Consider the following 56,804-nt stretch of genomic DNA (forward strand, 5'->3'; position numbering starts at 1 on the left):
CTGGTACAGCGGCCCGGTGTCCTGGAGGGTGCTCATCACGGTGAGCAGCGCGTCGAGCCGCGCCTGGGTCTCGGTGGCGCCCGCCGCACGGGTCCGGGACAGGACGTCCAGGGCGCGGCGTACGTGCGGGAAGGCGGCCCGCGCCTCGCCGCGCGCACCCGCCGCTCCGTAGGTGGCGGACACCTGCGAGCCCGCCGAGGCCTTGCGCGGGGCGCCGCGGTCGGTGTAGGTCGCGAGCTGCCGGGCGGTGGCGGTCACTTCGTGGGGTGGGGCGCCGGGTACCAGGGCGGCGGCCGCCACCAGCAGCCCCAGCACCCACAGCGCCCCGTGGTGGAGACGGCCGGTGACCGGGCCGCCACCGGCCGTGCCCCCATCGGCCCGCGCCATGGTCCACTCGGCGCAGCGGCCGATGGCGCCCAGTTCCTCGCGGAGCGCGCGCGTCGGCTCGCCGGGGCGGCGGGCGGCGGCGGCCATGGCGGCGAAGCCGGGCGCCAGCGCCTTGGCCGCCCAGCGCAGCGCGAGCAGATCGGCGCCGGTGGCGCGGGCCTGGAGGTCGCGGGTGTCCGCGAGGCCTGGTTTGGGGGTCAGCTCCGCCTGGGAGATCAGGGCTCGTACGGCGGTCTGCGCCAGTGCGTCGTCCGTGGAGCGCGTCGTGGGCATGCCCGGAGGGTAGTCGGCGAACCTTTCCCGGACCTGGGTCGTTCCTGTGACCCCGCTGTGGGCGTCACGTCAGTGCGATTCGCGGGCGACGAAGGATCCGCGGGAGCCGCTGAGGAAGTCCAGTCCGGCGCCGCGGTCGGCCTGTTCGACGTGGTCGCGGTAGATATGCTCCCATCCGCTGGTGGCGGGTGGCGCGGCGGCGGTGACCGGTTGCCGTGCGGCGAGTTCCTCGTCCGGTACGTCCAGCCGCAGCAGCCGCCGCTCGACGTCCAGTTCGATCCAGTCGCCGGACCGCACCAGACCCAGCGGGCCGCCCGCGGCCGATTCGGGGGCGATGTGCAGGACGACGGTGCCGAAGGCGGTTCCGCTCATGCGGGCGTCGCTGATCCGCACCATGTCCCGCACCCCGGCCCGCAGCAGCGCGGGCGGCAGGGGCATGTTCCCCACCTCGGGCATGCCGGGATAGCCGCGTGGCCCGCAGCCGCGCAGGACCAGCACATCGGACGCGTCGACCTCGAGGTCCGGGTCGTCGATCCGGGTCCGGAAGTCCTCGATCCCGTCGAACACCACGGCGCGGCCCCGGTGGCGCAGCAGCTCCGGTGTCGCGGCGGCGGGCTTGATGACGGCTCCGTCGGGGCAGAGGTTGCCGCGGAGCACGGCGAGCCCGGCGTGGTGGGCGATCGGGTCCGCCGCGGTGCGGATGACGGTGAGATCGGCGCTGGAGTGGCCGGACAGCTGCTCGGTGAGGGGGCGGCCGGAGACGGTGAGCGCCGGTTCCAGGTGGTCCCGTATCTCCCCGAGGACGGCGTCCAGGCCACCGGCGCGGTGGAAGTCCTCCATGAGGTGCGAGCCCGCGGGCTGCACATCGGCGAGCAGGGGGACGCCACGGCCCGCGCGGTCGATGTCATCCAGGGTGAAGTCCGCCCCGACCCGGCGGGCGAGGGCCAGCAGATGGACGACCGCGTTGGTGGAGCCGCCGATGGCGGCCACCGCGCGCACCGCGTTCCGCAGCGCCTCCGCGGTGAGGACCGCGCTGGGCCGCAGATCCTCGCGCACCATGTCGACGACGCGGTTGCCCGCCGCGTGGGACAGCTCCAGCAGACGGCTGTCGGGGGCCGGGAGCCCCGCGTTGCCGGGCAGGGTCATGCCCAGCGCCTCGGCGGCACAGGCCATCGTGGACGCCGTGCCCATGGTGTTGCAGTGTCCCCGGCTGCGGATCATCGCCGACTCGGCCCGGCGCAGCTCCGAGCGCTCCATCCGCCCGGCCCGCACCTCCTCGCTCAGCTCCCACACCCCGGTGCCGCAGCCCAGCGGACGCCCCTGCCACGAGCCGTTCAGCATGGGGCCGCCGGTGACCATCAGGGTGGGCAGGTCGACCGACGCGGCGCCCAGCAGCAGGGACGGCACGGTCTTGTCGCAGCCGCCGAGCAGGATCACTCCGTCGACGGGGTTGGCCCGGATGAGTTCTTCGGTCACCATCGCGGCCAGGTCGCGGAAGAACATCGCGGTCGGGCGCAGCAGGGTCTCCCCCAGCGACGGCACCGGAAGCTCCAGCGGCACCCCGCCGGACTCCCACACACCCCGTTTCACATGGTCGGCGATTTCGCGGAAGTGACTGTTGCAGGGGGTGAGTTCGGACCAGGTGTTGCAGATGACGATCTGCGGGCGTCCGTCGAAGGCGTGGTCGGGGAGGCCGCGCCGCATCCAGGCGCGGTGGATGAACGCGTCGCGGGTCTCACCCTCGTACCACTGCCGTGACCGGTGCGTGTCACTCATACGAACCTTCCGATCTCTTCGACGATCCGTGCGAGGGAACGCTGCCCACAACGCGCGGTCGTCAGACGCGGCGGTGGGCGTCCTCCAGGTAGTGCAGCACGGCGGCCACGCGCCGGTCGGTGCGGTCGGTGGGGGCCAGTCCGAGCTTGGCGAAGATGTTGCGGATGTGCTTGTGGACGGCGCCCTCGGTGACGACGAGCCGCTCGGCGATGGCGGTGTTGCCGAGCCCTTCGGCCATCAGGGCCAGGACGTCGCGTTCGCGCGGGCTGAGCCGCTCCAGCCGGGTGTCGGGCCGGGAGCGGGCGAAGAGCTGCGCGACGACCTCGGGGTCGATGGCGGTGCCGCCGTCCGCCACCCGGTGCAGCGCGGTCAGGAACTCCTCGACCCGGCCGACCCGTTCCTTGAGCAGGTAGCCGAGCCGGGCACTCCCCTCGGCGAGCAGATCGGTGGCGAAGGCCTGCTCGACGTAGGCGGACAGCACGAGCACGGCCAGGTCCGGGCGGCGGCGCCGGGCCTCCACGGCCGCGGCGATCCCTTCATCGGTGTGGGTCGGCGGCATCCGGACGTCCACGATGGCGACATCGGGAGCGTGGGCCTCGACGGCGTCCAGGAAGCCGTCGGGGGTGCCGGTGGCGGCCACGACGTCGAGCGACTCCGCGCGCAGCAGCAGCGCGAGCCCTTCGCGCAGCAGCGGATCGTCCTCGGCGATCACAATCCGCATGGCAGGTCTACCTCCAGGGTCGTGGGCCCACCGGGTGGGCTGGTGAGGACGAGTGTCCCGTCGTGTGCTTCGGCGCGGCGGCGGATGCCGACGAGCCCGGAGCCGCCGTGCTCGTCGGCTCCCCCGCGGCCGTCGTCGGTGACGCGCGGGCGCAGTCGGCCGTCGTGTCGGCGGACGGTGACGGTGGCGTTGTGGGCGTGGCTGTGCCGGGCCACCTCGACCTGGACGTGCGTGACGGGAGTCTCGCGGGGCTCACCGGCGCCACCGTCGCCGTCTCCACCGATGCCGCCGCGTCACGCGACGCCCCGGTGGGCAGCGAGGTGGAGCTGGTGCTCGGCGACGGTGCCCGGGTCACCGCCCGGGTGGTGGCCACGTACGCGCGCGGCCTCGGTTTCGGCCCCGTGGTGCTCTCCAGGGACCTGGCCGTCGGACACACCACGGCGGGGCTCGACCAGAGCGTTCTGATCCGTACCGACGGCGGCGAGGAGGCCCGCCGCCAGGTGGCCGCGCTGGCCGCGTCGCGGCCGGGCCTGGCACTGGACGACGACCGTTCCGGGCCGCGGCTTCGAGGTGTGGGTGGAACCGCGCCCGAGCTGTGGATCAATGTCGCGGTGCTCGCCGTGCTGCTCGGCTACCTTCTGCTCGGGATCGCCAACAAGCTGATCGCCACCACGACCCAGCGGCGCGGCGAACTCGCCACGCTCCGGCTGATCGGTGCCACGCCACGGCAGATCCAGGCGATGATGCGGCGCGAGGCGGGGCTGATGGCCGCCCTGGCGCTCGTCACCGGGCTGGTGCTGTCCGTCGTTCCCCTGGCGCTGCTGTCGGCCGGTTTTCTGCACCGCCCGTGGCCCGCCGGTCCGCCGTGGCTGGCGCCGGCCGTCGCGGTGGTGGTGGCGGGCACCGCCTTCCTCAGTGTCGAGTTGCCGACCCGTCAGGCGCTGCGCACGCCGCCCGCGCACGCGCTCGCCCGCGCCTGACGATCCCATCGGGCCGCGCTTCCCGGCGTGTCAGTCCGCGTCGCCCTGGCAGATCCCGTTCTCCCAGGCCCAGGCGGCGATTTCGACCCGGTTGCGGGCGGCGAGCTTGCGCTGCACGTTGCCGAGGTGGGTCTTGACCGTGGACAGGGTGACGTAGAGGTCGGCGGCCACTTCCTCGTTGGTGCGGCCGCGGGCCACCCGGCGTACGACGTCCAGTTCGCGCTGGGTCAGCGGCTCGGTCAGCGCCCGCGGCCCGCGCCCGCCCCCCGCGGTACGGTCCGGCCGGGCCTCGGAGGGGGCGGGTTCGCGGCGGTGCGGGGCCATCTGCGCGAGGAGGCGGACGGTCACCGAGGGGGAGATCAGCGAGTTGCCCGCCGCCGCGGCCCGCACCGCCTCGGTGAGCAGCCCGGGGGCGCCGTCCTTGAGGAGAAAGCCGCACGCGCCGTTGCGCAGCGCGCGGTAGACGTATTCGTCGAGGTCGAAGGTGGTGGCGATGAGGACGTTCAGCGGGTCGGGAGCGTCGGGCCCGGCGAGCAGCCGGGTGGCTTCCAGCCCGTCCAGCCGGGGCATGCGGATGTCCAGGAGGCAGACGTCGGGGCGCAGGGCCCTGGCCTGATCGACCGCCTCGGCGCCGTCCACCGCCTGGGCGACCACCCGCATGTCCGGCTGGGAGTCGATGATCATGCGGAACGCGGCACGGATCATCTCCTGGTCGTCGGCGAGGAGCACCCGGATCGTCATACCCGACATGATCGCAGGTGCCCGGCCCGCCATGGGGAGAACCCTAGGCAGGGTCCAGCGGCAGCAGGGCCAGGACGTGCCAGCCGCCGCCGTCGCCCGGTCCGGCGGTGAGTCGGCCACCGGCCCGTTCGACCCGCTCGGTCAGGCCGACCAGGCCGTAGCCGCCCCCGTTCCACGCGCCGCCGCCCACCTCGGCGCCGCCGCGGCCGTCGTCGGCCACCGACACCTCCAACTCCTCCGGGGCGCCGGGGCGCAGCGCGACCCGCACCTCGACGCGGCCCGCCCCGGCGGCGTGTTTGCGGATGTTGGTCAGGGACTCCTGCACCACACGGTGGACCGCGGTGGTGATCTCGGGCGGCAGCGGGCGGTCGGTGAGCCGCGGGTCGAGGGTCAGTTCGGCGGAGGGCCCGGCCGTGGAGAACTCCCGGGTGAGGTCCCGCAGTCCGGCCAGGCCACCGGTGGGGCTGGTGGCCGCGGGTGCGCCGGTGTCCCGCAGGCTGGAGACCATGGCGCGCATCGACCCGAGCGCCTGCGAACCGGCCCGCGCGATGTGGGCGAGCATCTGGTCCAGGTCCTCCGGGGACTGGGAGTGACCGGCGGCCGCGGTGAAGCGCGCGGCCTTGGTCTGGGCGACGATGGCGGTGACGTGGTGCGCCACGAAGTCATGCAACTCCCGTGCGTGTTCCAGGCGTTGGGCCTGCAGGATGGCCTCGCGCTCCCGGGCCCGCAGCGCGTCGTACAGGCGCAGGCACAGCCCCAGCACCACCATGAACGGCACGCAGGCCACGACGATGCCGATCACGCTGTTGAGGTTGTCGCTCCGTTCGGCGATCCGCAGCGGAAGGACGACGGCGGCGAAGGCCGGTGCCGCGGGGAGCACGGTGGCCATCAGCGGGGAACAGCTCCGCACTGCGCGGGTGATGAGCCACAGCAGAACGCCCAGCTCCACCAGCCCCGGGGTGTTCTCGGGCCGCCGGGACAGCCCCGTCTCCGCCAGGGTCAGCGCGCAGGAGACGGCCGTGGCGAGGAGGGTGTACCGGACGAAGTGGCGCCCCGGCACGACCAGGCAGAGCAGACACAGCGTCCCGGACACCACCGTCGCCAGAACCACCGGCGGATAGGGGGCGTTCAGCGCCTCCAGAACCACGAGGGCGACCGAGACGGCGCCGCCCAGACAGAGCCGGATGTGCCATGAGCGGGAGCGGGCCCGGAACTCGGTGATCATGGCAGTTCACGGTACGGCCGTGCCGCCCGCGTCACATCAGCCATTCGGCCGAGGGCAGGCGGGAGGGGCACCGGCCGTTTCGGTCATCCAGTGGATCCGCCGCCCCGTGCCGCGCCGGAAGGATCGAGACCGCCCACCCCACTCGACCCTTCCGAAGGCCGCCGATGCTCCGCACCGCTCTGCGCACCCTCCGCTCCCACCGGCTCCGATTCGCGATGCCCGCCCTCGCCGTCCTGCTCGGTGTGGCGTTCGTGACCGGTTCGCTGCTCTACGGCGATGCGGCGAAGGCGGCCGTGGCCCGGGCGCAGACCAACTCCCAGCCCGATGTGTCGGTGAAGATCGAACCGGTGTCCCCCGACGAAGCCTCCCGGGTCGACGGCGCGCTGCTGGAGCGGCTGCGGAAACTGCCCTCGGCGACCGCGGCCCGCGGCATGGTGGAGGGCCCCGCCTTCGTCGCGGGCTCCGACGGCACCCTGGTGGGTGACGTGTCGCAGGCCGCGGGCGTCAACTACGTCCCCGGCGAGCGTGGCGAGGACGTCCGCTACCCCTTCGTCTCGGGCCATGGCCCCCATACGTCCGGGGAGGTCGCCGTGGACCGGCGGACCGCCGAGCGGGCCGGGTACCGGGTGGGTGGCCGGGCGAACATCGTGGTGGGCGGTACGGCCCGAAGTGTCCGGCTGGTCGGGGTCTTCACCGCCCATGACAGCCGGCTGGAGGCCGGCGGCACGCTCACCGCCTTCGACTCCGCCACCGCGCGGCGGTACTTCGCGCCCGCCCCGGGCGGCTATTCGGCGATCACCCTGACGGCGGCCGACGGCGCGTCGGACACGCGACTCGCGCGGGAGGCGGAGAAGGTACTGCCGTCCGGTGTCATGGCGTCCACCCGGGCGGAGCTGGAGTCCGCGGCCACCGCCACCGGGGACGAGGACAAGCTCACACAGCTGCTGCTGACCTTCGCCGGGGTCGCCCTGTTCGTCTCCACCTTCCTGGTCGCCAACACCTTCACCATGCTCAGTGCCGCCCGCGCCCGGGAACACGCGCTGCTGCGAGCGGTCGGCGCCACCCGGAGCCATGTGACGCGCGGGGTGCTGACGGAAGCCGCCCTGGTCGGAACGGTGGCCTCGATCGCCGGATTCGCGCTGGGAACGGGCGTCGCGACACTGTTGGGCGATCTGTTCGGCGCCACCGGAGCACCGGCCGGGCCCGTGCGGCTGCTGTCCGCCACTCCCCTCGTCGCGGCGTTCGCGGTCGGCATCGGCGTCACCGTCCTGTCGGCGTACGTCCCGGCCCGCCGCGCGGCGGGCGTACCGCCGGTGGCGGCGCTGCGTACGGTCGAGCCCTCGACGGCCGCCTCGCTGCGCCGCCGCGGCATCATCGGCGTGGCCGTCACGGTGTTCGGCGCGCTGCTGCTCGGTGCCGCCCTCGGCGATCCGAACGTCCTCTACGGCGCCGCGCCCGTCTTCCTCATCGGCCTGATCGTCCTCACTCCGCTGCTCGCCCTGGGCGTCACCGTGCTGCTGCGTTCGCCGATGACCCGGCTGGCGGGCATCCGCGGCAAGCTGGCGGTGGAGAACGCCCGCCGCAACCCGCGGCGCACGGCGGCCACCGCGACCACCCTCATGGTGGGTCTCGCGATGGTCACCGCGGTCACGGTGGCCGTCGCCTCGGTGAACCGCATGGACGAACAGGAGGTCGACGCCTCCATGACCTCGGACCTGCGCATCACGGCCGTCCCCTTCGCGGAGGTCGGCGACGACACCGCCGCGCGGGTGGCACGGCTCGCCGGTGCGGAGGCCGTCACCCCGCTCGTCGACACCTACTTCGGCCTGTCCCGCGACGACTCCTTCGCGGTCACCGGCGTCAATCCGGCCACGGTGGAACGGCTGACGCCGATCACCGTTCGTCAGGGCTCGCTGGACCGCCTCGGCCATGGCATCGCCGTCACCGAGGAGCTGGCCGCCGAGCGCGGCTGGCGGCTCGGTTCCCGCGTCACCGGCGCCTTCACCGGCTCGGGCGAGCGGACCAGCCTGCCCGTCGTCGCGCTCTACGACGGTCCGGAGGGTCTGGGCCCCGCCCTCGTCGCCGACCGGGCCGTGCCGCCCGCGGCCGGTGGGGCGCTTCTGCCCTCGGTCGGATCGGTGCTGGTCAAGGCCGCCGATGGCCGTACGGACGCGCTCAAGCGGGAAGTCCGGCGGGCCCTGGACAACCCCGCGCTGCTGGTCCAGGACCGCGCCGACGCACGGGCGGCGGCCACCGCGGACACGGCTCCGTTCCTGAACATCATGTACGCCATGCTCAGCGTCACCGTGCTGATCGGCGCCCTCGGAGTGGTGAACACCATGGGCATGGCCGTCTTCGAGCGGGTCCGGGAGATCGGCATGCTCCGCGCCATCGGCCTGGACCGCCGGGGCGTCGCCGCCGTCCTGCGCATCGAGTCGGTGACCATCTCCCTCTTCGGCTCCGCGCTCGGCGTCGCCGTCGGCAGTGTCATCGGCGCGGCCGCCGTCCTCGGTGAGGAGGGCGTCCCCCTGGTCATCCCGTGGGACCGGGTGGCCCTGTTCTTCGTCGCGGCCGCCGTGATCGGTGTGCTCGCCTCCCTGTGGCCGGGGCGCCAGGCGGCGCGGGTTCCGATGCTGACGGCCATCGGCGCGGACGGCCAGTGACGGTGACGGCCCCGCGAGGCGGTGCCGGACGCTCGTAGCCGGTCGGACGTATCCTGAAATCCGAGGTACCGCGACCGGCGAGCGCGGGAGGTTTTGATGACCGTCGCCGAGAGCCTTCGCCCCTGCAAGGCGGACATGCCCCGGTATCTGCCCATCGCGGAGCACGGCTTGATCGGCGATCTGCGGACCGCCGCGCTGGTCGGCACCAACGGCACGATCGACTGGTACTGCCCCACCCGTTTCGACGCCCCCAGTGTCTTCGCGTCGATCCTGGACGCCGACCGCGGCGGCGCGTTCGCCCTGGCCCCGGACGCGCCCGCCCGGACGAAGCAGTTCTACTTCCCCGACACCAACATCCTCATCACCCGGTTCTTCGCGGACGACGGTGTCGCCGAGGTGCAGGACTTCATGCCGGTCGAGGACGACTCCCGCGAGGCAGACCGCCACCGGCTGATCCGCCGGGTGCTGTGCGTGCGCGGATCACTGCCCTTCACCGCGCGGCTGGCGCCCCGCTTCGACTACGGGCGGCAGGCGCATACGGTGAGCGTCCGGGACGGCGGGCTCACCGTGTTCGACTCCCCGGATCTGTCCCTCGCGCTGACGTCCAGCGTCACGGTGGAGACCGACGGCCTCGACGTGGTGTCCTCGTTCAAGCTGACCGAGGGCGAGGCCGCGGTGTTCGCGCTCGACCGGATCGGCGGGACGGTGCGGCCGCGGCCCTGTCCGCTGGCCGAGGCGGAGGAGCTGTTCAACACCACGGTGCGGTACTGGCGCCGCTGGCTCTCGCAGTCCCGCTACCGGGGCCGCTGGCGCGAGATGGTGCACCGCTCGGCGCTCACCCTCAAGCTCCTCACCTACGCGCCGACCGGCGCCATCGTGGCGGCTCCGACGGCCAGCCTGCCCGAGCAGATCGGCGGCGAACGCAACTGGGACTACCGCTACGTCTGGATCCGCGACGCCGCGTTCTGCATCTACGCGCTCCTGCGGCTCGGTTTCACCGACGAGGCCGAGGCGTTCGTGCGGTTCCTGTCCGAGGACATCCGGCTGCGGGACGGCCCCGGCGGGCCACTGCAGATCATGTACGGCATCGACGGCCGCAGCGAACTCACCGAGCAGGAACTCTCCCATCTGGAGGGCCATCTGGGCTCGGCGCCGGTCCGCTCCGGCAACGGTGCCGTCGACCAGCTCCAGCTGGACATCTACGGTGCGCTGGTGGACTCCCTCTATCTCTACGACAAATGGGGAAAGCCGCTGGCGGGAGACCAATGGGACACCCTCTGCGAACTGGTCGACTGGGTCTGCGAGCACTGGGACCAGCCGGACATGAGCGTCTGGGAGACCCGCGCCGGACCCCAGTGTTTCCTGTACTCCCGGCTGATGTGCTGGGTCGCGATCGAGCGGGCCATGCGCATCGCCACCCACCGCGGCCTGCCCGCGGACATCTCCCGCTGGTCGGGGGTGCGCGACCAGATCTACCGCCGGATCATGCGGAACGGATGGTCCCCGCGGCGGAACGCGTTCGTGCAGCACGAGGGCGACGACGTGCTCGACGCCGCCGTGCTGATGATGCCGCTGGCCAAGTTCATCTCCCCCGCCGATCCCAAGTGGCTGTCCACGCTGGACGCGCTGGGCGAGGAGCTGGTGTCCGACTCGCTGGTCTACCGCTATGACCCCCAGGCCAGCCCGGACGGGCTGCGCGGCGAAGAGGGCACCTTCTCGATCTGTACGTTCTGGTACGTCGAGGCGCTGTCCCGGGCCGGACGGCTGGACGAGGCGCGGCTCGCGTTCGAGAAGATGCTCACGTACGCCAACCACTGCGGGCTGTACGCCGAGGAGATCGGCCGCACCGGTGAGCAGATCGGCAACTTCCCGCAGGCGTTCACCCATCTCGCGCTCATCAGCGCCGCGTTCAACCTCGACCGTGCCCTGGGCTGACCTGGGGTGGTCACGTAGTCACTCAGCCGGTTGCTCAGGCGTTGGGGTCGAAGGGGATGCCGGACGGTTTGGCCTTCTGGAGGTGGTCGGCGAAACTGCCGTCCTTGAGGCCGAAGGTGGCGCTGCCGAAGTTGGCCTGGCTCAGCTTGTCCCGCAGGCCCGCGGGGTAGCCGTTCCAGCCGACCAGGGTGGGGAACTGCCAGGTGCCGTGGTGGTTCTCCGGCGGTTCGTCATTGGTGTTGGCGGGGCGAAAGGCGTGGGTGCTCAGTCCGTCCTTGTGGTAGACGACCTTCGGGTGGTTGCCGTCCCACCGGATCTTGTCGCGGCCGTAGGTGGAGAATCCGCCGTGGGCGGAGGTGGAGACGTACTGGGCCTGGTTGTTCTGCGTCCACACCACGACGTGTTCCCAGTCGTGGCGGTGTCCGCCGACCGACGCCTGGTCCTTCTCGAAGTAGAGACCGTACATGACGGCGCACCAGCCGTTGTTGCACTTGGAGCGCGCGTATCCGTTGGTGTTGTCGAGGTCCGGGGCGTCGCGGCACTGCCCGTTGGGGGCACCGGACGGGTTGAGGCCGCCGTTCAGCGTGCCGTCGGGGCCGATGGCGGGAGTGGGGTAGCAGCCGTCGGTGTCGTAGTCGTAGGCGGGCTGGAACGTCTGCTCCAGCGCCTCCGCGTTGCCGGGCAGGGCCTTCGGCGGGTCGGCGAGAGCGGTTCCGGGTAATGCGACGACCAAGGCGATGGCGCTGCCGAGGACGAACGAGCCCTTGCGGATACGCGAACTTCTGTGCACTGCGTCCTCCTGGTTGACCCGGTGCGAGCAGGCGGAAAATGCCAACCAGGAGAGTACGTCAACTGTCCATGAAATAAAGGCCGTTCAGGAGCGCCGGGGCGGGATGGGCTGTTCCGTCCAGATGCACTTGCCGTCGGCGGTGTACCGCGTCCCCCAGCGCTGGGAGAGCGTGGCGACCAGGCGCAGCCCGCGTCCTCCCTCGTCCATGGCGGCGGCCCGGCGGATCCGGGGTGTCGTGGCGCTGCCGTCCGACACCTCGCAGACGAGTGACCGGCCGCGGATCAGCCGCAGCTGGACGGGACCCCGCGCATGCCGGACGACGTTGCCGACCAGCTCGCTGGCGAGCAGTTCGGTGGTCATGATCAGTTCGTCGAGATGCCACGCTTCGAGCTGGCTACGGACGTGGTCGCGCGCCAGGGAGGCGGCCACCGGCTCATCGGGGAGCCGCCAGACGGCGATGTCCTCGGGGGCGGTGCGGTGCAGCCGGGCGACGAGCACGGCGGTGTCGTCAGTGGTCAGCTGCTGGGCGGGCAGCATGGCGTCGATGAGCGTGTCGCAGAGGCGGTCGAGGCGTCCGCGGTCCTCGCGGTGGTCCTCGCCCGGGCCGCAGGCCGGGGGCGGGCCGCCGGGCCCCGCGAGGCGCCGTCCGAGGTCGGTGGTGAAGACTTTGCGGCACTCGGCGATGCCCACGTCGATGTCGCGGGTGGCCGACTCGACCAGACCGTCGGTGTACAGCACCAGCAGACCGTGAGCGGGGAGGCGCAGTTCGGCCGTGCTGAACGGGGGTTCGGCGGCGCCCAGGGGCGGGTCGGGCTCGATGTCCAGGCACTCCGCGGTTCCGCCGGGGCGCACCAGGAGTGGCGGAGGGTGGCCGGCGCGGGCCATGGAGCAGACCCCGGAGACCGGGTCGTAGACGGCGTACAGGCAGGTGGCGAAGGAGTCGTCGCCGAGGTCGCTGACGATGTCGTTGAGGTGGGCGAGGACCTCCTCGGGCGGCAGCTCCAGGTTGGCCAGCGTATGCACGGCGGTGCGCAGCCGTCCCATGGTGGCGGCCTCGGCCAGCCCGTGGCCCATCACATCGCCGATGACGAGCGCCACCCGCTCCGCGGACAGCGGGATGATGTCGTACCAGTCACCGCCGACCTCCGTGCCGCTGCTCGCGGGCAGATACCGTACGGCCGCGGTGACGGCGGACGGCGTGGGCAGCTCCTGCGGCAGCAGGCCGCGCTGCAGCGCCTGGGCGCGGGCGTGTTCGGCGTCGTAGAGGCGGGCCCGGGACAGGGCGTGGGCGACAATGCCGCTGAGGGCGCTCAGCAGCGTGCGGTCGTCGGCGGAGAAGGAGCGGGGCTCGGCGAAGGAGACGACGCATACGCCGTTGGGCTCGCCGGAGGCGATCAGGGGCAGGATGCCCCAGGCGTTCTTCTCCGCGAGGGCCGGATAACCGGCGAGGCCGGGGGCCAGCTCGATGTACTCCGTGGCCGAGGCGATGAAGCGGGGGTGGCGGGAGGCGATCACCTAGTGGAGGAGCGGATGGCCGTCGGCCGCCGGGATCCCGTCGACCTCGCGGAGGAACGCCCGCGGATATCCGACGGCCCCGACCACGCGCAGCCGCTCGCCTTCCAGTACCTGGATCAGCAGGCCCGAGGCGCCGAACGGGGCCAGCATGTGGGCGGCGGCCACGTCGACCACGTCGCGGGTGGTCACCGCCTCGGCGAGCGCGCTCGTCAGCCCGCGGATCCTCGCCGCCTGCTCGGAGGCGGACCGTTCGGCCGCCTCACGCCGCGCCGCCCGGCTGCGGGTGTCGGTGACATCGGTGAGGTAGGCGGTCAGCCCGTCGGGCACCGGGACCAGCCGTATGTGGTACCAGCGGGAGTCGGTGGGCCACTGGATGTCGAACCCCGCCGGTGTGCCGTCGAGTGCGGCGTGGCGGCAGCGCGCCTCGAGCTCGGGGACCAGACCCGCGGGGCCGTCCCACAGCGGCCCGCCCAGCACGTCCACGGACGGTCCGACGAGGCGCTCGGCCTCGACGTTGAGGAAGGTGATCCGCCACTCACGGTCCACCGCCAGGAACGCGTCGCTCATGAAGCGCAGCGCCTGCCCCACGGACTCGCGCGCGATGCGGCTCTCGGTGGTGTCCCACACCCGGCCGATCATGCGGACGGGCTCGCCGTGCCCGTCGACCGCCAGATGGGCACGGCTCTGCACCCAGCCGGTGGTGCCGTCCGGGCGGCACACCCGGTACTCGGCCTCGTACACTCCGTGCCCGTGCAGCGCCTCCCGCGTGGCGGCCATGACCCGCGGCACGTCCTCGGGGTGGATCAGGCCGACCCAGCTTTCGATGCGGCGCTCGTAGTCCTCCGGTATGCCCAGGAGTCCGAGCCCTGCCGCGTCCCAGACCATCTCGCCGGTACGGATGTCCCACTCCCAGGAACCGACCCTGGCCACCACCAGGGACTGACGGAGCCCGGCACCGGCGGGCTGTTCCTGCCACCACGGATGGGCCCCGCCCGCCGCGGGCGGGGGACGCGAGAGCCGACCGGAGGCCCAGTGGGCCATCTCCAGCAGGAAGCCGCGCTGCTCCTCGGTGGGCGCGCCGGGCCCGGTGAACACGGACAGCGCGCCCACGGGGGCGTCTTCGCCGAACAGCGGGATGGCCGCCACCATGGTCGCCGCGGGCAGCCTGCCGTGAGCGCGCGCATGGACACACTCGGTGTCCGGACGGTGCCCATCGGTGGCGGGCATCCACACGAACGCGCCGTCCTGGACCGCCCGGGCGGGGGCGAGCGCCCGGTCGCCCTCCCGGATCTCCTCCCACTCCGGGAGGGCGGAGCGGGGCAGCCCGCCCGCGAGCACCAGCCGCAGCTCGTGGCTGCCCGCGGGCCCGCACGACCAGTGCACCGCTCCGGCGATACCGCCCAGCTCGGACACCGCCTGTGTCAGCGCGTACTCCATCACCTCACGGTCCGTGAGCTGGACACCGACCGCCGAGAGCAGGGGAAGCCGCTCATCGCACCATGTGCGTACGCGACCCGCCGGATCCATCGACATATCAGGACTTACCCTAAGGCGCGCTCGCGGCGGGATCGAGGGTCATGAAGCGAACTATCGAATTCTTAGCGCCTGCCGCAACGTCCTGACCGGCGGTTCACAGAGCGGACCGACTGCCTGGTGCCACGCGTGGACGGCAGCCACAGTGTTCATCACCGGCGCGCCTCCCGCTCCCTCCCGTCCGATGGAACAGGCAGGTCACACATGACGGACTCCTTGCTGCGCGGCTATGTGCCCAGCCCCTTCGGGCAGCTGCACTACGTCGAATCGGGCACGGGCGAACCGGTGCTGATGCTCCACCAGACGCCGCGTTCGTGGACCGAGTATCTGGACGTGCTGCCGCTGGTCGGGGCCGTGCACCGGGGCATTGCCATGGACACGCTGGGCTTCGGCGCCTCCGCGAAGCCCGAGGAGCCCCATACGATCGAGCGCTACGCCGACGCCGCCGGGGCCCTCATCGAGGCGCTGGGCCTGGACCGCTTCCACCTGGTGGGACACCACACGGGCGGGGTCATCGCGGTGGAGCTGGCCGCCCGTTACCAGGCCCGCGTCTCCAGCCTGCTGCTCTCCGCCACGCCCTTCGTCGACGACGAGAAGCGGCGCACCGCCGACCGGCGCAAGCCGGTCGACCATGTCGACCCCCGGCCCGACGGTTCCCATCTGCTGGAGCTGTGGAACCGGCGGCGCGGCTTCTACCAGGACGGGGAGGAGGCCGCGCTGCACCGTTATGTGGCCGACGCGGTGACCGTGCTGGACCGGGTGGAGGAAGGCCATGTGGCGGTCCGGCGCTATCCGATGGAGCCGCGTCTGCCGCACATCACCGCGCGCACGCTCGCGGTGTGCGCCGATGGGGACCACTACTCGCTGCCCGCCCTGGAGAAGTTCGCGGCGGCGCTCGGATGTGATACGCGGGTCATTCCCGGCGCCCATGTGCCCGCCCTGGAGCAGCTGCCCGAGGAGTACGCCAAGGTCATCACGGAGTGGGTGACGGGCTGACCCGGGGCGCCGCCTCACCCTGACCGTCGCGGTCCCAGGTGCGCGTGGTGACCCCGCGCTCGCGCAGCACGGCCTTGCGGATCTTGCCGGTCGCGGTGAGCGGCAGTTCGGGCACGATGTCGACGTACCGGGGCACGGCGAACGGCGGAAGCGCGTCCTCGCAGTGGCGTACCAGGTCCAGCGGGTCCAGCGCCCGGCCGGGCCGGGCGGTCACCGCCACCATGACCTCGTCCTCGGCCAGCTCGGATGCCACCGGGAAGGCCGCGGCCCCGGCCACCGAGGGATGGGAGCGGACCGCCGACTCCACCTCCGCCGACGAGATGTTCTCGCCGCGCCGCCGGATGACGTCCTTGATCCGGTCGACGAAGCGGAACCATCCGTCGGGTTCGCGGATCACCCGGTCGCCGGTGCGGCGCCAGGAATCGGGCGGCGGGGTCTCCTCCCCCAGGTAGCCGGTGCTGAAGGCGAACGGCTGGTGGCTGCGGACGACCAGTTCACCCGGTATGCCGTCCGCTACGGGGACGAGGCGTTCGTCGACCACGCGCGCGGAGAAGCCCTCGCGGACGGTGCCGATGTAGCCGGGCCGCTGGCGGGCGGGGGCCGAGCCGATGACGAGATTGGTCTCCGTGGAGCCGAATCCGTCCACCAGCGTGACACCGAAACGCGTACGGAACGGCTGGTACGCCGGGCCCGGGGTGGCCGGGGACAGCCCGCGCCAGGCCCGGTGCGCCCGGTCGTGGGGGCCGGGCGGCCGCGCCAGCAGCATGGGCACCATCGCGCCGAGCAGATACACGGCGGTGGCATCGGCCTCGGCCACCTCCGCCCAGTACGCCCCCGCGGAGAACCGCCGCCCGAGCACGCACGCGGCTCCCACGGTCATGGCGTGGGCCAGGGTGTTGAGGGCGTTGGTGTGGAACAGCGGAAGACAGGTGTGGAGCACATCGTCCGAGGTGAGGCGCAGGGAGTCCGCGACGTTACGGCCCCACCACACGGACTGGGCGTGGGGGCAGCGCACTCCGCGCGCGGCCCCCGTGGTGCCCGAGGTGAACAGGATGGCGGCGGTGTCCGCAGGTCCCACCGGTGCGGGCGGGAGCGCTTCCGCCCCGCCCGGAGCCGGAAGGCCGTCGCCGCCGATGGTCCACAGCGGGCCGCGGAAACCGGCCGCCCTGATACGTCCCGTGTAGTCCTCCTCGGCGCACAGGACGGACGGCTCGGCCTGGCACAGGACGTGCCGCAGCCCCTCGCCGCGCAGCCCGGTGTTCAGCGGCACCAGCACCGCGCCGAGCCAGGCACAGCCGAGGATCAGATCGGTGAACTCGACGCGGTTGCCGGACATGACCGCGATCCGGTCGCCGGGACGGCAGCCGCGCGCGGCGAGCGCCCCCGCCATGGTGGCCGCCACCTCGCGGGACTGCCGGTAGGTGCGGGTCACCCCGCCGGCCCGCAGGAACAGCCGGTCGCCGAATCGCGTCGCGGCGGTGTCGAGGAGAGCCGGAAGTGTCATCGCCGCGCCCGGTGTGCCCGGCGTACCTGATGCGCCCGGTGTGCCTGATGTGCCCGGTGTGCTCACCGCAGCACCCCCGCGTCGCGGAGGTGCTGGATGCGTTCGGCCGTCAGTCCGGCCACCTCGCGCAGCACCGCGTCGGTGTCGGCGCCGAGGACGGGCGCGGGGGCGCGGAGGGAGCCGGGGGTGCGGGTGAGGTGGATCGGCAGGCCCTCGTGGAGGAAGCCGCCCGCGGCCGGGTGTTCGGCGCGTACGTAGAAGCCGCGCGCCCGCAACTGCGGGTCGTGCTCGACGAGTTCGCGGCCGTCCTGCACCGCTCCGGCCGGTACGCCCCGCTCCTGGAGGAGTTCGGCCGCGGCGTCGGCGGGCATGCCGCGCGCCCATCCGCCGAGCGCGCCGTCCACGAGGTCGGCGGCCCGGCGGCGGCCCTCGGCCGTGCGGGTCCGCTCGTCTGTGGCCAGCTCCGGGCGCCCGATCACCTGGCACACGGCCGCCCACTCCGCGTCGGTGCGGACGCTGATGGCCAGCCACCGGTCGGCACCGAGACACCGGTAGACGCCCTGCGGGCTCCACCGCGGGTGGGCGTTGCCCATCGGCCTCGCCACGTCCGCGCCCGGGCGCGACGCGGCGAGGAGGCTGGTCCCCATGTGGGCGGCGATCGCCTCCAGCTGGGACAGGTCGATGTGCTGTCCGCGCCCGGTCTCGTCGCGGTGTTCCAGCGCGGCCACGGTGGCGAGCGCGGCCTGGAGGCCCGCGACGATGTCACCGTGGCCGTAGATCACCCCGACCACGTCGTCCGGTCCCCAGCCGGTGAGGCCGGTCAGTCCGCTGCTCGCGGACACGGTGTCCGCGTACGACACCCAGCCGTTGCGCGGCCCGGTGTGGCCCATCCCGGACATGCTCACGTACACGATGCCCGGGTTGATCTCGCGGAGCGCGTCGTAGCCGAGGCCGAGTTTGGTCATGACCGTGGAGCTGAAGTTCTCGACCAACACGTCGCAGGACGCGATGAGTTCGCGGAGCACCGCGATGCCGTCCTCGGTGCGGGTGTCGAGGGCGATGCTCCGCTTGTTGCGGTTGACCTCGTTGAAGTAGCCGTTGGTGTCCGGATCGGTGTGGTCTCCCCGGGAGAGGTGCATGAAGGGGGCGAACCGGGTGGGATCGGGGCGGCCCGCGGACTCGACCTTGATGACCTCGGCACCGTGGTCGGCCAGCACCTTCGTGCAGTACGGACCGGCCAGCACCCAGGTCAGGTCCAGGACCCGGACACCGTCCAGCGCGGGGCGCGCCACCGGCTCGTCGGTGGCGGTGGCCGGGCGGGCCGGGCGGCGCTCGTCGAGCAGGCCCTGATCGGCGCCGCATCCGGGGACATCGAGTTTCCCGGGCCGGTGGCCTTCGGGGAACGCGAACGGGAAGCCGAGGTCGGTCCGCTCCCCCCGCGGGGTCCGCAGCCGGGTGAAGAAGCCGCGCGCGGCGAGCTGCGGGTTGTCCGGCAGCTCATGGGGCAGGTCGACGGCCGCCCAGGGCAGCTTCCTGGCCTGGGCCCGCTCCGCGAACTCGGCCTTGGGCCAGCGGCTCAGGAAGTCCTGGACCACCGCGAACACGTGCTCCTGGCCCTTCTTGCGCTCGACGGGGTCCTGCCACCGGGGTTCGGCGAGATCGGCCTCGGCGCCCTCCTCGCGCAGCCACTCCAGCAGCGCGTCCCACATCCGCGGACTGCCCCCGAGCCCGCCGCCCAGAGAGCCGTCGGCGGCCCGGAACAGCCCGTGCGGCACCAGCGGATGCACCCGTCCCGGGCGGCCCGGGATCCGGTCCTCGTGCAGATAGGCGAGGGTGCCCGCCTCCAGGGCGGCCGCCACGCACTCCTGCGCGGAGACGTCGATGAGCTGGCCCGGGCCGCGCCGCCGGGCCCGCAGCCCGAGCAGGGCGGCGATGGCCGCGCCCACGCCCGCGAGGTGTTCCGCCTGGCCCTCGGGCATCCGCAGGGGCGGGCCGTCCGGGTCGCCCACCTGCGCGAGCATCCCGCCCAGCGCCGCCACCACGAAGTCGCTGCCCTGCCAGCCGCTGCGCGGCCCGGTCAGGCCGAAGGGAGTGACACGTACGTGCACCAAGTGGCCGAGGCCTTCGGCGCTCGCCTCCGCACCGCCGGGGGTTCCGTCGAGCAGGATGTCGGCGCCCTCCAGCAGCCCGCGCAGCCCGGCCGCGCCATCGGGAGCGGCGACATCGAGGGTCACCGACCGCTTCCCGGCGTGCCAGTGGGCGAACGCGTCACCGTCGTCCTCACGCCGGGTGGCGTCGCCTTCGGGCGGCTCGACCAGCACCACCTCGTACCCCAGTCCGACCAGCAACCGGCCCGCGAACCGGGCGAACGGGCTGGACAGTTCGAAGACTCGCAGGGCGGGCTCGCTCACGTTTCCTCCGCGCTGTATCAGCTCTGTCAGGTGTGCCGCTGTGTCGGGTGTGCCGCAGGTTCAGGTGTGCCGCAGGTTCAGGTGTGCCGCTGTGTCGGGTGTGCCGCTGTGTCAGGCGTGCCGCTGGTTCAGGAAGCCGGAGACGACGGTGTAGTAGTCGTGGGGGCGTTCTTCCTGGAGGTGGTGCGAGACGTCGTTCATCACGTGCAGATTGCCCCGGGGGATCATGCGGGCCAGCATCAGCGGATAGTCCGGGGTGAGGAACGCGTCGTACATGCCCCACATGAAGAGCGTGGGCGCCTGGATGCGGCCGAGCGCGCCGGTGAGGTCCTGCCAGTCGCCGCGAGGGTTGTCGGAGGCCCCGGCGAGCGCCCTCTCCTCCGGGTCCAGGCTCTGTTCGTAGCGCATCGTCACCGTGGCGTCGGGGATGGCGTCCGGGTCGTACCACTCCAGGCGTGCCATCAGCTCGCGCATCTTCTGCCACGACGGGCCGGTCCCCCCGTAGTACACGTCCCGGGCGTTGCGTCCGCGGCGGCCGCCCTCCGGCAGCGGGGCCAGCGGCCCGTGGAAGACGGGCATGCTGCCGGTGATGACGAGGGACCGGACCCGCTCCGGGTACAGGGCGGCCAGGTTGAGCGCGATGGTGCCGCCCCAGGAGTTGCACACGAAGTCGGCGCGCTCCAGGCCGAGGGTGTCCATCAGCGCCACGGTCTTGGCGGCGTGGTAGTCCCACATCGGGCCCTTGATGACCGGCTTCGCGGACGTGCCGTACTGCAGGATGTCCACCAGGAAGCACCGGCGGTCCGCGGAGAAGAGCCGCGACACCTGGCCGAAGTCCGACCAGCCGGTGCACCCGGGGCCGCCTCCGTGGAGGAAGACGGTGGGGCTGCCCTGCCCGGTCTCGATGTAGTGGTACGTGACGCCGTCCGCCTCCGCGGAGGCCCCGGCCGGGGGTGCCTGGATGTCCATGAGGTCCATGCACCGATGGTGTGGTGGCCGAGCGTTTCGCCCAAGCGATCCGGTCCGCTGAGCGGGCCGCCGGGGCAGCCCGCTCAGGTGCGTCAGACGGCTCAGGACAGGTCGAGCGCCACCTTGCCCACCGCGGCCCCGGTGCGCAGCCGCTCCACCGCCTCGGCCAGCCGGTCGGGGGTGTAGCGCTCGATGGGCAGGGTCAGCTCGCCGGACATCAGATCGCCGAGCATCGCGTCGGCGTCGGCGGCGACCTCCTTGCCCCGCGACATCAGGTTGACGGGCAGCAGCGCCACGTCGGCCAGGAGCCAGTCCGCGAGGTCGATGGCGAACTCCCGCCCGGCGGTGTAGCCGACCAGCGCGGCCCGGCCGCCCGGACGGACCAGCCCCAGCGCGTCGCGCAGCACCGGGCCACCGACGGTGTCGATGAGCGCGTCCACCGGCCCGCCCACGGCCTCCGGCGACAGCTCCGTGGCCAGCACCGCCTTGCCGGGGGCGGGAACGTGGGCGAGCTTGGCCGGACGGCCGACCACGCCGATGACCTCCGCCCCGGCGCGCGCCGCCACCTGCACCGTCAGGGCGCCGACCGCGCCCGCCGCGCCGGTCACCAGCACCCGCTCCCCCGGCTGGATCGCCGCGACCGAGTGCACCGCGGCCCAGGCCGAGCCCGCCGGGGAGAAGTAGCTGCACGCCAGGGCGGGGTCGGTGCCCTCGGGTACCGGGGAGACGGCCGCGTCGGGCGCCACGGCGTGGTCGGCCCAGCTGCCGTCCCGGCGCATCCCGAGCCCCTTGCCGTTGATCTTGACCAGGGAACCCTCGGGGTGGGTGTCGGAGGCCACGACGACACCGCATCCGGTGGTGCCGGGCACGGAGGGCAGCTCGGGCAGGATGCCGAACGCGCCGTCCACGATGTTCAGGTCGAGGTGGCCCACTTGCGCGGCACGCACCCGTATGAGCGTCTGGCCCGGCTGCCGCTCCGGCACCGGGCGCTCCGACAGCAGGGGCAGGGTGCCGAAGCGCTCCAGGACGAGGGCGCGTGACGTCTGGCTGCTCACAGTTTCACTCCATAACGACTCAGGGCACGGGAGGCGGCGACGCGGAGCACGCGGTCGTAGACGAACCCGAGGATGCCCAGGGTGATGATCCCGACGAATACCCAGTCGATGCGACCGTAGTTGCGGGAGGTCCAGATCAGCGATCCGAGGCCCACCTGCGAGGCGACGATCTCCGCGGACACGATGGTCAGAAAGCTGTTGCCCATCGCCAGCCGCGCCCCGGTGACGATGTGGGGCACGGTCGACGGAAGCACGACGCAGCGCAGGATCTGGCGACGGCTCGCGCCCAGGCTGGCGGCGGCGCGCAGTTTCGACTCGTTCACGGCCATGACACCGGCGCTGGTGTTCAGGGTGACGATGAAGACCGACGTGTAGAAGATGAGGACGACCTTCGACGACTCGCCGATGCCCAGCCACACCACCGCCAGGGTCACGAACGCGACCGGGGGGATGAACCGGAAGAACTCGATGTAGGGGTCGAGCAGATGCCGCACGAGCGGGATCTGTCCGATCAGCAGGCCGACCGGTACGCCCACGGCGAGACCGAGCCCCCAGCCGATCAGGATGCGGCGGCCGGAGGCGACGACCGAGTTGAACAGGGTGCCGTCGGCGGCCAGTTCCCGGGCCGCCGACAGGGTCTGGCTCGGGGAGGCGACCAGGGCGGAGCCGTACGTCACCGCCAGCAGCTGCCACACGGCGACCCCGGCGAGGACGGACACCGCGTACAGCCCGGCGGTGCGCAGTCTCCCGGCGGCCGCGCGGCCGGGGCGCCGCCCCGGGCGCGGGGTGGCGGAGGTGCCCGCCGTCACGGTGGTCATCCTGTCGCCTCGATGTCACGTCCGAGGTCGAGTCCCTGGCCACGCAGGGCCTTGCGCACTTCTTCGCCGATGTCCTCCCGCAGGGCGCGGCGGAGTTCGGTGGCGGCCGGATCGGTCTCGTCGCGGGGCCTGGGCAGGTCCACCGGGTAGACGGCCTTGACCGAGGCCGCCGGGCCCGCGGTCATCACGGCGATCCGGTCGGCCAGCAGGATCGCCTCGTCGATGTCGTGGGTGACGAAGACGACCGTGCAGCCCGACGCCTTCCAGATGCGGCCCATCTCGTCCTGCATCACCTGGCGGGTCTGGGCGTCGAGCGCGCCGAACGGCTCGTCCATCAGCACCACCCGCGGCTCGTTCGCCAGCACGCGGGCGATCTGCACCCGCTGGCGCATGCCGCCGGAGAGCTGGCCGGGAAACCGGTCGGCGCAGTGGCGCAGCCCCACCAGACCGAGGTAGGTGTCCGCCAGTTCGGCCCGCGCCGCCCGGGACTGTCCGCGCATCCGCGGGCCGAAGGCCACGTTCTGCCGTACGGTCATCCAGTCGAACAGGGCCTCGCTGCTCTGGAAGACCATGCCGAGGTCGGGATCGGGGCCGCTGACCGCGGTGCCGTCGACGGTCAGGCCGCCATCGGACACCGGGACGAATCCGGCCACGGCGGACAGCAGGGTGGACTTTCCGCAGCCGCTCGGCCCCAGCAGGCAGAGGAACTCACCCGCGGCGATGTCGAGCGAGATGTCCCGTACGGCCTCGAAGGAGCCGAACCGGATGCCGACCCCGGTGGCGGACAGGGCCGCGCCGCGGGTGTCGCCGCTCCCGGGCGCCGGGCCGTCCGGGGGCCGGGGGGTGGCGATGGTCTTCGTCATCGTGCTCCCTTCACCGAATTGGCGCACGGTAGACCGCGGTGGCGCGCCCGCGCATGGCGGGGGTTCCGCTCAGCGGGACATCGCCGTTCCGGGCGGTGTGGCGCCCCGTGGACACCACCCCCGCGCCCCTCCACGACACCGGGCGTTCTGCTGAGCGGGACGAGTCCGTAGGCGAACGCGCCGGGTCCGCGCATGCTCGGTGCCACGTTTCCACGGCAGCGGGAGGACAGGCACGATGACGGTCGAGGGCTCGCCCGATACCAAGCACACCGGCCGGGGCCGCGGCAGACCAGCGGGGGAACCCGGCCGCCAGGACTGGAGCTCATGGCCCCACTACGACGCGGCGGGCGCGGGCTTCCGCGGGTACTGGTACCCGGTCACCTGGTCCAGCCACATCACCGGCAAGCCACTGCCGTTCACCCTCTGCGGCGAGAAGATCACCTTGATCCGGGACGGCGGCACCGCGTACGCGCTGCACAACCGCTGTCCGCACCGTGGGGTGCCGCTGTCGGAGGGGGACCAGCAGTTTCCGGGCACCGTGAGCTGCCCGTACCACGGCTGGACGTTCGATCTGTCCACGGGCAAGCTGGCCGCGGTCATCACCGACGGGCCCGGCTGCCGGCTGACCGGCAAGGTCGGGGTGCGGACGTACCCGGTGGAAGAGCGCCTCGGCATGGTGTGGGTATACATCCCGCTCGCCGACGAGGAGCCGCACTCCATCGACTCGCAGCTTCCCGAGGAGCTGGTCGGCAACGGGTTCGTCATGGGTGGCCGGATCGAGCCGCGCGGTGGCAACTGGCGCTTCGCCTGCGAGAACGGCTTCGACGAGGGCCATGCGAAGTACCTCCACCGGACCGCGCTGTGGCGGCTGTTCAAGCCCATGCCCACCTGGAACATCACCCGGATCGTGCCCAAGGGGCGCTGGATCTTCCGGGTGCAGGACGAGGTCCACTGGGAGGCCGACTACCCCGGCGTCGGCCGCTGGTCCAACAAGCGCTGGTGGAAGATGCAGCCGCCCAAGGAGACCTTCAACATCGGCAACACCGGCAAGGCCGACAAGATCAACCCGACGATCGAGGCGCAGGAGTTCCCCGGCTTCGCGTCCCTGTCGATGCCGGGTGTGCTGCGCATCGCGTACCCCAAGTTCATCCACTACGAGTTCTACGTGCCGGTGGACGAGGGCAACCACCGCTACGTCGGGGTGATGGTCAACTTCACCGAGGGCTGGAAGACACTCGGCTTCTACGCCAAGTACCTGGGCGCCGTCCGCTGGCTGTTCCACGGGCAGTTCTCCGGCCAGGACGCCTGGATGGTCGACGTCACGGACGCGCCGCCGGAGAAGCTCTACCGCCCCGACGTCTCGCTGACCTCCTGGCGGAACCTCAGCGAGGAGGAGTACGGCAAGAAGCTGGCCGCGATCGGCGCCGACCCCGCCGAAGCCGACTCCCCCGCACCCACGAAACCCACCCGCGAGAAGAAGGCATGATCATGGGCCGCACCCTGCTCACCCTGCTGGCCGGAGCCGCGATCGCCGTGAGCCTCCCCCTGGCCAGGAAGCGCATCGCGCGCACCACCATGACCCAGGTCCACAGGGTCAACCAGTGACCGGCGGCGGACCGGACGGCCTGACAGCACCGGAGGGCCTGGCCGGACCGGAGGGCCTGGCCGGGCTGGATGAGCGACGCGGCGCCTGGGTCGCCGAGGCCTGGCGCCACATCACCCCCGACCGGCTGCGCCAGCTGATCATCGGGCTGGTCGACGTCCCGAGTCCGACGGGCGACGAGGGACCGCTCGCCGCGCACATCGCCGCCACCCTCAGCCACGCCGGATGCCACGCCCAGGTGCAGCCGGTCGACGACCGGCAGGCCAACGCCTGGGCGCGGCTGACCGGCGACGGCACCGGCCCCGACCTCATGCTCTACGCGCCGATCGACACCCTCACGGTGGGCGAGGAGAGCGAAGACCTCCCGTGGATCGGCCCGGAGCTGCGGGACGACATGCGTCCGCGCGCCACCGTCCACGGCGATCTGGTGACCGGGCTCGGGGCGTCCAACCCGAAGGGCCACGCCGCGTGCGTGATGATGGCCGCCGAGGCCATCCGCCGGGCCGGAATCCCGCTCACCGGCGATCTCGTCGCGGCGTTCGGCGCGGGTGGCATGCCCACCAACGCCCGGCCCGGCGGTGTCCGGTACAACACGGGCCAGGGCGTGGGGTGTTCGTTCCTCCTGGAGCAGGGGGTGTGGACCGACTACGCGCTGATCGCCAAGCCCGGCTGGACGGTGTCCTGGGACGAAGTCGGGCTCGTGTGGTTCGAGGTCACCGTGCGCGGCCTGCACACCTATGTGGGGTCGCGCCACCGTCTGCCGTACGACAACGCCATCGCGAACGCGGGCACGGTCGCGCTGCGGCTGGAGGAGTGGTTCGCCACGTACGCGCTCCACCACACCGGTGGCACCGTCGCCCCCCAGGGCGTGGTGGCGTCGGTGCGTGGCGGATGGCCGCGCATGGCGGCCACCACCCCGGCGGCCTGCACGCTCCGGGTGGATCTGCGGATCGGCCCGGACACGACGCCGATGCGGGCCAAGCGGGAATTCCTGGCCGCGCTCGCCACCATCCGCGAGGACACCGGGATCGATGTCACCGCCGAGATGATCCTCGCCATCCCCGGCACCCGGACCGATCCGGACAGCTGGGTGTGCCGCAGCGCGATCGCGGGCTGGGAGGCGCTGGAGGGCCGTCCGCATGAGGTGATCCGTGGCAACAGCGGCGCCACCGACGCCAACATCCTGCGCGGCCGGGGCGTGCCCACGGTGCGCGTCGGCATGCCGAAGGTCACCGAGGCGCCCTTCGAGATCGACTTCGCACGGGGGATGAACACCGTCGACGTCCGGGCCATGGAGCGGCTGACCCGCCATCTGATCCGCACGGCCGTCGACACCGTCACCCGCACCCGCGACGAGGTGGAAGGAGAGCCGGAATGACCGAGATCGTCCTGGGTGTGGGCGCGTCGCACAGCACGCTCATGAACACCCACTGGGAGGAGACCTTCCACAAGGACCGCGCCGAGCGGTTCCGCGACGCGCTGCGGCAGGCGCGCGACGAGATCGCCGCCGCCCGGCCCGACACCGTGATCCTGGTGGGCTCCAACCACTTCCGCGGCTTCTGGCTGGACCTCATCCCCAGCTTCACCCTCGGCGTGGGCGAGTGCGTGGCCAGCGGCGAGTCCGGCACCCCGGAGGGCCCGCAGCCGGTGGACGTCCCCCTCGCCCGGCACATCGCGAACACCCTGGTGGAGGGCGGCCGTTTCGACCCGGCGTACTCGGCCAGGCTGCAGATCGACCACGGCCAGTCGCACGCCATCCAGTATCTGCTGGACGGGCTGGACGTGGAGATCGTGCCACTGGTGATCAACGTCTTCGCGCATCCGCTGCCCACGCTGGAGCGCTGCGAGCAGCTGGGCCGGGCCATCCGGGACGCGGTGCTGGCGTATCCCCAGGACCGCCGGGTGGCGGTGATCGGCTCCGGCGGGCTCTCGCACCGGCTGCCGTGGCCGGACTGGCGCGATCCGCGGGGCGACGACGAGGAGTTCATGGTGGGCGCGTGGCTGAACGGCCGCGACCACTGGAAGGGCTACGACGTCAGGCGCCGCGAGATCATCCGGGCCGCCGAGGCCGCCATCAACGAGGACTTCGACGACGAGTTCCTGCGCCTGGTGACCAGCGGCCGGACCCACGAGGTGACCCGGTACACCACCGAGGAGCTGGAGAAGGTGGCGGGCAACGGCGCCCAGGAGGTGCGCACCTGGCTGCTCATGGCGGCCGTGCTCGGCCACGCCCCCGGGCGGCGGCTGGCGTACGAGTCCCTGCCCGAATGGCTCACCGGCATGGGCGTCGCCGTCCTCGATCCCGCACACAGCCCCCCGCGAAACCCCGCAGAGAACACCGCAAGCGAAAGGCAGCCATGAGCATCTGGACGGAACTGTCGGGCATCGACTACCGGCACGCCTACGTGGAAACCGGCGACATCACCACCCGGGCCCTGCAGGCCGGTCCGGAGGACGGCGAGCACGTGGTGTTCCTGCACGGCACCACCGGCCACCTGGAGGCGTTCGTACGGAACATCCCGGCGTACGTCGAGCGGGGCTACCGCTGCCACGCCATCGACATGCTCGGCCACGGCTACACGGGCAAGCCGGACCACCCCGCGGAGATCCCCGCCTACGTCGATCACCTGATCGCCTACCTCGACGCGGTGGGGGCCCAGCGCGCGCACCTGGTCGGCGAGTCCCTGGGCGGCTGGGTGGGGTCCTGGCTGGCGAGCGAGTACCCGGACCGGGTGGCCTCCCTCCAGCTGCTCTGCATGGGCGGCACCAAGGTCAACCCGGAGGTGATGGAGCGGCTGAAGACCTCGACCCGCGCCGCCGTCCTCACCGACGACGTCTCCGCCACCCGCAAGCGGCTGGAGCTGCTGTGGGCGAACTGGGACGAGGAGCTGGGCGAGGAGCTGACCCAGGTCCGCTACGAGATCTACCACCACCCCGACTTCCAGGTCAACGTGGACAACCTGCTGGCGCTCCAGGAGGTCGAACGGCGGACACGCAATCTGCTGCGGCCGGACCGGATGGCGAGGATCAAGGCGCCGACCCTGGTGGTGTGGGGCAACAAGAACCCGTTCGGGGCCGTGCCGGAGGCCGAGGCCATCACCGCCGCCATCCCCGGGGCCCGGCTGGAAATCTTCAACGAGTGCGGGCACTGGCCGCAGCACGAGAAGGCCGAGGTCTACAACCCGCTCAGCCTGGCGTTCCTCGACGAGGCGACGCGATGAGGAGGTACGTGGCATGACCGTCGTCCCGCTCGACCCCGCCGCACCACCCTGTCCGGGCTCGATGAACTCCGTCCTGGGCAAGGTGCGCCCGATCCTGGAGGCGTTCACCGCCGACGACGACACCCTCTCCCTCGCCGACCTGGTGCGCCGTACGGGCGTGGCGAAGGCGACCGTGCACCGGCTCGCCCAGGAGCTGGTCGTCTGGGGGCTGCTGGAGCGGGCGGGCTGCGACTACCGGCTGGGGCTGCGCCTGTTCGAGATCGGCCAGCGGGTGCACCGGCAGCGGATCCTGCGCGAGGTGGCGCAGCCGTACATGGAGGATCTGCTGCTGGCCACCCGCGAGACCATCCACTTCGCGATCCACGACGGCCTCGACGTGGTCTACCTGGAGAAGATCCTGCCGCATCGCGGGCTGAGCGAGGAGTCCCGGGTGGCGGGGCGGCTTCCGCTGTACTGCACCGCCACGGGCAAGGCGATCCTGGCCTTCTCGCCGAAGTCGCTGGCCGGTGAGGTGATCGGCAACGGGATGAAGCCCTTCACCCGGTACACGATCACCTCGCCCGCGCGGCTGCTGTGCCAGCTGGAGCGCGTCCGGGAGCAGGGCATCGCGACCGAGGCGGAGGAGATCCGGCTGGGCTATCTGAGCATGGCCGTGCCGGTCTTCGCCCGTGGCGGTTCGCTGGCGGGCGCGCTGTCCATCACCGCGCCCACCTACCGTTTCGACGCGGGCGCCCACACGGGCGCGCTGCGCACCGCGGGTCTTGGGATCAGCCGGGCGCTGCGGGCCGCCCTGTGACGGCGCTGGAGGAGGTGGTGGCGCGGGCCCGGGCGCTGATCGGCCGGTGGGAGACCGAGGACTGCGGGATGCTGACGGTCAAGGAGTTCTGCCGGTACGCCGCCGCGGTGGGCGATGGCGGGTACGTGGCGCGGGCCCGTGCCCGGGAGGCGGCCGGGGAGCCCGTCGAGGCTCCCCCGCTGTTCCTCGCGGCAATGATGAGCTGGGAGGACGGTCCGGACGAGGCGGCGCTGCGTCCGGACGGTCTGGCCGCCCGGGAGTCGCCGTGTACGCGGGGGTTGCCGGTGCGCCAGGTGCACGGCGGCCAGTCGGTGCGGCTCGCCGATGTCCCGGTGGCGGGCGTCCGGATCACCGCGTCCCGGGCGGTGACCTCGGCGGACCGTAAAGGGGGCCGCTCGGGGGAGTTCGTCCTGCTGGGTGTCACGACCCGGTTCACCTCGGGAGGCGGGAAGGAGCTGATGGCCGTGGACGAGACGATCGTCGTGCTGGACGGTGGCATCGCCCCGAACGGGGAGAAGGGGGCCGCCGCGTGAGCGCCCCCGCCGCCGGGCAGGTCTGCCCGCCACGCCGCTACGCCCACAGCAGGGTGCAGCTGTTCCGTTTCAGCGCCGTGTCCTGGAACGCCCATCGCATCCACTACGACGGGGAGTTCGCCGCCTCGGAGGGCTTCCCCGACGCGGTCGTGCAGTCCACCCTGCACGGCGAGATGCTCGTCCGATACGCCCTGGAGTGGTCCGGGCCGGGCGCGCGGCTGGAGGGGGTGAGCTGGCGCAACCGGGCGACCGCCGTGGCCGGTGAACCGCTCGTGTGGACCGCGACGGTCACCGCGGTCGAGCCCGCCGCCCAGGGGCAGCGCGTCTCGCTCGACGTGTCCGTCCTCAAGGACGACGGCACCGCGTGTGTCACCGGGACGGTCGAGCTGACCCGTCCCGCCTGACCGCCCGGGGTGTTGTCGTACCTGTGTGCTGTCCTTCTCCTGTCGCAGTGGTCTCAAGGCGAAGGAGCACACCGGTGAACCGTGAGCAGTGGCGTCCGTTCCTCCATCAGTGGAGCGAGGAGTGGATCCGCGGCCATGATCCTGAGAAGGACGGCACGCTGGACGAGGCGGTGGCGCGTGACCGCTGGCTCGGCTTCGCCCCGGCGAGCGAGGAGGAGATCGCGGCGGCCGAGGCCCGCCTGGGCCGCACCCTGCCACCGTCGCTGCGCGCATTCCTGGCGGTCACCAACGGGTGGCGGAACGCGGGCTGTTTCATCTACCGGCTGGCCGGAGCGGCCGAGCTGAAGTGGCTGGCCGATTCCGACCGGTCGTACCTGATCGATGTCTATGACGAACTCGCGGAGGAGGACCCGGAGAGCGAGGAGGAGGAAGTGGACGCTGATGTGCTCAACGAAGCGAAGGCGCTGAGGCGTTCTCTGCTTGTCTCTCTCGACGGCGACGCCGCGGTGATCCTCCTTGACCCCGGGGAGGTGAACGCACACGGGGAGTGGACCGCTTACTGGCACGCTTCGTGGTCGGGGCGCGGGCTGGAGCCCTTCGACTCCTTCTACGACGTGCTCTACGGCCAGTACACGTCGTTCCACGCCTTGCGGAAGCCGGAGACGGGGCCGCGTGCGGTCCGTTAACCGGCGTACCGCTCGTACCAGCCCTTCAGCAGGGCGCGGTCCAGCTCGGGCGACTTCTTGATGAGTTTCTGCCCGGTGAGGAAGTCGGTGATCCTGGCGGACTGTTTGATGTCGGCGCCGGTCAGTCCGCGGACGTGGAAGGTGATCTCCGGGAGCACCTTCCGCGTCTGCGCCTCTGGCAGCTTCACCTGCCGGTTCGTGGCCTCCGCGGCGGCGGCGGGGGCGCGGGTCACCAGCCGGTCGGCCTCGGCGAGGACCTTGAACACCTTGGCCGCGACGGGCCGGTTGCTCTTCAGCCAGCGCTCTTCCGCCAGCAGCCACTGCACATAGGTGACCCCGAAGTCGCCGCTGTGGCCCGCGATGTGGCCGCCCGACTCGGCGCCCTTGGCCGCCCACGGCTCGTAGAGGACGTAGGCGTCGATGGTGCCGCGCTGGAGCAGCCCGGGCATCTCGGGCGGGGAACTCTGATGGATCTTCACGGACGCGGGGTCGATGCCGTGGCGGCGCAGATACGTGTGGGTCGCGTACAGGCCGAGGCCCTGGATGGACGCCATCGTCCTGATCTGGCGCGGGGACGTGATGCCCTCGCGCGTCACGACCTTGAGATAGCGGTCGGAGGACTGGAAGACACCCAGCGCCCGCAGCCCCGGATCGCCCGCCATCAGCGGCAGCGCGGTGGAGTCGGCGTTGGCCGCCAGCTGCGCGGTACCGGCCATCACCGCCTGGCCCGCGGTCGGGCCGCCCTCGGTGCGCATCAGCTCGACGTTCACGCCCGCCTTGGCGAACATCCCGCGCTCCTTCGCCAGGTAGAAGGGCGCGTACGAGGCGTCGACGCCGAGGGCGACGCGCACCGTGGGCCCGTCCTTCACCTCCCCCGCGTCGGAGTCCACCGTCCCCGCCATGCAGGCGGGGACGAGGAGGAGCGCCGTACAGGCGACGAGCAGCCGCCCCGCTCTGCTGTTGTCCGGGTTCATGCGTCATGACCTCCGAGCGCGGAATCCCTGTGGTCGCGCCACGTTCCCAGGGGCGGGTGCCTTTGCCGAAGCGCGGTGTCCCGCCAGATGGAACGGTTTCATTGGGCCCGGCCCCGGCGGTGCCTACGCTCCCGGGCCATGAGCGTTCTTACCGATGTTCCGGCCACCGCGTCCGCCCCGGACGTGCTGGACACCGACATCCTCATCATCGGCGCCGGTCCGTCGGGACTCTACGGCGCGTACTACGCGGGGTTCCGCGGGCTGCGCGTGGCGGTCATGGACGTCCTTCCGCACGTCGGCGGCCAGATCAGCGCGATGTACCCGGAAAAGCCCATCTTCGACATCGCCGGTTTCCCCTCGGTGCGGGGCCGCGACCTGGTGGACAGCCTGGTGGCCCAGGCGGAGCCGTACGGACCCGTGTATCTCCTCGATCAGCGGGCGGTCGAGCTGTCCCACGGCGAGGACGGACGGCCCGTGGTGCGCGGCGACGGCGGGACCACGGTCCGGGCCGGAGCCGTCGTCATCACCGGCGGGGTGGGGACGTTCACGCCCCGGCCGCTCCCGGCGGGCGAGGACTATCTCGGCCGCGGGCAGGTGTACTTCGTACCGGACCCGGCCGGCCACACCGGTCATGACGTCGTGATCGTCGGCGGTGGTGACAGCGCCTTCGACTGGGCGGCGACCCTCGCTCCCCTGGCCCGGTCCGTCACCCTGGTCCACCGCCGGGACCGGTTCCGGGCCCATGGCGCGACCGTGGAGAAGGTGCGTTCCCTGGGCATCGAGATCATCACCGACACCGAGGTGACCGGGCTGCACGGCTCGGACCAGCTCGAAGAGGTGACGATCCGCCACCGCCTCACCAAGGAAACCCGTACTCTCCCGGCGCAGACCGTCGTCGCCGCCCTCGGCTTCACCGCCGACCTCGGCCCGCTGCAGAACTGGGGCCTTGAGCTGCGGGCGCGGCGGATCGCCGTGGACACCCGGATGGCCACCGGCCTGCCGCGGGTGTTCGCCGCCGGGGACATCACCGACTACCCGGGCAAGGTGCGTCTGATCGCCGTGGGCTTCGGCGAGGTCGCCACCGCGGTGAACAACGCGGCCACCGTCATCGATCCGGAGGCGATGTTGTTCCCCGGGCATTCCACAGAGAAGGAGAACTGACATGGCCTACGTCATCGGCCCGGCCTGCGTCGACATCATGGACCGCTCGTGCATGGAGGAATGCCCGGTCGACTGCATCTACGAGGGGACGCGCAAGCTCTACATCAACCCGGTGGAGTGCATCGACTGCGGCGCCTGCGAAACCGCCTGCCCCGAGCAGGCCATCGCGGTGGACCGGCTGGCCAGGCCCGAGCACCGCGAGGACAACCGCCGCTTCTTCACCGAGCCGCTGCCCGGCCGTACGGAGCCGCTGGGCACCCCGGGCGGCGCCACCGGGCTCGGTCCCGTCGGCGTCGACACCCCGCTGGTCGCCGGGGCCGCCTCATGACCGGCCAGGGACTCCCCCCGGAGGTGACCAAGGCGGCCGACACGCTGCTGGAGGCCACGCGCACCGGTGTGGTGTGCCCGCCGGTGCGCACGTTCCTCGCCGAGGGGGACATCGGGGCCGCGTACGCGGTGCAGCGGGTGAACGTCGGGCGCGGCGTGGCCGCTGGGCGGCGGATCGCGGGCCGTAAGATCGGCCTGACCTCGCCTGCCGTACAGGCTCAACTGGGCGTGGATCAGCCGGACTTCGGGACCCTGTTCGCCGATATGGCGGTCCCCGAGGGCGGTGTGGTGGCGGCCGGGCGGCTGCTGCAGCCCAAGGTGGAGGCGGAGGTGGCTCTCGTCCTGGGCGCCGATCTGCCGCACCGCGACTGCACGGTGGCCGATGTGCTGCGCGCGACCGACTTCGCGCTGCCCGCGCTGGAGATCGTGGACAGCCGTATCGCCGGGTGGGACATCGGCATCGTGGACACCGTCGCCGACAACGCCTCCTGCGGGCTGTACGTGCTCGGCGGTACGCCCGTGCCGCTGACCGGGCTGGATGTGCGCGGGGCGCGGATGTCCCTGACCCGCGGCGGCCGGACGGTCTCGGAGGGCACCGGCGCCGACTGCCTCGGCAGCCCGCTGAACGCCGCGGCCTGGCTCGCCTCGGCCGTCGCCGCCCAGGGCGATCCCCTGCGCGCCGGGGAGATCCTGCTGACCGGGGCGCTGGGCCCGATGGTGCCCGCGGCGCCGGGCGACCGGTTCGAGGCCCACATCAGTCAACTGGGGCGGGTCACGGTCGAGTTCGCGACGGAGGGAGAGTAGGCCATGAGCACCCGTACCAAGGTCGCCGTCATCGGCTCCGGCAACATCGGCACCGATCTCATGATCAAGGTGCTGCGGCTGTCCGACACCCTGGAGGTGGCGGCGGTCGCGGGCATCGACCCGGACTCCGACGGCCTCGCCCGGGCCCGCCGCCTGAAGGTGGCCACGACACACGAGGGCGTGGACGGGCTGGTCGCGCTGGACGAGTTCGCCGATGTGCGGATCGTCTTCGACGCCACCTCGGCCGGTGCCCACGGCCGCCACGACGAGGTGCTGCGCGCCCTCGGACGTACGGTGGTCGACCTCACCCCGGCCGCCGTCGGCCCGTATGTGGTGCCGCCGGTGAACCTCGACGCCCATCTGGAGCGCTCCAACGTCAACATGGTGACCTGCGGCGGACAGGCCACGATTCCCATCGTCGCCGCCGTCTCGGCCGTCACCCCCGTGCACTACGGGGAGATCGTCGCCTCCATCGCCTCCCGCTCGGCCGGTCCGGGCACCCGGGCCAACATCGACGAGTTCACCGAGACCACCGCCTCCGCCATCGAGCGGGTCGGCGGGGCGGGCCGGGGCAAGGCCATCATCGTGCTCAACCCGGCCGAACCGCCGCTGATCATGCGGGACACCGTGCACTGTCTGGTGTCGGAGTGCGACGACGCGGCGGTCACCGCCTCGATCGAGGCCATGGTGGGCCGCGTCCAGGCGTATGTCCCCGGCTACCGTCTCAAGCAGAAGGTGCAGTTCGACCGGATCGCCGACGACGACCCGCTGCGCACCCTCGTACCCGCCGGAGCGGGCCGTGACGCGGTGAAGGTGTCGGTGTTCCTGGAGGTCGAGGGCGCCGCCCACTACCTCCCGGCCTACGCGGGCAACCTCGACATCATGACCTCGGCAGCGCTGCGCACCGCGGAGCGGCTGGCCGCACACCGGACCACGGAGGCAGCCAAGTGACCACGCCAGAGGCCTCGCTGTACATCCAGGACGTCACCCTGCGGGACGGCATGCACGCCCTCCGCCACCGCTACACCACAGACCAGGCCCGCACCATCGCCGCCGCGCTCGACGCCGCCCGCGTCGGCGCCGTCGAGATCGCCCACGGCGACGGGCTGTCCGGGTCCAGCGTCAACTACGGCGTCGGCGCACACACCGACTGGGAGTGGATCGAGGCGGTCACCGACGCCGTCCGGCACGCCGTGCCCACCACCCTGCTGCTGCCGGGCATCGGCACCCTGCGCGACCTGAAGCAGGCCCACGCGCTGGGCATCCGCTCGGTGCGCGTCGCGACCCACTGCACCGAGGCGGACATCTCCGCCCAGCACATCTCCGCCGCCCGCGAGCTGGGCATGGACGTCGCGGGCTTCCTGATGATGTCGCACATGGCGCCCCCGGCCGAACTAGCCCGGCAGGCCGCGCTCATGGAGTCCTACGGCGCCCACTGCGTGTACGTCACCGACTCCGGCGGGCGGCTGACCATGGACGGGGTCCGCGACCGCTTCCGTGCCTACCGCGATGCCCTCTCCCCCGACACCGAGCTGGGCATCCACGCCCACCACAATCTGGGGCTCGGCGTGGCCAACAGCGTGGTCGCCGTGGAGAACGGTGTCACCCGCGTGGACGCCTCGCTGGCCGGGCAGGGCGCGGGCGCCGGAAACTGCCCGCTGGAGGCCTTCATCGCGGTGGCCGATCTGCAGGGGTGGTCGCACGGCTGCGACCTGTTCCCGCTGATGGACGCCGCCGATGACCTGGTCCGGCCGCTCCAGGACCGGCCGGTGCGGGTGGACCGGGAAACCCTGAGCCTCGGCTACGCGGGCGTGTACTCCAGCTTCCTGCGCCACGCCGAGACAGCGGCGGCCCGCTACGGCCTGGACACCCGCAGCATCCTGGTGGAGGTCGGGCGGCGCGGCATGGTCGGCGGCCAGGAAGACATGATCACGGACGTGGCGCTGGACCTGGCGGAGGGGCGGGCATGAGCGCCGGCGCGACGCGGCCGCGGATCGGGATCCGGGTGCCGCCCTGCGACCGGGCGGACCGGGTGGCCCGGACCGTGCGACGGGCCGAGGAGCTGGGCTTCGACGAGGTGTGGTTTCCCGACTCCCAGCTGCTGTGGCGGGACGTGTTCACCACCTTGACCGCCGCCGCGCTGGCCACCGAGCGCATCGGCCTGGGCACCGCGGTCACCAATGTGGCGACCCGCCATCCGGCCGTCGTGGCGTCGGCCGCCCGCAGCGTGGCCGAGCTGGCGCCCGACCGGTTCACGCTCGGCCTCGGCGTGGGCAACAGCTCGGTCGGCCCGATCGGCATGCGGCAGACCACCTCGGCGGCGATGCGTGACGGCGTGGCCATGCTGCGGACGCTGCTGGACGGGCGCGAATGGGACTTCGGCGGCGGTGTCCGCTCCCGGCTGCGCGATCCGGGGCCACGTGTTCCGGTGCACCTCGCGGCGAGCGGACCGAAGAACCTGCGGCTCGCGGGGGAGATCGCCGACGGTGCCATCCTGCTCAGCGGCGTGTCCCCGAAGCCCTTGGCCGGGGCCGCCGCGCGGGTGCGCGAGGGCGCCGAGGCCGCGGGCCGGGCGGCCTCGGAGGTACCGCTGACGGTGTCCGCGTTCTGCGCGGTCACCGACGACATCGAGGCCGAGGCTCGGCTGATCAAACCGATCTGCGCGTCGATCGCGCAGAACGGCGGGGCGCCCTTCCTCGCCCTCGCGGGGATAGAGGTGGACGCCCCGGCCACGGTGGAGGGCGTCTACCCGGATCTGGTGCACGCCGAGGACTGGGACGCGGCCGTCAAGCTGTGTTCGGCATGGATCAGCGACGGCGCGGCCGTGCGGTTCGCCCGGGAATTCTGTCTGTTCGGCACCGCCGCGCAGATCGCCGAGCGGCTCACGGCCCTGCACGGCGCCGGAGTGTCCGGGATCTTCCTCCAGCACGTGGGCTCCTACGACCCGCCGGCCGAACTGATCGAGGCGGTCGGCTCCGCGGTGCTGCCCGCCCTCGGCGGCCTTTCCGGGGATTAACGCGGGTATTGACACGGGCATTGACCCAGGTATTGACACAATGGCCGCCGATGGGCATGCGTCGCGCTCCCTTCCGGCCTCCCCGAAAAGCGCCTATCGTTCGTTTCCTCGGCTCTGGTGGCGCACTGGTACCGGTGCGCCACGCAGATGAGGAGGTCGAAGGCAGTGGCTGGGTACGTGTATGCCGAAAAGGACGAAAAGCCGCGGCAGATCCGCGAGACTCCCAAGTCGGTTCTCGGTAAGGTCGGCCTTATTCTGTCCGCTTTCCGGGACAACGATTTCGCCCTCAGTCTCGCGGAGTTGACGGCCCGTACCGGGGTCGCCAAGGCCACCGTCCACCGGCTGTGCCAGGAACTCGTCGCCGGAGACCTGCTGGAGCGGGAGGGCGCCAAGTACCGGCTCGGGCTGCAGCTCTACGAGATCGGCCTGCGCGCGCCCCGCCAGCGCACCCTGCGCGAGGCCGCCCGGCCCGTCATCGAGAACCTCGCGCAGACGCTCGACAACGCCGTGAACCTGGCCGTGCCGAGCGGCCAGGAACTGCTGGTGATCGAGAACGCCGGACGCCACCGCAACCGGGCCCGCTCCACCGCGGGCGGCCGCCGCCTGCGGCTGCACTGCAGCGCGGCCGGGAAGCTCACCCTCGCGATGCTGCCCGAGCAGTACCCGCTGACCACGGTCATCCCGCTGATGGACCGCCGTACGCCGCACACCCTCACCCCCGCCCGGCTCCCCGCCGAGCTGGCCCGGATCAGGGAGCAGGACTACGCCGTGGAGGTCGAGGAGGCCCGTCGCGGCTATCTCGCCGTCGCGGTGCCGGTGCGCGGTCTCGACCACGCGTATCTGGCCGCCCTCGCGGTCATCGCCCCCACGGCAGGCAGCAGCATCCCCCGGCTGCACACCGCGCTGACCGAGGCGTCCCGCGACATCACCGCGCGCCTCGCCGTCTTCGAGGCGCACCGCGCCCCGCGCTGACCCCGCCTCAGCGGTCGGCCACCGGCGCTCCCTCAGCGTCCTCGACCAGCATCCGGGTGATGCCCTCGGCGCTGAAGACGTCCCGGGAGGCGAGGGCGACGCCGCCGTGGATCCCGGAGTCGCTGCCGAGCTGGGCCGTGGCGGCGGGGACCGGCTATGACGCGGTGAGCCTGCTCGGTCCGGCACCCGGCGAGAGGCTGCTGGTCCTGGGCATCGGGGGCGGTGTCGGGGTCGCGGCGGCACAGATCGTGCGCGAGGCCGGGGTGGTGGTCGTCGGCACCGCGGCCGCGGTCAAGCGGGAGTTCGTCACCTCGCTGGGCGCCACCGCGGTCGCTTACGACAGCGGCCACTTCGCCGAGGAACTGAAGGCGGCCCTGCCCGAGGGCCCCGACACGATCCTGGACCTGGTGGGCGGCGCGGCGCTGGAGGGTGTCGCGGCGCTGATCCAGCCGCGCTGCCGGGTACTGACGGTGGCCGACGCGCGTACGGCGGCCCGGTTCGGCGCCCGGACGCTGATCCGTAACAGCTCGCCACAGACACTCACCGAGCTGGCGCGCCGCGTGGCGGCGGGACGACTGGACCCGCGGGTGACCAGGGTCTTCCCCTTCGAGGAGGCCGAAGCGGCCCTGCGCGAAGTCGAGTCCGGACACCCGTGGGGCAAGGTGGTGCTGGAGATGCGCCACGCCTGACGCGCCCTCAGGCATCGGCCCGGACGAGGCCGCACAGAACCATCAGGACGGTGGCGAACAGCGCGGTGACGGCGAACACGGTGAAGCCCCAGCCCTCCGCGTTGCCGTCGGCGAGACGGCCGCCGAGCCAGGGGCCGAAGACGGCGCCGAAGCGGCCCATCCCGGACGTCCAGCCGATGGCGGTGGCCCGGTTCTCGGTGGTGGAGCGCCCGGCCACCGTCGCGTACACCATGGTCTGGGCGCTGAAGAGCCACAGACCGGTCAGGAAGACGACGGCGTAGGTCAGCGCCAGTGGCATGTGAACGCCCAGCAGATAGATGCCGAGGGCGGTGCACCCGAACCAGATGGCCGCGACGCGGGCGGCACCGAAGCGGTCGGCGGTGCGCCCGGCCAGCAGCATGCCCACGATGCCACCGAGGTTGATGACGACGAGGAAGGACAGCGCGGAGCCGAGTTCATAGCCCTGGCCGCGCATCATCGTGGGCAGCCAGGTGCTGACGCCGTAGACCAGGAGGAGCCCGCCGAAGGAAGCACACCAGAAGAGCAGGGTCTGCGGCCAGCGGTCGTCGCGGAAGAGCGCGGTCAGCGCGCCCCAGCGGCCGGGCGCGGCTGTGGGGGCGTGGGTGGTGGCGGGCAGCTCGACCTCGTAGTGGCGGGCGAGCCGCCGCGCCTCGTCGGTGCGGCCGCGGACGATGAGGAAACCGGGGGATTCGGGCAGGAACTTCGCCACCAGTGGCACGGCGACGACGAGCGGCGCCACCCCGATCCAGAAGGCGGAGCGCCAGCCGAACGGCTCCACCACCCACAGACCCAGGCAGGCGGCGAGGATGCCGCCTGCCTGGTGGGCGGTCATGAGCAGGCCGATCATGAGGTTGGAGCGGCCGCGCGGGGCGTACTCGGCGACGAGCGTGATGGTGGTGGGCAACAGCCCGCCGAGGCCGAGTCCGGCGATGAACCGGGCCAGCCCGAACACGTCCAGGGTGGGGGCCGCCGCGCACAGGGCCGAGGCGAGCGAGAACACCACGGTGCACCCGATGATCACCTTTTTACGCCCGGCCCGGTCGGTGAGCGTGCCCGCGGACAGCGCGCCAAGCAGCATGCCGAACGTGGCGTAACTGCCGAGGTCACCGGCCCGGCCCCGGTCCCGTGGCGGGCGGACTCCCCGGACTCCCCGCATTTCTCACACTTCTCGTGCTTCTCGTACTTCTCGTACTCCGCGTAAGCCTGGTAGCGGACTCCCAGGCGTACGAGGGTTTCGCGCAACCCGTAGCGGTCCAGGCCGAGCCCGCCCTCGGCGAACGCGGCCCGGGCCGCCGCCTCCTTCGCGGTGCGCGCCTCGGCCGCCCGGACGGCCTCGCCGGTCCGCTCGCGGGGAACGCACAGCACTCCGTCGTCGTCGGCGAGGATGACATCGCCGGGGCGTACGCACTGTCCGCCCAGGACGACCGGCACATTGACGGACCCGGCCGTGGCCTTGACGGTGCCCTGCGCGCACACGGCCGCCGACCACACGGGGAACCCCATGGCGCGCAGTTCGGCGGTGTCGCGCACCCCGGCGTCGATGACCAGACCGCGCGCGCCCCGGTAGCGCAGGGCGGTGGCGAACAGTTCGCCGAACATGCCGTCCGTGGACGGTGAGGTGGTGGTGACGACGAGGATGTCGCCCTCGGCGCACTGCTCGACCGCCGCATGGATCATGAGGTTGTCGCCGGGCCAGCACAGTACGGTCACCGCCGTGCCCGCGATGCGCGTGTCCTGCTGGATCGGCCGCAGTCCGGGGCCGAGGCTTCCGGTGCGGCCCATCGCCTCGTGCACCGTGGCCACTCCGTAGCCGTGCAGCGCCCTGACGTCCTCGGCGCGGGCGCGCGGCGGGTTGGTGACGATGACGCCGCTCATGCCAGCTCCCCCGTGACCTGCGGGTAGGGGCGCATATAGGCCTCGGCGTACACCGTCCGCGGCAGGCCGAGGTTGGGACCGGCGTTGCGCGCCAGCTGGACCCCGCGCCGCCCCGCGAGGCCGGTGTAGTAGCCCCACAGGTGTGCTTGCGCCGGAAGGCACTCCATCGCCTTGCGCTTGGTGGCGAACACCTCGGTGATGTCCAGCAGGACCTGCGGGGTGAAGTCGCACATCTCGGGCTGGTGCGGTTCGAAGAAGAACACCGGCGGCGCGCCCAGTACGTCACCGGGGGCGGGGTAGCCGATCGCCTGGGCCAGCACTCTCGCGTCCAGCGCCATGCGGGCCGCCGCCGGATGGTCTCCGTTGTACGGGTCCGCCAGGGGGTGGGTGAGCACCACATCGGGCCGGGTGTCGCGGTAGTGGTGGACCAGCTGGTCCGTCAGCTCCGGGGTGGCGAGCAGGGGGTAGTCGCCCGCGTCCAGGAAACGGATGTCGGCGCCCAGGGCCGCGGCCGCCTGCTCGGCCTCGCCGCGCCGTATCCGTTTGATCTCCTCCAGCGACTTGCCCTCCCGCCACGCCGTGGCGGATTCGCCGCGCTCCCCGTAGGACAGGCACACGATGGTGACCTTCTCGCCCCGGGAGGCCGCCAGAGCGATGGCACCGCCCGCCCGCCACACGAAGTCACCGGCGTGCGCGCTGATCACCAGCGTGGAGCGGGGGGCGGTGGGCGCCTTGCCGTGCGTCATAGCCGAACTCTCCTTGATGGACGGGTCGTTGACCCACCACCCCTGCCGCGCCATGCGCGACGCGTCATTCGCGCAATGCGTCGATCACACCCGCGAGGTGGGTGCGGACGGCCGCTTCGGCCGCCTGCGGGTCCCGGCCCCTGATCGCTTCGATCATGGCCAGATGCTCACTCAGGGACTGCTGGGGACGCCCCGGCCGCAGGGCGAGCTGGAAGCGGTGGCGCACCAGCTGTGCGTTGAGCCGCTCCAGCAGCTCCACGGCCACCTGCTGTCCGGAGATCTCCCTGACGCGGGCGTGCAGCTCGTGGTTGAGCCGGGAGTACGTCATGGGTTCGCCGTCGGCGACCGCCTTGGACATCGCCGTGCCCAGGTCGGCCAGCTCGGTGAGCTGCTCCTCGTCGGCCCGGACAGCCGCCTTGGCCGCGCACAGTCCTTCGAGGACCATGCGGCACTCGGTGATGGCCACCGCCTCCTCGACGGTCACCACCCGCACCCGCGATCCGCGGTTGCGGATCCGTTCCACCAGCCCTTCGGACGCCAGGTCGATCAGGGCCGCGCGGATGCTGGCCCGGGTCACCCCGAACTGCTCGGCGAGTTCGTTCTCCACCAGCCGCTGGGCGGGCGCCATGTCGCCGCGCAGGATCGCCTCCCTCAGCTGCGTCAGCGCGTGCTGCTTGGCCTGTTCTCCGGTGCCTGGACGGGCTTCCTTCGGCATCGTGCTCTCCCTGAGTGAGTGCGTGTCGAAGGTAAATCTAGGCCAACAAGATTGTCAACGATTTTGTTGGCTACATTGCCGACAGGGAGCTCGAACTGTGCTGATCATGCGTCGACAGCATGAGAGAGCAGGCCACTTCGGTGGCGGGGTGAGGCGTGGCCCCTCAGACCTGATGGATGGCGAGCTTGAACTCGGCGAGCACCAGCCTCGCCGGAGAGCCGCTGTTGTGAGAGACCATCAGCGCCAGTGGCGTCCCCGGATGCACGAAGATCTCGTGGTGTTTGGTGAAGCACTGCATGCCGCGGCTCGGGGGCCGGTGGTCGGTGGCGGTCGAGTCCGCGCCCGTCGACAGTCCGAGCGGATCCCGTACGAACCGGTCCCGTAATTCGCTGTACCCCCCGGCCTCCCACTGGACCATCGCCGTCAGCGAGCCCCACCCATCGGCCGAGGGCCAGATCAGCCCCGCGCGGTCATCGGTACGCCAGTTGCGGATCGTGTACCCGTCGGGCTGGGCCACTTGATGCATGCCCAGCGCGTCGTAGGACTCGGCGGTGCCGAAGGGGAACCGCACCACGTGGTATCCGCCGGGCTGGATCACCTGCGGTTCGGCGACGATCAACGAACAGATCTGCACGGCCACGATGTCTCCAGCGGGTCGGCCGGGGCGAACCCCGGGGAGGGCGCGGGGCGGCTCCTGGCGCCTCGTACGGGGTGGCTCCTGGAGTCTGGGGCCAGTCTGCGACGGCGCGTGCCGACTGTCCATGAACCTCACCAGACACGGAAACCCGCGCTGCACCAGCTCTTTACAACGATGTAAGCGGGTGATGGCATACCCCTGCCCGCCGAACCGCACTTCCGCGCCCCGGAGTTGACCATGCCCAGCGCCGACACGCCTCCGCCCGATATCCCGAACGATGTTCCACGACCCGAATACCCGCGTCCCGGTTTCGTCCGCCAGGACTGGCGGAACCTCAACGGCACCTGGCAGTTCGCGTTCGATCCCGGCGACAGCGGTCTGGAACGCGGCCTTGCGCACGCGGAGTTGAGCGGACGGATCCTCGTCCCGTTCTGCCCGGAGTCCGAGCTGTCGGGGATCGGGGACACCGACTTCCACCCCGCCGTCTGGTACCGGCGCACCGTCCGGATCCCGGGATCCTGGGCCGGGCGGCGGGTGCTGCTGCACTTCGGGGCGGTCGACCACGACGCGACGGTGTGGGCCGACGGGCGCGAAGTGGCCCGGCACAGCGGCGGGTTCACCTCCTTCACCGCCGACCTCGGCGATGTGGCGGGCGCGGCCGGGGGCGGCGAGGCCGAGGTGGCGATCGTCGTACGGGCGCGGGACGCCCGGCACGGGCCGCAGGCGCGCGGCAAGCAGGCCACCGACTACGCCAACAGCGACTGCCACTACACCCGCACCACCGGCATCTGGCAGACGGTGTGGATGGAGCCGGTGCCCGAGGTCCATCTGCGCAGGCCCCGGATCACCCCCGACCTCGGCTCCGGCGCGTTCCACCTCGAACTGCCGCTCAGCGCCAACCGCCCCGGCCACCGGATCACGGCCCGGGTGAGCGACGCGGACGGCGCCACGGTGGCCGAGGCGACGGTACGCGCCGACCTGGACCTGGCGCCACGGCTGGTGCTCGCGCTGCCCGAGGACGGCGTCAGGCCGTGGTCTCCGGAGGTCCCGCACCTGTACCGGGTACGGATCGAGCTGCGGGACGCCGACGGCCGGGCCGTCGACCGCGCGGAGTGCACCGCCGGACTGCGGTCGGTGGCCATCGACGGCAAGCGGCTGCTGATCAACGGCCGTCCGGTCTTCCAGCGGCTCGTCCTCGACCAGGGCTGGTACCCGGACGGGCTGATGACCGCGCCGGACGACGCCGCCCTGGTCCGCGACATCGAGCTGGCGCTCGCCGCGGGGTTCAACGGCGCCCGGCTGCACCAGAAGGTGTTCGAGGAGCGGTTCCTGTACCACGCGGACCGGCTGGGCTATCTGGTGTGGGGCGAGTTCGGCGACTGGGGGGCGAGTCAGGGGCGTACCACCGGGGACAACCAGCGGCCGACCGCCGGTTTCGTCGCCCAGTGGCTGGAGGCCGTGGAGCGGGACTACTCCCATCCGTCGATCGTCGGCTGGTGTCCGCTCAACGAGACGCACCAGGAGCTTCACGACCGGCAGACCGTCCTGGACGATGTCACCCGGGCCATGTTCCTGGCCACCAAGGCCGCCGACACCTCCCGCCCGGTGCTCGACGCCTCCGGCTACTCCCACCGCGTGACCGAGACCGATGTCTACGACTCGCACAGCTACGAGCAGGACCCGGAGGCGTTCCGCCACCAGATGGCGGGGCTGGACAAGGACGATCCATACACCAACCCCGACCGCGCGGGCAATCCCGGGAAGCGGGACACCGACGCGGTGTGGTCGCTGCCCTACCGCGGCCAGCCGTACTTCTGCAGCGAGTTCGGCGGCATCTGGTGGAATCCGGAGGAGGCCGCGGCCGCTGGGGACGACCGGGACGTGTCCTGGGGCTACGGGCGGCGGCCGAGGAGTGAGGAGGAGTTCCACGAGCGCTTCGCCGGGCTGACGGCGGCGCTGCTGGACGACCCCCAGATGTTCGGCTACTGCTACACCCAGCTCACCGATGTGTTCCAGGAACAGAACGGCGTCTACCGCTTCGACCGCGGTCCCAAGCTGGACGTGGCGCGGGTGCACGCGGCCCAAGTGCGCCCCGCCGCCTTCGAAGCCCCCGCCGCGTTCGAGGCGTCCGCAGCTTTCGGGACGCCCGCCGCCTTCGAGAGCCCGTCCGGCGAGGAGGGACAGTGACCGGCCCCTCACGACGCGGTCTGCTGCGCGGGGCGCTGTACGGCGCGGGCGCCGCCGCCACCGCGTCCGCGCTCAGTGGCTGCGGTTCGATCGCCGGGAGCGTGGCGAGCGCGGACGAGATCGATTACTGGAACCTGTTCACCGGCCCGGACGGCGCGCTGATGAAACAGCTGACGCGCGACGTCGAGAAGCGCGTAGCGGGTCTCAAGGTCAGGACGACGGTGCTGGAGTGGGGCCCGCCGTATTACACCAAGCTCGCGATGGCCTCGGCCGGTGGCCGCTCACCGGATGTGGCCATCATGCACCTCACCCGGCTGGCGGGCTACGCCCCCGGCGGTCTGCTCGACCCGTGGGACATGGACCTGCTGGCCGAGTTCGGCCTGAAGCGGGACGAGCTCAACCAGACGCTCGTCAAGCGGAGCCTGTACGAAGGGACTCCGCACGCCATCCCGCTGGACACCCACCCCTTCGTGGTCTTCTTCGACCGGGATGTCCTGGACAAGGCGGGCCTGCTGACCGGAGAAGGGCGGCTCGTGCCCTTCGAGTCGCCACGCCATGCCCTGGAGCTGATGGACAAGCTCCGCAGGGACGGTGGCAAGCTCGGGCCCGTCTTCGGCCACACAGGCGATCCGGCGATGAGCTGGCGGATGTTCTGGACGCTGTTCAGCCAGACCGGCGCCACCTTCGACCTCAGCGGCGAACGGGCCGAGGTCGACGAGGACACCGCCGTCGAAGTGGTGCGCTTCATGGCCGAGCTGGCACGCGACAGCCGCACCATGGACGTGCAGACGGCCATCGCCGCCTTCGCGAACGGCCGGTCACCGATGATCTTCTCGGGCGAGTGGGACATGGCCACCTACCAGTCGACCCTGAAGGACAGGCTGGGCGGCGCCCCCATCCCCACCTTCTACGACCGCCCGGCGGGCGCCGCCGACAGCCACGCGCTGGTGCTGCCGCACCAGGACAACCCCGATCCGGAGCGGCGTCGGCGCACCCACCAGTTCGTCGCCGGACTGGTCAAGTCCGGGCTGCGCTGGGCGGCGGCCGGTCATATCCCGGCGTACACACCGGCGGTCTCGTCCGCCGCGTACGCCAAGCTGCGTCCGCAGTCCGAGTACGCGGCCGCCGCGCAGCAGCTCGCGCTCGACCCTCCGGTGTGGTTCGCGGGCTCCGGCTCGGACTTCCAGACGCGGATGTCCCAGGCGCTCGACCCCGCGATCGGCGGCTCGTCCCCGGCGAAGGCGGTCCGCACGATGGTCTCCCAGATCAACACCCTGCTGGCCCAGCCGAATCCGGCCTGATGGCGAGGGAAACGCAACGGAAAGGAGCATCGTCATGACGCCACGCCCTCAGGGCGCCACCGGCTGGCTCTTCGCCACCCCCTTCCTGGTGTTCTTCGGGCTCTTCCTCGCCGTGCCGCTCGGCATCGGCCTGTGGATGAGCTTCACCGACGCGAGCCTCACCGGGGCCGGTGGCAGCAGCTTCACCGGCCTGGACAACTACACCGAGGCGCTCGGCGACAGCCAGGTGTGGCAGACCCTCGGCAACACGGTCTGGTTCACGGTCCTGTCCACCGTCCCGCTCGTGCTCGTCGCCCTCGTGATGGCCCTGCTGGTGTACACGGGGATGCCGGGGCAGTGGCTGTGGCGGCTGTCCTTCTTCGCCTCGCATCTGCTGCCGGTGGCGGTGGTCTACCAGATCTGGAACATGTTGTTCCAGCCGGACCGGGGGATGCTCAATGGCCTGCTGGACCTGGTCGGCATCGAGGGGATCGGCTGGCTGACGGACGAGACGTACGCGATGTGGTCCCTCGCACTGGTCACCCTGTGGTGGACGGTGGGCTTCAACTTCCTGCTCTACCTGGCCGCGCTGCAGGCCATCCCCGACCACCTCTACGAGGCGGCCGCGCTCGACGGCGCCGGGGCGTGGCGCCGGCTGTGGTCGGTCACCCTGCCGCAGCTGCGCCGGATCACCGTGATGATCGCGGTGTTGCAGGTGATGGCGTCGCTGAAGGTGTTCGACCAGATCTACCTGCTGACCAAGGGCGGTCCCGACGGGGCCACCCGGCCGATCCTGGAGTACATCTACGACACCGGCTTCACCAACTACCGGCTGGGCTACGCCTCGGCGATCTCGTACGTGTTCTTCGCAGTCATCATCATCCTCTCGCTCGCCCAGATGAAGATCTTCTCGCGCAGGGAGGACTGATCACGCCATGGCCCCCGAGACACTCTCACCCCGTACGCCGGGCAAACCGCGCTCGACCATGCCCCGGGAGGTGGCCCGGCGGCGCCGCCACGGCGGCGGCCAGGCCTGGCACCCCACGCTCGGGACCGGACCCCTCCCCCGCGTCCTGACGCTGCTGGCGCTGGCGCTGATGGCGGTGGTCTGGCTGGTGCCGTTCGGCTGGGGCGTGAACACGTCGTTCAAGTCGGAGGTCGACGCGAGCGCGTCCGGCGTCGACTGGCTCCCCGACGCGGGCTTCACCCTCGACGCCTACCGGACCATCTTCGGGCAGGGCAACCTCCCGGTGTGGGCGGTGAACAGCGTCGTGGTCGCCGTGTGCGTCACGGCGCTCACCGTGGCGGTGTCGGCGATGGCGGCGTACGCCTTCTCGCGCACCCTCTTCCGCGGCCGCCGGGTGCTGTTCGCCGTCATCGTCGCCTCGATCATGGTGCCACCACAGATCCTGATCGTGCCGCTGTTCCGGCAGATGCTCGCGATGAACCTCGTCGACACCTACGCGGCGGTGATCCTGCCGCAGGTGGTGGCGCCCGCGATGGTGTTCATCCTGAAGAAGTTCTTCGACGGCATTCCGCGTGAGCTGGAGGAGGCCGCCCGGATCGACGGGGCCGGCAGCTTCCGGGTGTTCTGGAACGTGGTGCTGCCGCTGTCCCGGCCGATCCTGGCGGCGGTGGCCATCTTCGTCTTCATCAACACCTGGAACAACTTCCTCTGGCCGTTCATCAGCACCAGCGATCCGCAGCTGATGACGCTGCCGGTGGGGCTGTCGACCGTAAAGGACTCCACCGGGCTCCGGAACGCGCAGGAGTCGGCCGCCTCGGTCCTCGGCTCCCTCCCGCTGCTGATCGTCTTCATGCTCTTCCAGCGCCGCATCGTGAAGTCGGTGGCCACCACCGGTCTGGGAGGTCAGTGACCGTAGTCGTACCTCGCGCCGCCCTCGGTGGACTCCCGGGCACACAGCGTGTGTCCGACGACCACCTCCTGGGGCGGCCTGCCCGGCGCGTCGATCCGCTCCAGCAGCAGGCTGACGGCGTGCCGGGCGATGGCGCCCTTGTCCGGGGCGACGGTGCTCAGGCTGGGCGTGCTGTAGCGGGTGGCCTCGATGTCGTCGAACCCCATCACGGCCACGTCCTGCGGCACCCGCAGCCCCCGCTCGTACAGGGTGCGCAGCGCGCCGAGGGCCAGCGCGTCGTTGAAGCAGAACACGGCGTCCGGTGGTTCGGCCTCGGCCAGCAGCGCGTCCATCGCCCGCGCGCCCTCCCGCAGGTGGTAGCGGGGGGTTTCGTGCTCCAGCCGGGGGTCCAGCGGCAGCCCGGCCGCCTCCAGCGCCTGGCGGTAGCCGGTCCTGCGCAGCAGCGGCGTGCCGACGTACGGCTCGGGCTGCGGGCCGACGGCGGCGATCCGGCGGCGGCCGCCACGGATCAGATGGGTCACCGCCTCCCGGGCGGCGGCCACGTTGTCGATCACCACATGGTCGGTGAGCCCGCCGCTGGGCCGCTCCCCGATGAGCACGAGCGGCACGGCGCCGAGGTGGCCCGCGAGCGCGCTGCCGTGCAGGGCGAGCGGGCTGACCACCAGACCGTCCACGACGCGCTCGCCCAGACCGTGGATGACGGACGCCTCGCGGTCGCGGTCGCCGAGGGTCTGCTCGATGAGCAGGGTGCGGCCGTGCGCCTCGGCCGTGGTGAGGAAGTGGCGTCCCAGTTCGGCGAAGTACGGGACGTCCAGCTCGGGCAGGACCAGCGCGATCATGCCGGTGCTGCCACGGCGCAGATTGCGGGCGGCCCGGTTGGGCCGGTATCCGAGCTGCCGGATGGCCCGCTGGACCCGCTCCCGGGTCGCGGGCGACACATGCACGAAGCCGTTGATGACGTTCGACACGGTCTTCGGGGAGACCCCGGCGAGCGCCGCCACATCCTTGACGGTGGCACTCCGGACCGCGCCCGCACGTCCCTCGCCCGGCGACGCCTCACACTTCCCGGTCTGCTGGTTCGCGGCGGTCACCGGGCGATCCTAGGCGTTGCAGGTGGCGGACGGTACCGACGGCCCCGGTGGGCGGACACCTCAGCCGGGGCGCCGGGGTCACTTGAGGGCCCCCAGGGTGACGCCGGTCCGCCAGTAGCGGCGCATCGCGGTCATCATGACGGCCAGCGGCACGATCGACAGCAGCGCGCCGGTCAGGACGAGACTGGTCAGATCGATGCCCGACTCCAGCCGTTTGCCGCTCCAGTTGTACAGGCCCAGGTTGAGGGTCCAGTTCTCCTCGCCGCGCAGCACGGTCAGCGGCAGGAAGAAGGCGTTCCAGGTGTTGACGAAGGCGAGCAGGAACACGGTGGCGCCGCCGGTGGTCATCATCCGCAGCACGATGCTGAAGAAGATCCGCAGTTCCCCGGCGCCGTCCAGGCGGGCCGCCTCCAGGAGTTCGAAGGGGACCGTGGACTCGGTGTAGACCTTGGCCAGGTAGACGCTGAACGGGTTGATCAGACACGGGATGAGCATGGCCCAGGGGGTGTCGACCAGCCCGATGGTCGAGAACAGCAGGTACAGCGGGAGGGTGAGCAAGGCGATCGGGATCAGGAAGGAGCCCACGACGCACGCGAACACCACACCGCGCCCGGGGAAGTCGAAGCGGGCGAGGCCGTATCCGGTGGCGAGGGCGATCAGGGTGCCGCCCAGCGATCCCACTCCGGCGTACAGGAACGAATTGGCGGTCCAGCGCAGGAAGATGCCGTCGTCGTAGGTGACCAGCTGACGCAGGTTGTCCCACAGGTGCAGGCCCGAGAACCACAGACCGCTGGTCTGGTACAGCCCGGTCCGGTCCTTGGTCGCGGCGACGATCAGCCACCACACCGGGAAGAGGCTGTACGCACCGGCCAGGATCAGGCCGAGCAGCAGGAAGCGCTGGCCGCCCCGCCCGCGCGCGGCACGGTCGGGGCGGGCGAGGCGGCGTACGGTACGCGCCCGGGGCCGCTCGGTGGCGGATTCCGTCATCAGCATCAGTCGGTCTCCTTCGAGGTCAGCCGGTAGAAGAGGAAGGAGGCCACACCGAGGACGAGGGCGAGCAGCACCGACAGCGCCGCGGCGTAGTGATAGTCGCCCGCGTTGAACGCCTGGTTGTAGACGATCATGATCGGGGTGAAGCTGTCGCTGACCGTCTGCGGCGTGACGTTCCGGAACAGCGCGGGCTCGTTGAAGATCTGCAGCATCTGGATGATGGAGAGCATGCCGGTCAGCACCAGCGCTCCGCGCACATGCGGGACCTTGACGCTCAGCGCGACGCGCGTCTCGGAGGCACCGTCCAGCCGCGCCGCCTCGAACAGCTCGCGTGGCACCGCCTGGAGCGCCGCGTAGATGATCACCATGTTGTAGCCGGTGCCGTGCCAGGTCAGCAGGTTTCCGATGGACGGCCAGACCATCGAGGGCGCGAAGAAGTTCCAGGAGAGCCCGAAGAACCTGCCGAGTGAGGTCAGCGGGCCGACATCGGGGCTGTAGAGGTTGATCCATACGAGGGCGGCCACCACCCCGGGGATCATGTACGGGACCAGCAGGAGCATCCGGAACCGCCCGGCCGCGCGCGAGGTGAGCGCGTCCAGGCACAGCGCGAGCAGCAGGCTGATGGCGAGCATCACCGGGATCTGGACGCAGGCGAACAGGACCACTCGCAGGACGGACGCCATGAACGCCGGGTCGGTCAGGCCGTGCCGGTAGTTGTCCAGCCCGGCGAACGTCACCGTGGCGCCCCCGAGTCCGAGTCCGGACCGCTGCTCCCGGAACAGGGACTGGTGGACCGCGTAACCGATCGGGATGAGGTAGAGGAAGACGAAGCCGAGCTGGAAGGGCAGCGTGAAGGCGGCCCCCTTCCAGCGCTGGGAGCGGATCATGCGGGCCCTCAGTTCTTGACGCTGATGCCGCGGGACTTCAGGTCTGCCACCGTCCACTTCTGCATGTGGGCCAGCAGGTCGGTGACCTTCTGCCGCTTGGTCAGGACCTTGGCCCAGCCGGTCTGCAGCTCGGTGAACATCGCGGTCCAGTTGGGGCCGAAGATCCAGTCTTTGGTGACGGTGTTCAGGCTGGCGGTGACCACCTTCTTGCCCGGCTCGTAGTTGTCCCCGAGCAGCTTGGCGGAGAGCGTCTTGTCGGCGTACGACGCGCTGTCGGCCAGCGCGGGCATGACGCCGTTGCCGGTCTCCGGGCTCGCCATGGTGGACACGGCGCCGGTGTCGGTGGACATCCACAGCGCCGCCTCCGCGGCCTGCTCCGGGTGCTCACACTGCTTGGTCACCAGGGTGAGCCCGCCGCTCTGGTTGGTCCCGGCCGGGGTCTTGGCGGGCTCGCCGGTGAACGCGGGCCACGGGGACAGCGCCCACTGGCCGCCCGACTTGGTGAAGTTCTGGATCATGCCGGCCATCTGCCAGGTGGAGATCTGCCGGGTGGCGGTGCGGCCGTTGTCGTAGTTGCGCTGCACTGCCGCGTAGTCGGCGAAGGAGAGCGAGGAGTTCAGATCGTTGTCGATGATCTGCTGGATCACCTTCGCCGCCTTGAGGGTGCCGGAGTCCTGGAAGTTCACCCGCCAGGCGTTGCCGTCGATGGCGTACCAGTGCGCCCCGGCCTGCATCGCGAGGACTTCGAGCGTGCTGGGGTCCTCGCCCGCGTAGTTGGTGACGCGGATGCCGTGCTTCTTCAGCACCTTCCCGGCGGCGATGAAGGCGTCCCAGGTGGCGGGCGGCTTCAGACCGTACTTCCGGAAGATATCGGTGCGGAGGATGGTGAAGGCGGGCGCGGAGCCGGTGGGAACGCCGTAGACCCTGCCCTGCACCCCGGCCCCCGTCCACGCACCGGCGTTGAACTTCTTCCTCGCCGGCCCGACGTAGCGGGTGATGTCGGCGAGCACACCCTGGGAGACCAGGGTGGTCACGTATTCGGCCGTGTTCTGCACCAGACAGGGGGCCTTGCCCGCCTTGACGGCGTTGGTCAGCTGCTTCTGCATCGTCAACTGGTCGGTGACCTTGGTGTACTTGAGCTTGATGTCCCGGTGGCTCGCGTTGAACGCCTTGACGACGGCCTCGTGGCCGTTCGCCCAGCCCCAGAACGGGAGGGTGACCGGGCCGGAGTTCCCGGAGGACCCGGGGCCCCCGGAGCCGGATCCGCCGCAGGCGGAGAGCAGACCCGTCAGCGCGAGACCCGCGACGGCGGCGCGGGCGAACCTTCTCCGGGGCAGGGTGAAGTCCATCTGACCGTGATCCTTCGGATGTTGGCGTTCCTGGAACGCGAGGACGGCGGCTCGGTGGTGGCCGGGAACGGCGGACGGAGGCCGGATAAGCGAAAGCGGTAGTAACCGGTTGCTGTGGACGGTAGGCCGGTTGGTCCGCACTCGACAAGGGGCGGGACGCGATGAGTTACGGAAACCGGTTACGACGGTGATGCGCCGCGGTGGTCAGGATCGCGGCAATCAGGATGTGGGGGTCAGGAACGGCGGACCGGCGGCCGCACGGAGTTCCGTACGACGACATGGGTGCCCAGCACCAAGTGGTCACCGTCGCCCCCCGCACGGCGGCCCGCGCCGCCCTCGCGCCGGTCGGCCACCGCGCGCAGCGCGGCCCGCCCCATCTCTTCGTACGGCACATGAACGGTCGTCAGCTGCGGGGTGAGCTGAGAGGCCAGCGGAATGTCGTCGTAGCCGACGATCGAGACGTCCTCGGGCACCCTCAGCCCGGCGGCGCGCAGTGCCTGCATGGCCCCCGCCGCGACCACATCGGTCCCCGCCAGCACCGCCGTGAAGTCCAGCTCGCGGCGCAGGCTCTCCTCGACCGCCTCGTACCCGTGGCCGTAGTCGTACGGGCCGTGGAGCACCGTGTCCGGGTCGAACGGGACGCCGTACGCCTCGAAGGCCCGCCGGGCGCCCCTCAACCGGCCCTGGGCCGTGGTGAGTTCGGCGGGCCCCGGGAGCACGAGGACGCGGCGGTGTCCTGCGGAGAGCAGATGGCTGGCCATGGCGTAGGCGCCGCCCTCGTTGTCGTAGTCGACCGTGGTGGCCGCCACGTCCCCCTCCAGCGGCGGCCTGCCGACCAGGACGAGGCGCGATCCGGCCGCGTCGAGCGAGCGGGCGAACCGGGCCATCCTCAGCTGGTACTCGTCGACGTCGTAGGCGCCGCCGAGCAGGACCACCGCGGCGACGCCCTGCTGGCGCATGAGGTTCACCAGCGCGAGTTCCCGCTCCGGATCGTCCCCTGTGGTGCCGACCAGCGAGAGCCAGCCGCGCAGCGTGGCCGCGCCCTCGACTCCCTTGGCCACGTGGGCGAAGGCGGCACCGGTGATGTTGTTGATGAGGATGGCCACGGTGGGCGTGCCGCCCCCGGCCAGTGAGCGGGCGTGCGCGTTGGTGACGTAGTCCAGGTCCCGGACGACCTTCATCACCCGGCGGCGCAGCTCGTCCGACACCGGATAGTTGCCGGACAGGACGCGCGAGACGCTGGCGACGGAGACGCCCGAGCGCTCCGCCACGTCGCGAATGGTGGCCCGTCCGGTGCCACCCGACGCCTTGCGCTCGCTCACTGTAGTGGCTCCTTCACCGTAGCGACGTCCCGTCGGACGGGCCGGGACCCGCCCCGCGCCGGTGCGGAAACCGTATCCCATCGTTACTCAGCGGTGGCGGGCCGCCGGGGCGGCCGTCAGGCGACGCGGGCCATATCCGCGTGCCGTACCTCGTGGGCCAACGGCACTCCCCTCACGACGCGTTCCAGCTCCTCGGTGACGACGCGGCCGAGGCGGGCCAGCTCATTGCCGAGCGAACCGGCGATGTGCGGGGTGAGGAAGACGTTGGGGAGCGTGTACAGCGGGGACCCGGCGGGCAGCGGTTCGGGGTCGGTGACATCCAGCACCGCGCTCAGGCGGCCCGCGACCAGCTCGTCGGTGAGGGCCCGGGTGTCGACCAGCGCGCCCCGGGAGGTGTTGATCAGCACGCCGCCGTCCCTGATGAGGGCGAGCCGCGCGCGGTCCAGCATCCGGTGGGTCTCGGGGATGTCGGGGGCGTGCAGGCTCACGATGTCGCTGCGCCGCAGCAGATCGTCCAGCGGCAGCAGTTCGGCGCCGAGGGCCGCGGCTTCGGCGGTGTCCACGTAGGGGTCGTACAGCGAGACGGCGAAGTCGAACGGCCGCAGCAGTTCCAGCAGTCGGCGGCCCACTCGTGAGGCGCCGATGACACCGACCCGGCGGCCGAGGTTGCCGGTGGCCGCGGTCTCGGCGGGGGACGGATGGGTGTGGGTGTCCCGGAAGCGTTCACGGTGGGCGAAGGTGTCCTTGCCCGCGAGCAGGATCACCGCGAGGGTGTACTCCGCGACCGGCAGCGCGTTGCCGGTCACCGCGCTGGACACGGTGACTCCGCCGCCCCACAGGGCGTCGCCGATCAGTGAGCGCACGGAGCCCGCGGCGTGCAGGACGGTGCGCAACCGGGGTGCCGCGACCAAGGCGTTCGCGTCGAGGCGGGGGCAGCCCCAGCCGGTGATCAGCACCTCGGCCCGGGCCAGCGCGGGGGCGGCGGCGGGGTCGGCGAGGTCCCGTACGACCAGGGCGGTGTCGATCTCGGCCAGCTGCCGGAGCCGTTCCATGAGGGGCGGCGGGAAGAGCAGGGGGAGGTGCACCGGGTCCATCGCGAACACGGCTCTCGGTGGCTGGGCACTGAGCATGACTCTCCTGATAGGCCGGCGGAAAACGGTTTCAGAAAGCGTCCCCTAACGTAGATCTGACGCGGGGGCGGGTCAATCGCCATGCCGCACCGCTGCGGCACATCCGGTCCTTTCGAAAGTGTGCTCAGCCCCTTGACGCCGTTTCCGGAACGGCAGAAGCTCTGGCCACTTGGTCGCAGTAACCGGTTTCCATCCCCCACTGCGCAGGGAGTCCGCCATGAACCCACCCTTGTCCCGTCGCGCCACCCTTCAGGCCGCGGGCGCCACCGCGCTCGCGGCGGGCCTGACCGGCACCTCTGCCACGGCCGCCCGGGCCGGTGAGGCCGGGGAAGCCGGTGGCGCGGCACGGCTCGTCATCTACCCGGTACCGGCGGGAGCCCCGGTGAAGACCGACAGCTACACCGTCAAGGTCCGCAAGCGGGGCGGCCGTTGGCACCGGATCGACACCTATCTGGCCACGCTGAACCTGGTCGACACCACCACCGGCAGCGGTCGGCAGCAGAACTCGACGCTCGCGTACTTCGACTTCTCGGGCAGCGTGGAGGTCGAGGTGACCTGCCTCAAGGGCGGCGTCGAGACGGTGCGGATACGGCCCGACTCGTACGGCATCACCCCCGAGGTGCGCGGCAACACGGCCCGGTTCACACTCACCGGGCCGCGCAACATCGTCGTCCAGGCCGACGACCGGATCTTCGACTGTCTGCATCTGCTCGCCCGCCCCCTGGAGACGGACCGCCCCGCCCCGGACGATCCGGACGTCATCCACTTCGGCCCGGGGGTGCACACCACCCCGGGAGGCACCCTGACCGTGCCGTCCGGCAAGACCGTGCACCTGGACGGCGGTGCCGTCCTGAAGTCCCGGGTGATCTTCAAGGACGCCGAGAACGCGGGGCTCACCGGGCGTGGTGTCATCCACGCGGCGCCCGGGGGCGGCGTCACCATCGAGGGTTCCCGGAACATCTCCATCGGCGCCGTGACGATGCTCAACCCGGGCGGATACGCCGTCACCATCGGCGAGTCCGAGCACATCACCCTCAGCGGCATGGCCGCCTTCAGCTCCAAGGGCAACGGCGACGGCATCGACGTCTTCTCCAGCTCCGATGTGACGATCGACGGGGTCTTCATGCGCAACGCCGACGACTGCGTGGCGATCTACGCCCACCGCTGGGACTACTACGGCGACACCCGCGACATCACCGTCAAGAACTCCACCCTGTGGGCGGACGTCGCCCATCCCATCAACGTGGGCACCCACGGCAACACCGACGCCCCCGAGGTCCTGGAGAACCTGACCTTCAGCAATCTCGACATCCTCGACCACCGCGAACCCCAGACGGGCTACCAGGGCTGTATCGCGCTCAACCCGGGCGACAGCAACCTCATCAGGAACGTGCGCGTCGACGGCGTCCGCGTCGAGGACTTCCGGCAGGGCCAGCTCATCCATATGCGGGTCATGTACAACGCGAAGTACAACACCTCGGTCGGACGCGGCATCGAGGACGTGTACGTCAAGGACCTCAGCTACTCCGGCACCCACGGCAGCCCGTGCCTGCTGCTCGGTTACGACGCCGAGCACGCCATCAGAGACGTGACCTTCGAGAACCTCGTGGTGGGCGGCACGGTCATCGCCGACAGCATGAAGAAGCCGACCTGGTACCTGGCCGCGGACTTCGTCCCCATGCACGTCAACGAGCATGTGACGAACCTCAGGTTCCTCACCACGGCCGAGGCCGCCGCGTCATGACGGCCCCGGCACCGGGCCGCCGGGGCTTCCTCGGCGGCGCCGCGGCCCTGCTGCTGGCGCCGGGCGCGAGCGCCCTGGCCGGGCCCGCGGCCGCGCAGCCGGGCCGTAACACCGGACACCGGACCTTCACCCACCCCGGGCTGCTGCACAGCGCCGCCGACCTGGCCCGGATGAAGGCCGCGGTCGCCGCCGGGGATTCCCCGGTCCGCGAGGCCTTTTCGGCGCTCGCGGCGCACCCCCGCTCGTCATCCGCCTACACCGTGCGGAACACCGGCCAGATCACCTCCTGGGGCCGCGGTCCGGCCCGGTTCATGAAAGAGGCCGTCGCCGACTCCGCCGCCGCCTACCAGAACGCCCTGATGTGGTGTGTCACCGGCGACCGCGCCCACGCCGACAAGGCCCGCGCCATCCTGGACGCCTGGTCGGCGTCGCTCACCGCCATCACCGGAGCGGACGGACCGCTCGGCGCCGGGCTGCAGGCCTTCCTGTTCGTCAACGCGGCCGAGCTGCTGCGGCACAGCGGCTACGACGAGTGGGACCCGGCCGCCATCGCGCGCTGCGAGGAGTCCTTTCTGCGCGTCTGGTATCCGGCGGTGTCCGGCTACATGCTCT

At 71.7% G+C, this 56,804-nt stretch carries 51 protein-coding genes and 2 pseudogenes (1 of these 53 running past the window's edge); 26 read left to right on the forward strand and 27 right to left on the reverse strand.

Features of this window, described 5'->3' with window-relative positions:
• From ACZ6CL_RS36485 to ACZ6CL_RS36500, 4 genes and pseudogenes are all read right to left on the reverse strand, one after another.
• The coding region (locus ACZ6CL_RS36485) for a triphosphoribosyl-dephospho-CoA synthase (RefSeq protein ID WP_468944196.1) at positions 1-660 on the reverse strand (660 nt) is incomplete at its 3' end.
• A gap of 69 nt (positions 661-729) precedes the next feature.
• Positions 730-2,436, reverse strand: coding sequence for an IlvD/Edd family dehydratase (locus ACZ6CL_RS36490; protein ID WP_468944198.1), 1,707 nt, complete (start codon positions 2,434-2,436; stop codon positions 730-732).
• A 61-nt stretch (positions 2,437-2,497) separates the two neighbouring features.
• Positions 2,498-3,157, reverse strand: coding sequence for a response regulator (locus ACZ6CL_RS36495; RefSeq protein WP_468944200.1), 660 nt, complete (start codon positions 3,155-3,157; stop codon positions 2,498-2,500).
• Positions 3,145-3,369: pseudogene (locus tag ACZ6CL_RS36500) on the reverse strand (sensor histidine kinase); the annotation flags it as partial. The gene ACZ6CL_RS36495 and the pseudogene ACZ6CL_RS36500, both read right to left, overlap by 13 nt.
• A 408-nt stretch (positions 3,370-3,777) precedes the next feature.
• Between ACZ6CL_RS36500 and ACZ6CL_RS36505 the strand changes: the two are divergent.
• On the forward strand, positions 3,778-4,137 hold the full coding sequence (locus ACZ6CL_RS36505; RefSeq protein ID WP_468944334.1) for an FtsX-like permease family protein: 360 nt from the start codon (positions 3,778-3,780) through the stop codon (positions 4,135-4,137).
• Between the two features lie 30 nt (positions 4,138-4,167).
• Here the strand turns inward: ACZ6CL_RS36505 and ACZ6CL_RS36510 are convergent, their stop codons facing one another.
• Both ACZ6CL_RS36510 and ACZ6CL_RS36515 read right to left on the reverse strand, forming a co-directional pair.
• Positions 4,168-4,887, reverse strand: a complete 720-nt coding sequence (locus ACZ6CL_RS36510) for a response regulator (RefSeq protein ID WP_468944336.1) — start codon at positions 4,885-4,887, stop codon at positions 4,168-4,170.
• Positions 4,888-4,921: 34 nt separating this feature from the next.
• Positions 4,922-6,103 carry a sensor histidine kinase gene (locus ACZ6CL_RS36515; RefSeq protein ID WP_468944203.1) on the reverse strand — a complete coding sequence of 394 codons (1,182 nt, stop codon included), beginning with the start codon at positions 6,101-6,103 and terminating at the stop codon, positions 4,922-4,924.
• 164 nt (positions 6,104-6,267) lie between these two features.
• Between ACZ6CL_RS36515 and ACZ6CL_RS36520 the strand changes: the two genes are divergently transcribed.
• On the forward strand, positions 6,268-8,766 hold the full coding sequence (locus ACZ6CL_RS36520) for an ABC transporter permease (RefSeq protein WP_468944205.1): 2,499 nt from the start codon (positions 6,268-6,270) through the stop codon (positions 8,764-8,766).
• A gap of 96 nt (positions 8,767-8,862) precedes the next feature.
• Positions 8,863-10,701, forward strand: a complete 1,839-nt coding sequence (locus ACZ6CL_RS36525; protein WP_468944208.1) for a glycoside hydrolase family 15 protein — start codon at positions 8,863-8,865, stop codon at positions 10,699-10,701.
• A 34-nt stretch (positions 10,702-10,735) separates the two neighbouring features.
• Here the strand turns inward: ACZ6CL_RS36525 and ACZ6CL_RS36530 are convergent, their stop codons facing one another.
• The 3 genes from ACZ6CL_RS36530 to ACZ6CL_RS36540 all read right to left on the reverse strand — a co-directional run bounded on the left by ACZ6CL_RS36530 (position 10,736) and on the right by ACZ6CL_RS36540 (position 14,533).
• Positions 10,736-11,491, reverse strand: a complete 756-nt coding sequence (locus tag ACZ6CL_RS36530; protein WP_468944210.1) for an NPP1 family protein — start codon at positions 11,489-11,491, stop codon at positions 10,736-10,738.
• An 84-nt stretch (positions 11,492-11,575) separates the two neighbouring features.
• Complete coding sequence (locus tag ACZ6CL_RS36535) at positions 11,576-13,006, reverse strand: SpoIIE family protein phosphatase (protein WP_468944212.1); 1,431 nt, start codon at positions 13,004-13,006, stop codon at positions 11,576-11,578.
• Complete coding sequence (locus tag ACZ6CL_RS36540; RefSeq protein WP_468944215.1) at positions 13,007-14,533, reverse strand: PAS domain-containing protein; 1,527 nt, start codon at positions 14,531-14,533, stop codon at positions 13,007-13,009.
• 210 nt (positions 14,534-14,743) lie between these two features.
• Between ACZ6CL_RS36540 and ACZ6CL_RS36545 the strand changes: the two genes are divergently transcribed.
• On the forward strand, positions 14,744-15,535 hold the full coding sequence (locus tag ACZ6CL_RS36545) for an alpha/beta fold hydrolase (protein ID WP_468944217.1): 792 nt from the start codon (positions 14,744-14,746) through the stop codon (positions 15,533-15,535).
• Here ACZ6CL_RS36545 and ACZ6CL_RS36550 read toward each other — a convergent pair.
• The 6 genes from ACZ6CL_RS36550 to ACZ6CL_RS36575 all read right to left on the reverse strand — a co-directional run bounded on the left by ACZ6CL_RS36550 (position 15,513) and on the right by ACZ6CL_RS36575 (position 23,155).
• Positions 15,513-17,039: an AMP-binding protein gene (locus ACZ6CL_RS36550; RefSeq protein WP_468944220.1), complete on the reverse strand. Its 1,527-nt coding sequence runs from the start codon at positions 17,037-17,039 to the stop codon at positions 15,513-15,515. The two genes, ACZ6CL_RS36545 and ACZ6CL_RS36550, sit on opposite strands and share 23 nt — an antisense overlap.
• Before the next feature lie 62 nt (positions 17,040-17,101).
• The gene (locus tag ACZ6CL_RS36555; RefSeq protein ID WP_468944222.1) at positions 17,102-19,450 is read right to left on the reverse strand and encodes a CaiB/BaiF CoA-transferase family protein; all 2,349 of its coding nucleotides are present in this window, start codon (positions 19,448-19,450) and stop codon (positions 17,102-17,104) included.
• Between the two features lie 111 nt (positions 19,451-19,561).
• Positions 19,562-20,428 (reverse strand): alpha/beta fold hydrolase, encoded by an 867-nt coding sequence (locus tag ACZ6CL_RS36560; protein WP_468944223.1) that lies wholly within the window; start codon positions 20,426-20,428, stop codon positions 19,562-19,564.
• 92 nt (positions 20,429-20,520) lie between these two features.
• Positions 20,521-21,474, reverse strand: a complete 954-nt coding sequence (locus tag ACZ6CL_RS36565; RefSeq protein WP_468944225.1) for a quinone oxidoreductase family protein — start codon at positions 21,472-21,474, stop codon at positions 20,521-20,523.
• Positions 21,471-22,292 carry an ABC transporter permease gene (locus tag ACZ6CL_RS36570; RefSeq protein ID WP_468944228.1) on the reverse strand — a complete coding sequence of 274 codons (822 nt, stop codon included), beginning with the start codon at positions 22,290-22,292 and terminating at the stop codon, positions 21,471-21,473. The genes ACZ6CL_RS36565 and ACZ6CL_RS36570 overlap by 4 nt, the downstream gene beginning before the upstream one ends.
• Positions 22,289-23,155: an ABC transporter ATP-binding protein gene (locus ACZ6CL_RS36575; RefSeq protein ID WP_468944230.1), complete on the reverse strand. Its 867-nt coding sequence runs from the start codon at positions 23,153-23,155 to the stop codon at positions 22,289-22,291. The genes ACZ6CL_RS36570 and ACZ6CL_RS36575 overlap by 4 nt, the downstream gene beginning before the upstream one ends.
• Before the next feature lie 235 nt (positions 23,156-23,390).
• On the opposite strand from ACZ6CL_RS36575, the gene ACZ6CL_RS36580 reads away from it, so the two are divergent.
• The 8 genes from ACZ6CL_RS36580 to ACZ6CL_RS36615 all read left to right on the forward strand — a co-directional run bounded on the left by ACZ6CL_RS36580 (position 23,391) and on the right by ACZ6CL_RS36615 (position 30,398).
• Complete coding sequence (locus ACZ6CL_RS36580) at positions 23,391-24,641, forward strand: Rieske 2Fe-2S domain-containing protein (protein WP_468944233.1); 1,251 nt, start codon at positions 23,391-23,393, stop codon at positions 24,639-24,641.
• A 115-nt stretch (positions 24,642-24,756) separates the two neighbouring features.
• Positions 24,757-26,136, forward strand: a complete 1,380-nt coding sequence (locus ACZ6CL_RS36585) for a M20 family metallopeptidase (RefSeq protein WP_468944236.1) — start codon at positions 24,757-24,759, stop codon at positions 26,134-26,136.
• Positions 26,133-27,119, forward strand: coding sequence for a DODA-type extradiol aromatic ring-opening family dioxygenase (locus tag ACZ6CL_RS36590; protein ID WP_468944238.1), 987 nt, complete (start codon positions 26,133-26,135; stop codon positions 27,117-27,119). Before ACZ6CL_RS36585 ends, ACZ6CL_RS36590 begins: the two co-directional genes overlap by 4 nt.
• Entirely contained in the window at positions 27,116-27,979 is an 864-nt protein-coding gene (locus ACZ6CL_RS36595; RefSeq protein WP_468944241.1) for an alpha/beta fold hydrolase, read from the forward strand. Before ACZ6CL_RS36590 ends, ACZ6CL_RS36595 begins: the two co-directional genes overlap by 4 nt.
• 13 nt (positions 27,980-27,992) lie before the next feature.
• Positions 27,993-28,775: an IclR family transcriptional regulator gene (locus ACZ6CL_RS36600; RefSeq protein WP_468944243.1), complete on the forward strand. Its 783-nt coding sequence runs from the start codon at positions 27,993-27,995 to the stop codon at positions 28,773-28,775.
• Complete coding sequence (locus ACZ6CL_RS36605; protein ID WP_468944246.1) at positions 28,772-29,308, forward strand: FAS1-like dehydratase domain-containing protein; 537 nt, start codon at positions 28,772-28,774, stop codon at positions 29,306-29,308. Before ACZ6CL_RS36600 ends, ACZ6CL_RS36605 begins: the two co-directional genes overlap by 4 nt.
• Positions 29,305-29,712, forward strand: coding sequence for a hotdog family protein (locus ACZ6CL_RS36610; RefSeq protein ID WP_468944248.1), 408 nt, complete (start codon positions 29,305-29,307; stop codon positions 29,710-29,712). The genes ACZ6CL_RS36605 and ACZ6CL_RS36610 overlap by 4 nt, the downstream gene beginning before the upstream one ends.
• Positions 29,713-29,786: 74 nt before the next feature.
• Positions 29,787-30,398: an SMI1/KNR4 family protein gene (locus tag ACZ6CL_RS36615; protein WP_468944250.1), complete on the forward strand. Its 612-nt coding sequence runs from the start codon at positions 29,787-29,789 to the stop codon at positions 30,396-30,398.
• Here ACZ6CL_RS36615 and ACZ6CL_RS36620 read toward each other — a convergent pair.
• Complete coding sequence (locus ACZ6CL_RS36620) at positions 30,395-31,372, reverse strand: ABC transporter substrate-binding protein (RefSeq protein WP_468944252.1); 978 nt, start codon at positions 31,370-31,372, stop codon at positions 30,395-30,397. The two genes, ACZ6CL_RS36615 and ACZ6CL_RS36620, sit on opposite strands and share 4 nt — an antisense overlap.
• A gap of 138 nt (positions 31,373-31,510) precedes the next feature.
• Between ACZ6CL_RS36620 and ACZ6CL_RS36625 the strand changes: the two genes are divergently transcribed.
• The 8 genes from ACZ6CL_RS36625 to ACZ6CL_RS36660 all read left to right on the forward strand — a co-directional run bounded on the left by ACZ6CL_RS36625 (position 31,511) and on the right by ACZ6CL_RS36660 (position 38,341).
• Positions 31,511-32,533, forward strand: a complete 1,023-nt coding sequence (locus ACZ6CL_RS36625; RefSeq protein WP_468944254.1) for an NAD(P)/FAD-dependent oxidoreductase — start codon at positions 31,511-31,513, stop codon at positions 32,531-32,533.
• Between the two features lies 1 nt (position 32,534).
• A complete protein-coding gene (gene fdxA, locus ACZ6CL_RS36630; protein ID WP_468944256.1) occupies positions 32,535-32,861 on the forward strand; it encodes a ferredoxin in 327 nt (108 codons plus the stop codon).
• The gene (locus ACZ6CL_RS36635) at positions 32,858-33,664 is read left to right on the forward strand and encodes a 2-keto-4-pentenoate hydratase (protein WP_468944258.1); all 807 of its coding nucleotides are present in this window, start codon (positions 32,858-32,860) and stop codon (positions 33,662-33,664) included. The genes fdxA and ACZ6CL_RS36635 overlap by 4 nt, the downstream gene beginning before the upstream one ends.
• Positions 33,665-33,667: 3 nt before the next feature.
• Positions 33,668-34,615 (forward strand): acetaldehyde dehydrogenase (acetylating), encoded by a 948-nt coding sequence (locus ACZ6CL_RS36640; protein ID WP_468944261.1) that lies wholly within the window; start codon positions 33,668-33,670, stop codon positions 34,613-34,615.
• Positions 34,612-35,634 carry a 4-hydroxy-2-oxovalerate aldolase gene (gene dmpG / locus ACZ6CL_RS36645; RefSeq protein WP_468944263.1) on the forward strand — a complete coding sequence of 341 codons (1,023 nt, stop codon included), beginning with the start codon at positions 34,612-34,614 and terminating at the stop codon, positions 35,632-35,634. The genes ACZ6CL_RS36640 and dmpG overlap by 4 nt, the downstream gene beginning before the upstream one ends.
• On the forward strand, positions 35,631-36,680 hold the full coding sequence (locus ACZ6CL_RS36650; protein ID WP_468944265.1) for an LLM class flavin-dependent oxidoreductase: 1,050 nt from the start codon (positions 35,631-35,633) through the stop codon (positions 36,678-36,680). Before dmpG ends, ACZ6CL_RS36650 begins: the two co-directional genes overlap by 4 nt.
• Before the next feature lie 165 nt (positions 36,681-36,845).
• Complete coding sequence (locus ACZ6CL_RS36655) at positions 36,846-37,652, forward strand: IclR family transcriptional regulator (protein ID WP_468944268.1); 807 nt, start codon at positions 36,846-36,848, stop codon at positions 37,650-37,652.
• Positions 37,653-37,711: 59 nt separating this feature from the next.
• A complete protein-coding gene (locus ACZ6CL_RS36660) occupies positions 37,712-38,341 on the forward strand; it encodes a zinc-binding dehydrogenase (protein WP_468944270.1) in 630 nt (209 codons plus the stop codon).
• Between the two features lie 7 nt (positions 38,342-38,348).
• Here ACZ6CL_RS36660 and ACZ6CL_RS36665 read toward each other — a convergent pair whose 3' ends face one another.
• From ACZ6CL_RS36665 to ACZ6CL_RS36685, 5 genes and pseudogenes are all read right to left on the reverse strand, one after another.
• Positions 38,349-39,440, reverse strand: coding sequence for an MFS transporter (locus ACZ6CL_RS36665; protein WP_468944273.1), 1,092 nt, complete (start codon positions 39,438-39,440; stop codon positions 38,349-38,351).
• Positions 39,441-39,550: 110 nt separating this feature from the next.
• Positions 39,551-40,237, reverse strand: a pseudogene (locus tag ACZ6CL_RS36670) (4-carboxy-4-hydroxy-2-oxoadipate aldolase/oxaloacetate decarboxylase); the annotation flags it as partial.
• Positions 40,234-40,983, reverse strand: a complete 750-nt coding sequence (locus tag ACZ6CL_RS36675) for a PIG-L deacetylase family protein (RefSeq protein WP_468944276.1) — start codon at positions 40,981-40,983, stop codon at positions 40,234-40,236. The pseudogene ACZ6CL_RS36670 and the gene ACZ6CL_RS36675, both read right to left, overlap by 4 nt.
• A gap of 64 nt (positions 40,984-41,047) precedes the next feature.
• Complete coding sequence (locus tag ACZ6CL_RS36680) at positions 41,048-41,698, reverse strand: GntR family transcriptional regulator (protein ID WP_468944279.1); 651 nt, start codon at positions 41,696-41,698, stop codon at positions 41,048-41,050.
• A 163-nt stretch (positions 41,699-41,861) separates the two neighbouring features.
• Positions 41,862-42,338 carry a hypothetical protein gene (locus ACZ6CL_RS36685; RefSeq protein ID WP_468944282.1) on the reverse strand — a complete coding sequence of 159 codons (477 nt, stop codon included), beginning with the start codon at positions 42,336-42,338 and terminating at the stop codon, positions 41,862-41,864.
• A 234-nt stretch (positions 42,339-42,572) separates the two neighbouring features.
• On the opposite strand from ACZ6CL_RS36685, the gene ACZ6CL_RS36690 reads away from it, so the two are divergent.
• Genes ACZ6CL_RS36690 through ACZ6CL_RS36705 form a run of 4 tightly spaced genes read left to right on the forward strand, consistent with a single transcriptional unit; the run spans position 42,573 to position 47,679 of the window.
• Positions 42,573-44,522 carry a glycoside hydrolase family 2 protein gene (locus tag ACZ6CL_RS36690; protein WP_468944284.1) on the forward strand — a complete coding sequence of 650 codons (1,950 nt, stop codon included), beginning with the start codon at positions 42,573-42,575 and terminating at the stop codon, positions 44,520-44,522.
• A complete protein-coding gene (locus ACZ6CL_RS36695) occupies positions 44,519-45,823 on the forward strand; it encodes an extracellular solute-binding protein (protein WP_468944287.1) in 1,305 nt (434 codons plus the stop codon). The genes ACZ6CL_RS36690 and ACZ6CL_RS36695 overlap by 4 nt, the downstream gene beginning before the upstream one ends.
• Positions 45,824-45,857: 34 nt before the next feature.
• Positions 45,858-46,730 (forward strand): carbohydrate ABC transporter permease, encoded by an 873-nt coding sequence (locus ACZ6CL_RS36700; RefSeq protein WP_468944290.1) that lies wholly within the window; start codon positions 45,858-45,860, stop codon positions 46,728-46,730.
• A 7-nt stretch (positions 46,731-46,737) separates the two neighbouring features.
• A complete protein-coding gene (locus ACZ6CL_RS36705; protein WP_468944293.1) occupies positions 46,738-47,679 on the forward strand; it encodes a carbohydrate ABC transporter permease in 942 nt (313 codons plus the stop codon).
• Here ACZ6CL_RS36705 and ACZ6CL_RS36710 read toward each other — a convergent pair.
• From ACZ6CL_RS36710 to ACZ6CL_RS36735, 6 genes are all read right to left on the reverse strand, one after another.
• Positions 47,673-48,770 (reverse strand): LacI family DNA-binding transcriptional regulator, encoded by a 1,098-nt coding sequence (locus ACZ6CL_RS36710; RefSeq protein WP_468944295.1) that lies wholly within the window; start codon positions 48,768-48,770, stop codon positions 47,673-47,675. The genes ACZ6CL_RS36705 and ACZ6CL_RS36710 overlap by 7 nt on opposite strands.
• A 78-nt stretch (positions 48,771-48,848) precedes the next feature.
• Positions 48,849-49,763, reverse strand: a complete 915-nt coding sequence (locus ACZ6CL_RS36715) for a carbohydrate ABC transporter permease (RefSeq protein ID WP_468944298.1) — start codon at positions 49,761-49,763, stop codon at positions 48,849-48,851.
• Entirely contained in the window at positions 49,763-50,647 is an 885-nt protein-coding gene (locus tag ACZ6CL_RS36720; protein WP_468944301.1) for a carbohydrate ABC transporter permease, read from the reverse strand. Before ACZ6CL_RS36720 ends, ACZ6CL_RS36715 begins: the two co-directional genes overlap by 1 nt.
• An 8-nt stretch (positions 50,648-50,655) precedes the next feature.
• Positions 50,656-51,996 carry an extracellular solute-binding protein gene (locus ACZ6CL_RS36725; RefSeq protein WP_468944303.1) on the reverse strand — a complete coding sequence of 447 codons (1,341 nt, stop codon included), beginning with the start codon at positions 51,994-51,996 and terminating at the stop codon, positions 50,656-50,658.
• Between the two features lie 233 nt (positions 51,997-52,229).
• The gene (locus ACZ6CL_RS36730; protein ID WP_468944305.1) at positions 52,230-53,318 is read right to left on the reverse strand and encodes a LacI family DNA-binding transcriptional regulator; all 1,089 of its coding nucleotides are present in this window, start codon (positions 53,316-53,318) and stop codon (positions 52,230-52,232) included.
• 116 nt (positions 53,319-53,434) lie between these two features.
• On the reverse strand, positions 53,435-54,448 hold the full coding sequence (locus tag ACZ6CL_RS36735) for a hydroxyacid dehydrogenase (RefSeq protein WP_468944307.1): 1,014 nt from the start codon (positions 54,446-54,448) through the stop codon (positions 53,435-53,437).
• 217 nt (positions 54,449-54,665) lie between these two features.
• Between ACZ6CL_RS36735 and ACZ6CL_RS36740 the strand changes: the two genes are divergently transcribed.
• Positions 54,666-56,192, forward strand: coding sequence for a glycosyl hydrolase family 28 protein (locus tag ACZ6CL_RS36740; RefSeq protein WP_468944310.1), 1,527 nt, complete (start codon positions 54,666-54,668; stop codon positions 56,190-56,192).
• Positions 56,189-56,804 carry the 5' end (the start) of an alginate lyase family protein gene (locus ACZ6CL_RS36745; RefSeq protein ID WP_468944312.1) on the forward strand. It continues 2,753 nt past the right edge of the window, so only the first 616 of its 3,369 coding nucleotides appear in the window; it begins with the start codon at positions 56,189-56,191; its stop codon lies off the right edge, out of view. Before ACZ6CL_RS36740 ends, ACZ6CL_RS36745 begins: the two co-directional genes overlap by 4 nt.

It is taken from the genome of Streptomyces sp. NPDC041200 (genome assembly GCF_055591805.1).

Bases quoted from the DNA above. Each gene is read 5' to 3' on its own strand.
- ACZ6CL_RS36580 (WP_468944233.1), top strand. From the start codon at position 23,391: ATGACGGTCGAGGGCTCGCCCGATACCAAGCACACCGGCCGGGGCCGC.
- ACZ6CL_RS36680 (WP_468944279.1), bottom strand. From the start codon at position 41,698: ATGCCGAAGGAAGCCCGTCCAGGCACCGGAGAACAGGCCAAGCAGCAC.
- ACZ6CL_RS36575 (WP_468944230.1), bottom strand. From the start codon at position 23,155: ATGACGAAGACCATCGCCACCCCCCGGCCCCCGGACGGCCCGGCGCCC.
- ACZ6CL_RS36635 (WP_468944258.1), top strand. From the start codon at position 32,858: ATGACCGGCCAGGGACTCCCCCCGGAGGTGACCAAGGCGGCCGACACG.
- ACZ6CL_RS36560 (WP_468944223.1), bottom strand. From the start codon at position 20,428: ATGGACCTCATGGACATCCAGGCACCCCCGGCCGGGGCCTCCGCGGAG.
- ACZ6CL_RS36510 (WP_468944336.1), bottom strand. From the start codon at position 4,887: ATGTCGGGTATGACGATCCGGGTGCTCCTCGCCGACGACCAGGAGATG.
- ACZ6CL_RS36625 (WP_468944254.1), top strand. From the start codon at position 31,511: ATGAGCGTTCTTACCGATGTTCCGGCCACCGCGTCCGCCCCGGACGTG.
- ACZ6CL_RS36650 (WP_468944265.1), top strand. From the start codon at position 35,631: ATGAGCGCCGGCGCGACGCGGCCGCGGATCGGGATCCGGGTGCCGCCC.
- ACZ6CL_RS36640 (WP_468944261.1), top strand. From the start codon at position 33,668: ATGAGCACCCGTACCAAGGTCGCCGTCATCGGCTCCGGCAACATCGGC.
- ACZ6CL_RS36715 (WP_468944298.1), bottom strand. From the start codon at position 49,763: ATGCTGATGACGGAATCCGCCACCGAGCGGCCCCGGGCGCGTACCGTA.
- ACZ6CL_RS36595 (WP_468944241.1), top strand. From the start codon at position 27,116: ATGAGCATCTGGACGGAACTGTCGGGCATCGACTACCGGCACGCCTAC.
- ACZ6CL_RS36720 (WP_468944301.1), bottom strand. From the start codon at position 50,647: ATGATCCGCTCCCAGCGCTGGAAGGGGGCCGCCTTCACGCTGCCCTTC.
- ACZ6CL_RS36590 (WP_468944238.1), top strand. From the start codon at position 26,133: ATGACCGAGATCGTCCTGGGTGTGGGCGCGTCGCACAGCACGCTCATG.
- ACZ6CL_RS36520 (WP_468944205.1), top strand. From the start codon at position 6,268: ATGCTCCGCACCGCTCTGCGCACCCTCCGCTCCCACCGGCTCCGATTC.
- ACZ6CL_RS36665 (WP_468944273.1), bottom strand. From the start codon at position 39,440: ATGCTGCTTGGCGCGCTGTCCGCGGGCACGCTCACCGACCGGGCCGGG.
- ACZ6CL_RS36550 (WP_468944220.1), bottom strand. From the start codon at position 17,039: ATGACACTTCCGGCTCTCCTCGACACCGCCGCGACGCGATTCGGCGAC.
- ACZ6CL_RS36490 (WP_468944198.1), bottom strand. From the start codon at position 2,436: ATGAGTGACACGCACCGGTCACGGCAGTGGTACGAGGGTGAGACCCGC.
- ACZ6CL_RS36620 (WP_468944252.1), bottom strand. From the start codon at position 31,372: ATGAACCCGGACAACAGCAGAGCGGGGCGGCTGCTCGTCGCCTGTACG.
- ACZ6CL_RS36495 (WP_468944200.1), bottom strand. From the start codon at position 3,157: ATGCGGATTGTGATCGCCGAGGACGATCCGCTGCTGCGCGAAGGGCTC.
- ACZ6CL_RS36700 (WP_468944290.1), top strand. From the start codon at position 45,858: ATGACGCCACGCCCTCAGGGCGCCACCGGCTGGCTCTTCGCCACCCCC.
- ACZ6CL_RS36540 (WP_468944215.1), bottom strand. From the start codon at position 14,533: ATGGATCCGGCGGGTCGCGTACGCACATGGTGCGATGAGCGGCTTCCC.
- ACZ6CL_RS36545 (WP_468944217.1), top strand. From the start codon at position 14,744: ATGACGGACTCCTTGCTGCGCGGCTATGTGCCCAGCCCCTTCGGGCAG.
- ACZ6CL_RS36675 (WP_468944276.1), bottom strand. From the start codon at position 40,983: ATGACGCACGGCAAGGCGCCCACCGCCCCCCGCTCCACGCTGGTGATC.
- ACZ6CL_RS36740 (WP_468944310.1), top strand. From the start codon at position 54,666: ATGAACCCACCCTTGTCCCGTCGCGCCACCCTTCAGGCCGCGGGCGCC.
- ACZ6CL_RS36690 (WP_468944284.1), top strand. From the start codon at position 42,573: ATGCCCAGCGCCGACACGCCTCCGCCCGATATCCCGAACGATGTTCCA.
- ACZ6CL_RS36705 (WP_468944293.1), top strand. From the start codon at position 46,738: ATGGCCCCCGAGACACTCTCACCCCGTACGCCGGGCAAACCGCGCTCG.
- ACZ6CL_RS36570 (WP_468944228.1), bottom strand. From the start codon at position 22,292: ATGACCACCGTGACGGCGGGCACCTCCGCCACCCCGCGCCCGGGGCGG.
- ACZ6CL_RS36735 (WP_468944307.1), bottom strand. From the start codon at position 54,448: ATGCTCAGTGCCCAGCCACCGAGAGCCGTGTTCGCGATGGACCCGGTG.
- ACZ6CL_RS36600 (WP_468944243.1), top strand. From the start codon at position 27,993: ATGACCGTCGTCCCGCTCGACCCCGCCGCACCACCCTGTCCGGGCTCG.
- ACZ6CL_RS36515 (WP_468944203.1), bottom strand. From the start codon at position 6,103: ATGATCACCGAGTTCCGGGCCCGCTCCCGCTCATGGCACATCCGGCTC.
- ACZ6CL_RS36660 (WP_468944270.1), top strand. From the start codon at position 37,712: ATGCCCTCGGCGCTGAAGACGTCCCGGGAGGCGAGGGCGACGCCGCCG.
- ACZ6CL_RS36525 (WP_468944208.1), top strand. From the start codon at position 8,863: ATGACCGTCGCCGAGAGCCTTCGCCCCTGCAAGGCGGACATGCCCCGG.
- fdxA (WP_468944256.1), top strand. From the start codon at position 32,535: ATGGCCTACGTCATCGGCCCGGCCTGCGTCGACATCATGGACCGCTCG.
- ACZ6CL_RS36725 (WP_468944303.1), bottom strand. From the start codon at position 51,996: ATGGACTTCACCCTGCCCCGGAGAAGGTTCGCCCGCGCCGCCGTCGCG.